This is a genomic window from Streptomyces sp. ST2-7A (assembly GCF_021390475.1).
Classification (GTDB): domain Bacteria; phylum Actinomycetota; class Actinomycetes; order Streptomycetales; family Streptomycetaceae; genus Streptomyces.
Genome location: NZ_JAJUWS010000031.1, coordinates 1 through 57,671, shown reverse-complemented (window position 1 = coordinate 57,671; position 57,671 = coordinate 1). Strand labels below are relative to the sequence as shown.

The following is a 57,671-nucleotide window of genomic DNA, read 5'->3' as shown; positions in this document are numbered from 1 at the left end:
GAGCGAGGTGGGCCAACCGTCCGGAGTCGGTCTGGTTGGTGTGCTCGCCGGTTGTACGGCACGGGAGGCGCGGCGGGGTGATTCCCTGTCGCGGGACGACTGATCCGCCGGGCCGGGGTGTCCCCGCATGTGGTGCCCGCTACGGTCGGGCCACGCCGTTGCGGTAGGCCCAGACCACGGTCTGGAGCCGGTCCCGGGCGCCGATCTTGGTCATCGCCCGGCCCAGGTGCGACTTGACCGTGCTGGTCTCGATGAACAGTTCCCGCCCGATCTCGGCGTTCGACATGCCCCGGGCGAGGAGGCGGACGATCTCGGCCTCCCGGTCCGTAAGGAGTTCGGCGGCTTCCGGGGCCGGCCGGCCGGCCGGTGTACGGCGGGCGAACTCGTCCATCACGCGCCGGGTCACCGACCGGTCCACCAGTCCCTGTCCCCGGGCGATCCGGCGTACGGCGTCGATCAGTTCGTCCGGGTCGGTGTCCTTCAGCACGAATCCGGCGACCCCGGCCTCCAACGCGCCGAAGACGTATTCGTCCAGGTCGAAGGTGGTGACGACCAGGATGCGGGGCGGGTCGTCCACGGCACGGGAGAGGATCTCGCGGGTCGCGGTCAGTCCGTCCCCACCGGGCATCCGCACGTCCATGCAGATGACGTCGGGCTTCAGGCGTTCGGCGAGTTCGACCGCCCGGCGGCCGTCGGCGCACTCGCCGACCACCTCGATGTCCTCCGCCGTGCCGAGGATGACGCGGAATCCCGCCCTCACCATGGCCTGGTCGTCCACCAGGAGAACCCTGATCATCGTCCGTTCCTCTTCTCGACGTCATCCGTGTCGTGTCCCGTTCCGCCCGGGGTGTCCCGAACCGGGGCACGCTCGCGGTCCACCGGGATCTCCAGCCGGACGCGCCATCCGCCCGAGGGGGTCGGGCCGGCCATCAGTCGGCCGTTGACCAGGTGGGCCCGCTCCCCCATCCCGATGAGTCCCATTCCCCGCGGGGCGTTTCCGGGCTCGGCGCCCTCCCCGGCGGGGGCGTCCCCCTCCCCCACCCGGCCCGGCCCGTTGTCCACCTCCAGGACGACCCGGCCGGCCTCGTGGCGCAGGAGGATCCGCACGGGGGCGCCGGGGGCGTGCTCGCGGGCGTTGGACAGCGCCTGTCGGGCGACGTGGTGGACGGTGACGTCGGCGACCGGCGGCAGCGGGTACGGATCGCCCTCCCGAACGAGTTCGACGATGATGCCGAGTTCGCGTTCGGCCCGCACCAGGGCGTCGAGGGCGGCGACCCCCGGCATCGGCGCGCCGAGCGGCACCGGTCCGTCCCCTCCCCCGGGTCCGGCGCCGGGGTACTCCGTGTCCCACCCGGGGTCGCGCAGGGTTCGGGCGACCAGGCGCAGGCCGTCGAGCGTCTCGCGGCCCCGGGCGCGGATCCAGGCGGTCGCCTCGCGGGCGGCGCGGTCGTCCCGGCCGATGAGCCGTTCCACCGCTCCCGCCTGAACGACCATCCCGGACAGGTGGTGGGCGGCGATGTCGTGCAACTCGCGGGCCATGTTGGTTCGTTCGGCGCGGATCGCGTTCTCGGCGCGTTCCCGCTGCGCGCGGATCGCCTCGTCCGCCCGGACCCGTAGCAGCTCGAGGTACCGGCGGCGGGTGCCGACATGGATCCCCACGAGCGCGGAACCGCCGTAGACCAGCACGGCCCAGACCGTCGCCTCGAGGAACCGCAACAGCGGATCGTCACCGGAACCGACCGGGAACCCGAGGTCCACGGCCCCGACCGATGTCACGAAAGCCCCGGCGACCACGGCTCCCACCAGACCGTGGAGCACGGTGACGGCCGCCAGGAGTCGGATCCGGGCTCGGGCGGGCAGCAGGGTGCCGCAGGTGTAGGCGGCCACGAAGGGCGCGAGCCCCTGGAAGTTCACTCCCGCGGGAAAGAACGGCAGGGCCGCGAGTTGGAGGCCGGCCACGATCGACAGGCACGCGACCGGGTTCCGCCGGCGCACGCACAGCACCGCCGACTGCGCGCCGACGAGGAGGATCAGGACCGCCGTGGCGGGCACCGGGAGCCGGATGTCCTCCGCCCGCGCGAGGATCAGCAGGGTGAGCAGGAGCATACCGACGGAGAGGACGGCGACGGCCGCCGCCGTGAGGAGGTCGCGGGCGAACGGAGTGCGCAGGCCCGCGCGGTTCAACCGTTCGTCCAGCCGCGCGGTGAGGCGGGGGCCGATGCCGTCGGGCGGCTCCGCGTCGGCCCCGGGGAGGGGGCCACCGGGGGTGTCGGGGGATTCGTGGGTCGTCACCATGCTCGGTTCCTCGTTCATCGGGAGGCGTGCCCATCGTGCCGCATCCGCCGGGGGCGGGGGCCGGCGCCCGGCGGCGGGCCCGCCGCCCCCGGCGGAGAGGGGCGCGGAGAGGTGCTCAGTAGGAGACGTCGAGGGAGAGCAGTCCGAAGACGGCCGCGAAGTACGCCACCCCCACGAGCCCGAGGAGGACGAGCGCGCCGGTGACGTACCGCCACGCTCCCGCGCGGTGTCGGGCGTCCCCGACCAGGACGAGGGCGGCGGGGATCACCGCGAGCACACCGAGCCACTGGACGGCCACCAGCGCGCGGAGCAGGAGCGGCGACACCTGCTCCAACTCCATGACCCGGGTGAGGGTCAGGGCCCACCCCGCCAGGGCTGCGAGTACGGCCACGGCGCCCGTGGTCCGCAGAGCCCGGGGCAGACGCGCGGTCCGGGTCGGCGCGGGCAGGGAGAATCGGCGGCGGATCAGGGCGCCGACGGGCCGGGCCAGGGCGGCGGCCAGCAGGATCAGGGTCGAGAGGGCCAGGATCGGGAGGGTGAGGGAGGCGTGCCGGGCCGGGCTCGCGGGCAGCAGGGCGAAGGCCGAGGCGTAGCCGATCGCCTCCACCCGGTCGTCGCGCACCCGCATGGTCAGCATGCGTTGCCCGCCGACCTCGCGCCACACCCACGGCTCGATCTCCTCGTAGACGGTGGGCTCCAGGGTCTCCGGTCCGGGGGTGACCAGGATGGTGCCGTCCTCACGGGCGACGATGTGCGTCTGTCCGCCGAGGGCGCCGAGGACCGACAGGAAGGTGGTGTGCATCGACCGGGAGCTCTCGTAGACGCCCTCGGCCACGGCCGCGTGTTCGGCCGCCGTCGGCCGCGTGCCCTGACTGCCGGGGTCGCCGGGGAAGTAGCGGTCGGTGAAGCCGTGGAGGATCGACTCGCGCAGGCGCAGGCTGTCGATGTCCCCCCGTCCACCACCGTTGAGGGTCACGAAGACCCCGGTGCCCGCCTCCGGGTGGAGTTGCAGGTGGGTGTGGAAGAACTTGGTGTCACCGCCGTGGCCGACGATGTGCCGGCCGTTGCGGTTCTCCTCGAAGAACCCGAGGGTCATCCGCGGTCCCTCGGCGAGAGCGCCGAGCGAGTCGGCGTCCAGGCCCGGTGCGTGCATGAGTTCCAGGGTCTCGGGGGCGAGGAGGGTCGGCCCGTCACCGGTCTCCCCCAGGTGCGCGAGCATGAAGCGCGCCATGTCGGTCGCCGAGGAGGTCAGGGCGCCGGCGGGGGCGGCGGTGACGACCTCGAAGGGGCCGGCAGGGCCGGTGGCGGAGGCGTAGCCGCCCGCCATGCGGTCACGCAGGTCGCCGGGAAGGGGCTGGGCGAAGTCGGAGGAGTCCATGCCCAGCGGTTCGAGGATGTTCTCCCGCACGTACTCCTCGAAGGGGACCCCGGAGACGCGCTCGACGACGTATCCGGCGAGCGTGGCGCCGTAGTTGGAGTAGGCGGGGATCGTCCCGGGCCGGTAGACCTGTTCCGGCGGGTCGGTGACCAGGTGGCCACGCAGGTCGATCTCGGTGTCCTCCGGCGCGATCAGATCCGCTATCCGCTCCTCGAAGCCGGGGGTGTGGGTCAGCAGGTGGCGCGTCGTCAGGTCGTCGTCGAAGGAGGTGGGGACCGTGAAGTCGAGGTACTCGTGCACGTCGGCGTCCAGGTCGATCTCGCCGCGCTCCACCAGCTGCATCACGGCGGTGGCGGTGAAGAGCTTGGAGACCGACCCCACCCGGAAGAGGGTCCGGTCGGCGTCCACCGGCACCGGGTCCCCGCCGTCCGCGCCGGTGTCGGCGTGACCGTAACCGCGCGCGGTGAGCACCTCGCCGTCGTGGACCACGGAGATCGCCGCGCCGGGGATACCGGTCTGCTCCAGAGCCGCGGGGACCAGGCCGTCGAGCCAGGTGTCCAGGTCCTCGGCGGTGAGGTCGGCGGTGGGGGGCGGGGGCGGGGGCACGGGGGCGTCCCCGACGGCCGTGCCCGCGCAGCCGGTCAGGGTGAGGGCCGCGAGGAGGACTCCGGCCGCCGGGGCCGTCCATCGACTGCGACGGGCGCGCCGTGCCTCCCGGCCCGGGGCGGGCGGCGGCTCGGCGGACGGGGTGGCGGCGGGTGGTGTGGCGACCGGATTCACGGATTCTCTCCTGCTCGGTGGGGCACCGGCCGGAGGGGATGGTGCCCCGCTCCGGCCGGCGGCGTGGTCCCCACTCTTCCGGTGCGGCCCGGGTCGCCACATCCCGCGCGGGACCACACCGGTTCTGCGACCCGCGACGGTGCCCCTTACGACCTCCGGAGGAGGTCCCGGTCATCCTCGTGGCTCAGGTGGTCCCGGCGGGCGGGCCCCAGACCTCGGCGAAGACCCGATGGAAGTCCGGGAAGGTCTTCTTCACGCACTCCGGGTCGTCGAGGGTGATGCCGGGGGTGCGCAGGGCCGTCACGGAGAAACTCATCGCCATCCGGTGGTCGCGGCGGCAGCCGATCTCGGCGCCCACCGGCGTGCCGGGATGGATCTCCAACCAGTCCCGACCCGTGGCGGTGCGGATGCCGAGCCGACCGAGGTTGTCGGCGCAGGCGTCGAGGCGGTCGGACTCCTTGATCCGGGTGTTGTACACGTCCTCGATGCGCACCGGGCCGTCGGCGAAGGGCGCGATGGCCGCCAGGGTGGGCATGGTGTCGGAGATGTCCCGCATGTTGACGGTCACGCCGCGCAGGGTGCCGGTGCCGCGCACGGTGGTGGTGTCCTCCCCCACCCTCACCTCGGCGCCCATCTTCCGCAGGATGTCCACGAACCGCAGGTCACCCTGGAGTGCGCCGCGCCCCAGGCCGGGGACGGTGACCTCGCGACCGGTGAGGGCGGCGGCGGCGAAGAAGTAGCTCGCGGTGGAGGCGTCGGGCTCCACCGCGTAGTCGGCGGCCCGGTAGCCGCCCGGCGGCACGACGAAGGTGTCGCCCTCCCGTTCGACGGTCACGCCGAAGGAGCGCATCATCGCGATGGTGATCTCCACGTACGGCACGGAGACCAGGCCGGTGACGGTGATCCGCAGCCCCTCGTCGGTCAGCGGGCCGAGGAGCAGCAGCGCGGTGAGGTACTGGGAGGACAGGCCGGCGTCCAACTCCAGTTCCCCGCCCTTGACGCCGTCGGCGACCACGCGCAGCGGCAGGTGTCCCTCGGCCTCCTCGCACTCCACCCGCACGCCCAGTTCGCGCAGAGCGGTGACCAGCGGGCCGATGGGGCGGCGGCGCAACTGTTCGGAGGCGTCGAAACGGTACTCGCCGCGGCCGGCGGCGACCAGGCCGGGCAGGAAGCGGGCGACGGTGGCGCCGTCCCGGCACATGATGTCGGCCGTCGCGGCGGCGGGGCCGGCGGGGCGGCCGGTGATCCGCCGGTCCTCCCCGTCGCGGGCCCCTCGCTCGACGGCGTACCCGAGGCGCTCCAACCCTTCGGCGAAGGCTTCGGTGTCGTCGGCGAGCAGCGGGCGGCGCAGGGTGGTGACGCCTTCGGCGGCGGCGGCCAGGAAGAGGGCGCGGGCGGTGACGGACTTCGATCCGGGGAGTGACACGGTCGTCATACCCGCATGATGTCACCGGCGCCGGGGGCGGCGTCGCGGGCACCGAACGGTGAGATCGTTCCGGGGCGGGCGGGGGTGGACGGGACCGACGGGGCCCCGGCACCGCCGGAGGCGGCCCCGTCCGCCCCGGGATCACCAGCGCACGGGCAGCCGTTCCGGGCCCCGGACGATGAGGCTGACCCGGTGCCGGATCTCCTTCGGCTCGGTGTCCAGGTCGAGGTCGGGGCAGCGCTCGAGCAGCGCGCGCAGGGCGACCCGGGCCTCCAGCCGGGCGAGGGGCGCGCCGAGGCAGAAGTGGATGCCGTGGCCGAAGGAGAGGTGCGGCGGGCGGGGGTCGCGCAGGATGTCGAAGCGGTCGGCGTCGGGGGCGTGCGCGGGATCCCGACCCGCGGAGGCGAGGACGACGAGCAGGCCCTCACCGGTGGGCACGACGACCTCGCCGAAGCGCACCGGCTCGGTGGTGAAGCGGAAGGTGGCGCGCTCCACCGGCGGGTCCCAGCGCAGGGTCTCCTCGATCGCGGTGTCGATCAGGTCGGGGTCCCGGCGCAGCGCGGCGAGCTGTTCGGGGTGGGTGAGCAGGGCGAGGACGGCGTTGGCGATGAGGTTCACGGTGGTCTCGTGGCCGGCGACCAGGAGCAGGAACGCCATGCCGATCAACTCGGACTCCGAGAGCCGGTCGCCCTCCTCGTCCCGGGCGCGGATGAGGGCCGCGAGCAGGTCGTCCCCACCGGCCGCGCGCTTGCGTTCCACGAGTTCGGCCAGGTAGTCGTTCATCGCCACGGCGGCGTCGCGCTCCTCCTCGGGGGTGGAGGAGCCCAGGAGGATCGCGGACCAGGTACGGAAGTCCTCGCGTTCCAGGAAGGGCACGCCGAGGAGTTCGCAGATCACCGTCATGGGCAGGGGGACGGCCAGGGCCTCCACCAGGTCGGCGCGGCGCTCCGGGGCGGCCGTCATGGTGTCCAGGAGGTCCCGGGTGATCTCCTCGAGCCGGGTTTCCGGCATGGTGATGCGGCGGGGGGTGAACTCCCGGGAGACCAGGCGTCGCAGCCGGGTGTGGCGGGGCGGGTCCGCGCTGAGCATGTTGTGGTCGGTGGGGCGGCGCTCGTCGCGCAGGCCCTCCATGGCGGCGACCCGGGTCCAGTCCTTGATCAATCGGGGATCGGTGAGGGCGCTCCGGGCGGCGTCGTGCCCCAGCACGAACCAGACGTTGCCCCCGTCGCCGAGCAGGACCCGGCAGACGTCACCGAACCGCTCCCGCATGCGGGCGTAGAAGGGGTAGGGGTCGCGGACGAACCGGCCGCCGAGGGTGGGCAGGTCGATGGCGGGCAGGGGGGTGCCGTCCGGGGCGGCCGGCCCGTCGGTGCGCAGCGCGGCGTCGAGGAGGGCGTCGACCTCGTCGGCGGTGCGGTTCGGGGTGGTGGGCGGGGCGGTGGCCCGGTCACTGCTCATGGCTTCGACTCTACGACCCAAGGGGCCTCTCCCCCGCAGGATTTCGAGCCGGCCCGGGCCCGGGCGGGGTCAGGGGAGGGCGGCGCGGAAGCGTTCCGCCAGATCGGTCGCGCCGTCGTGGGTGAGGGAGCCGTACAGCCGCAGGCGGGCCAGACCGCCGTCGGGCAGGATCTCCACGCGGACCCGGGTCGCGGTGCGGGCGTCGTCACCGGGGTGCGCGCCACCGGAGCCGGTTCCGGAATCGCCGTCGGCCTCGCCGGAGGCGCCACCGGGCAGCAGGCGGTGGACGGTGTCCGGTTCCAGGCGGGTGGCGGGGATCAGTTCCCGCCACCCGGGGGCGGCCGGATCCGTCGGGTCGCCGGCTCCGGGAGCGGCGGCGTCGAAGGTGTGCAGGCGGGCCCAGCCGGGGGCGTTGCCCCGGTAGCGGCCGGTGTCGATCTCCACGGCGCGGATCCGGGCCCGGGCGGGGAGGGCGTAGCGGATCCAGTCGTGCCCCCGGTCGCGCCGGCGACGGGTCTCCCAGCCCTGGTCCATGCGGTCGGGACGGCCGGGCAACAGGGTGTGGGCGGGGGGTGAGTAGAAGCGGTCCGAGGCGTCCTCGACGCGTCCGCCGTGTTCGGCGGCGAGGAGGTCGAAGGTGCCCAGGGCGGCGAGCCAGGCGGGGTCGGGCAGGGGTTCGCCGTGGACGCGCAGCCGGGCGACACCGCCGTCCGGGTACTGGCGCAGCCGCAGGTGGGTCAGACGGGGGGAGGCCGTGACGGGGAAGCCGTGGGCGGCGTGACCGCCGACCCGGGTGCGGGGCACCAGCTCGATCCACGGCGCGCCGGGGGCGAGGAGTTCGGCCACGGAGGGGGTGCCGGGCAGATGGAGGCCGTCGACGGCGACCGAGTCGGGGTGGTTTCCCCGGAAGTGCGCGGTGTCGACGACCAGGCCGCGCACGGGTCCGGGAACGCCGAGGCGGATCAGGGCCCAGTCGTGGTCGTCGGGGTCGGGGTGCGGGTGGTCGGCGGAGGTGCCGCGCCGACGGCGGGTCTCCCAGCCGTCCATGCTCTTGCCCTTGTGGCCGAAGGCCCCGGGGTCGAAGCGGGGGCGTTCGGGGGCGATGAGGTGTTCCCGTTCGGCGAAGAACTCGTCACTCGCGGCGGGGACGGTCCCGCCGGTGCGGGGGTCGGCGAGGTCGGGGAGGTCGGTGAAGGGGTGCGGGGAGGAGCGGTGGTCGGCGTGCGGGTCGCCGCCCGGGTACGGGCGGGCGGGGCCGGTGAACCCGGCTTCCGGAAGGGGGCGTTCGCCGTGGCCGGGGGCGGGGTGGGGGGTGGTCACGGGCGGGTCCTCTCCAGCAGGCGGCCGGTGGGCCGGGACGGCGGTTCCCCGGTGGGCGCGGTGGGGAGGGGCGGACCGGGGGTGATGTCGGTGCCGCGCAGCCAGGTGCGGCGCACCACGCCGCGCAGGGTGCGGCCGGCCCAGGCCGTGACGGGGTTGCGGTGGTGGAGCGCGGCGGGATCGACGGTGAGGGTCGCGTCGGGGTCGAGGGCGACCAGGTCGGCGTCGCGGCCGGGCGCGATGGCGCCTTTGCGGTCGTCGAGGCCGATGAGGGCCGCGGGGGCGGCGGACATCCAGCGCACGACGTCGGCGAGGTCGTGGCCGCGCCGGGCGGCCTCGGTCCACACGGCGGGCAGTCCGAGCTGGAGGGAGGCGATGCCGCCCCAGGCGGTGCCGAAGTCCGGGGTCTTGAGGTCGGCGGTGCACGGGGAGTGGTCGGAGACGACGCAGTCGATCGTGCCGTCGGCCAGCGCCTCCCACAGGGCGTCGCGGTTGTCGGCGTCGCGGATCGGGGGGCAGCACTTGAACTCGGTGGCGCCGTCGGGCACGTCCTCGGCGGTGAGGACGAGGAAGTGGGGACAGGTCTCGGCGGTGACGCGGACGCCGTCGCGGCGGGCGGCGGCGATCAGCGGCAAGGGGTCGGCGGCGGACAGGTGCAGCAGGTGGACGCGGCACTCCCGGGCGCGGGCGAGGTCCAGGACCCGGGCGTTGGCGTCGCGTTCGGCGGCCGGCGGGGGGGAGGCGAGGAAGTCGGCGTAGCGGGGGCCGTGGGGGGCGGGGGCGGCGTCCAGGCGGGCGGGGTCCTCCGCGTGGACCAGGAGCAGGGCGTCGAACTCCGCGAGGGCGGCCATGACGGTGTCGAGGCGGTGGGGGTCCAGTGGGGGGAACTCCTCGACGCCGGAGGGCGAGAGGAAGCACTTGAAGCCCATGACCCCGGCGTCGTGCAGGGGGCGCAGATCGGCGGCGTTGTCGGGGACGGCGCCGCCCCAGAAGGCGATGTCCACCACGGCGCGGGGTCCGGCGACGTCCCGTTTGACCGCGAGGGCGTCGACGGTGGTGGTGGGCGGCAGGCTGTTGAGCGGCATGTCGACGATGGTGGTGACGCCGCCCGCGGCGGCGGCCCGGGTCGCGGTGGCGAAGCCCTCCCAGGGGGTACGGCCGGGGTCGTTGACGTGCACGTGGGTGTCGACGAGGCCGGGGAGCAGGGCGGTGTCGTCGAGGTCGACGAGCCGCCACCCCGCCGGCGGGGTGGCGTTGTGCGGCAGGACCGCGTCGACGCGCCCCCCGGAGAGGGCGACGGCGGCGGGGCGGGTACCCTCCGGGAGGACGACGCGGGTGGACCGCAGGAGGGTCTCGACGGTGGGCGGCACGGCGGAGCTCCTGTTCATCGGGGTCGACGGGGGTCCCGGACGGGGACGACGCCGTCCCGGGCCGGAGGAGCCGGCGGGCTCGAGGGGAGCGCGGGAAACAGGGGCACTCCGGGCGCCGCGGGGTGGTGGGGGATCGACTTCAACATTGTGTTGAAGTTGCGGGGAGTCTGGGTCACCGACGGGTTCGCGTCAAGCCCCACCCGCCGGCGCCGGCGGGAAGACGACGCTTCCGTACCATGGAAGCCCGGTCTTGTTACACGAAAAGCACACCGCAACCCCACGAGTTCCCCGGGGTCATCCGCCCCGGCACAACCCCGCACATCCAGTACATCCAGCACACGCAGCCGGAAAGGAACGCCACGTGCCGCCGTCCGAGGAACGCAAATCGCCAGCCGCCACCGGCGGCGGGGTCCAGTCCCTGGAGCGGGCCTTCGTCCTCCTGGAGCACATGGCCGACGCCGGCGGTGAGATCGGCCTCAGCGAGCTGGCCAACGACAGCGGCCTGCCCCTGCCGACCATCCACCGCCTGATGCGCACCCTGGTCGCCAGCGGCTACGTCCGCCAGCAGTCCAACCGGCGCTACGCGTTGGGTCCCCGCCTGATCCGGCTCGGTGAGGCCGCCGCCCGCCCGCTGACCACCTGGGCCCGTCCCCATCTGGCACGTCTGGTGGACGTGACCGGGGAGACCGCCAACATGGCGCTGCTCGACGGCGACGAGGTGGTCTACGTGGCGCAGGTGCCCTCCCGGCACTCCATGCGGATGATCACCGAGGTCGGCAAGCGGGTCCCCCCGCACACCGCCGCCGTGGGCAAGGCGCTGCTGTCCCAGCGACCGGACGCGGAGGTGCGGTCCATGCTCGTGCGCACCGGCATGGCCGCGCTGACCGAGCGCACCGTCACCTCGCCCGACGCCTTCCTCGCCGAACTGGCCACGGTACGCGCCGACGGCTGGGCGGTGGACGACAACGAGCAGGAGATCGGCGTGCGCTGCCTGGCCGTCTCCGTGCCGGACTCCCCCACCCCGGCCGCCATCTCGGTCTCCGGACCGGCCGGGCGGCTCACCGAGGACTCCACGGACAAGATCGTGCCGCTGCTGCGCGAGGTCGCCCGCGACCTGTCGGCCTCCCTCAACACCCACCGGCCGGAGTGAGAGCCGCCCCTCACGCGATCGGGTGAGGGCCGGGCGGACAACCGCTTTCCCCGGAGAGGTCCGTCCGGCCCGGCGTACGGTGCCGGAAAGGCTTGTCCGGCGGTGACCCGACCACCACACTTGAGGAGGAGGTGCTGCGCCATGACCCACGCCATCGGCCCCGCCGCCCCGGCCCATCGGGACCCCGGGCTCGACCAGGTCCTGTGGGGGGCGTGGAAGGCCATGGAACTCCCCGAGGGCCACCGCGCCGAGATCGTCGAGGGGTTCATCGAGGTGTCACCGACGGGTCGTTACCGCCACGGCAGGGCCGTCAACCGCCCGCACCGGGCCCTGAACGACTTCCTGGCGCGGACTCCCGGCGGCACCGGGTGGGTCGCGGGGAACGACATGAACGTCATCCACGACCTGAAGGTGTGGATTCCCGATCTCTTCGTGGCCCCGGAGGACGACGAGCCCCACATCACCGGGGACGGGATCGGCCTGTGCGCCTCCTGCCTCGAACCGGTGGTGGAGGTGGTCTCCCCCGGCCACGAGAGCGTGTCGCGGGACCGCATCCGCAGGCGCCGGGCGTACGCCCGGGCCGGTATCCCCGTGTACCCGCTGATCGACGACCACGACGACGGCGGCACGGTGACCCTGCCGACCTCCCCCTCCCCCGGCGAGGCCGTGTACCTCGAGGAGACCCGCGCCCCTACGGCACTCCGGTGACCGTGCCCACCGGCCCGGCCAAGGGCTTCACGATCACCGGGGCGATCACCGGGCCGGCCCGATCGGCGTGAGGGAGGACTCCCGACCGGTCGGCCTGGTCCTCGCGGCGGGCGGGGGCCGGCGTCTGGGCGGTCGTCCCAAGGCCCTTTTGGAACTCGGGGGGCGAACCCTGGTGGAGCACGCCGTCACCACGCTCTCGACCGCCGGCTGCGATCCGGTGCGGGTGGTGATCGGCGCGGAGGCCGAGCGGGTCCGGGCCCGGTTGGACGCGTCGACGCCGGTCCCCTGCGAGATCGTGGTCAATCCGGAGTGGGAACGGGGCATGGGCTCCTCGCTGCGGGCCGGACTCACCCCGCCGCCGGCGGCCGACGCCGTGCTGGTGACGCTGGTGGACCAGCCCGGGATCGGGGCCGTGGCGGCGGCCCGGGTGATCGCGACGGCCCGGAACCTCCCCGGCGGACTCCGCACCGCCCTGGTCACGGCCGGCCACGCCGGGAGGCGGGGCCACCCGGTGCTGCTGGGCGCCGCCCACCTGCCCGGGGTGATCGCCTCCGCCCGGGGCGACCGGGGCGCCCGCGCCTATCTGGCGGAGCACGCCGACCGGGTGGTGACGGTGGAGTGCTCGGACGTGGCCGACCCCGCGGACATCGACACCCCGGAGGACCTGCGGCGCGTGCTCGGCGGAGAGCACGACGGGTGACGGCGCACGGTGCGCGGCGCCGAGCGACCGGTTCCTCAACAAAGTGTTGAACCCCGCCCGGGGCGAACCTAGGATTCCGTCCATGGCGGCGCGCGGCGATGCGGGCCGCCGGCCGCCCGCGAAGGAGTCCTTCCCCATGGCCGACGCCGCCCCCGGCACCACCTCCCGCCCGTCCGCGACCGTCGAGGTGCACGGCACCCCCCTGCCCCGCGAGGAGGAGGTACTGACCCCGGAGGCCCTGGAGTTCCTCGCCGAGCTGCACCGTCGGTTCACCCCCGTGCGGGACGACCTGCTGGCCGCCCGTGCCGCGCGCCGCGCGGAGATCGCCCGCACCGGCACCCTCGATTTCCTGCCGGAAACCGCCCGGATCCGCGAGGCGGAGTGGACGGTCGCGGACACCCCGCCGGCTCTGCTGGACCGCCGGGTGGAGATCACCGGCCCCACCGACCGGAAGATGACCGTCAACGCCCTGAACTCCGGCGCCCGGGTCTGGCTGGCGGACTTCGAGGACGCCTCCTCCCCCACCCGGGCCAACGTCATCGGCGGCCAGCTCTCCATGGCCGACGCCTTCCGCCGTCGCGTCGACTTCACCGACGAGCGCGGCAAGCGGTACGCGCTGCGCCCCGACGAGGAGCTGGCGGTGGTGGTGATGCGCCCGCGCGGCTGGCACCTGGACGAGAAGCACCTGACCGTGGCAGGGCGCCGGATCCCCGGCGCCCTGGTCGACTTCGGGCTGTACCTCTTCCACAACGGCCGGCTCCTCGCCGAGCAGGGGCGCGGCCCGTACTTCTACCTCGCCAAGCTGGAGTCGCACGCCGAGGCACGGCTGTGGAACGAGGTCTTCGTCGCCGCGCAGGAGTTGTTGGGCATCGAGCGCGGCACCATCCGGGCCACCGTGCTGATCGAGACGATCACCGCCGCCTTCGAGATGGAGGAGATCCTGTACGAGCTGCGCGAGCACGCGGCCGGACTCAACGCGGGGCGCTGGGACTACCTGTTCTCCATCGTGAAGAACTTCCGGGACGCCGGGCAGCGGTTCGTGCTCCCGGACCGCAACGCGGTGACCATGACGGCCCCCTTCATGCGCGCCTACACCGAACTGCTGGTCCGCACCTGCCACAAACGGGGCGCGCACGCCATCGGCGGCATGGCGGCGTTCATCCCGTCGAGGGACGAGGCGGTCAACGCGGCGGCGATGGGGAAGGTGCGCGCCGACAAGGACCGGGAGGCCGGCGACGGCTTCGACGGTTCCTGGGTGGCCCACCCCGGCCTGGTGCCGGTGGCCCGCACCTCCTTCGACGCGGTCCTGGGCGACCGCCCGCACCAGCGCGAACGCCTCCGTGAGGAGGTGCGGGTGGACGCCGGTGAGCTGTTGGCGATCGACTCCACCGGCGAGCGCCCCACCCTGGCGGGGCTGCGCAACGCCGTTCAGGTGGGTGTCCGCTACCTGCGCTCCTGGCTGGCCGGGCGGGGCGCGGTGGCGGTCTTCGACCTGATGGAGGACGTGGCCACGGCGGAGATCTCGCGCTCGCAGATGTGGCAGTGGATCGACGCCCGGGTGGTGTTGGACGACGGTCGGACGGTCACCGCCGCGCTGGTGCGGGAGATCGCCGCCGAGGAGTTGGCGGCGATCGGGGCGGAGGTCGGACCGGAGGAGTTCGCCGCCGGCGGCTGGCGGCGCGCCCACGACCTGCTGCTGGAGATCGCCCTGGCGGAGGAGTACGTCGACTTCCTCACCCTGCCGGCCTACGAGCTGCTGGACTGATCCCGGGCGGTGGGACACCGGGGCTGACCTCCGGCCCCGGTGCTCCGGCCCGGAGGTCAGCCCGGGGTGCCGACTCCCCCACCGGCCCCACCGGCCCCACCGGCCGCGAAACCGTGGAGGTGGAGGTCGCGGAGAACGCCGAGTTCGGCCCCGTGGTGGGCGGCCTCGTCCAGGGCGTGGAGGACCAACAACAGATAGGTGCTGTCGGCGTAGGGACCGGCCTGCGCCCCCATGGGCCGCGGGAGACCGTCGTCGTCGAGGGTTTCGACCCGGGCGCGGAACCGGGACCACTCCCCGTCGAGCGCCCGGATGCCCCCGGTCGCCGTGCCCGGCCACGTGTACCGCGTCTCCGCCGGGGGCTCGTCCCCGAAGAAACGACCGTAGCCGCGCAGGCAGTCCGCCCCGATGTGCCACATCCGCCAGGCGATCGTGGTGAACGGCGCCGGCCGGGAATCGTCCGGGGACGGCCGGTCGGCACGGAGAACACCCTCCTCGTCCCGCCGGATCGTCAGGCACGGGGCGACGGGCTCCCACAGGTATTCGGCGTCGGTGAGGCCGTCGAGGCGGGCGAGGGTGCGGGACCGCACCTCGTCGAGGGTGCGCAGGACATCGCGGGTCACGGGGCCGGGTGGCGTCATGGGCTGCTCCGGGTTCGTCGACGGACGCGGCCGGCGGTGTCCGTCGGTGCGAGGGGACGGGAAGACGGGAGGGGACTCACGTGGCCGGTGGCCGGTGGCCGGTGGCCGGAGCGTAACCCCACCCGCCGACATCGTCATCGGAACGCGGCTGCCGACGGAACGGCTCGCGGGGGCCGTACCGCGCGCCGAACCCCACCACGGGGCATGACGGTTGAACATCGACTGCTCCCGGCGCCACTCCGGGGGACGGCCGGCCCCCACCGGGACCGGCTCCCCGACGGTCCGGGACGCCGGTGGGGTCACGAGCCGTGGTCGGTGTTCCGGGGGGTCGCGGTCCACGCCACCACGCGGCCCCGTGACCAGCAACGGCCCAGAGCCTCGACCGTCACCGGTCGAGGGGCCGACCGGTCGAGGACCACGAGGCCGATGATGCTGTGGCCGGAGGCGCGGCGATCGCCGAGGGTGGGTATCGTCGGCGCGACGCCGACCCCTTCCGCCGACACCCACGCCACCGGCCGTCCGGTCGCCGCCTCATGAAGGTGGTGCAGGAAGCGCAGGCGGCTCTCCGGTGGGAAGCGCGACAGCGCCCATGTGGTGGTGACGACGGGCAGGGCGTCCGCCGGCACCCGGGCGAGGGCATCGGGCAGCATCCGGACGGCGTCGCCCCGCAGCAGCAGCGGCGCGGCCTTCGCGGTCAACGCCGTCTCCGCTTCGAGCCCCGCGAGTCGCTCCACCCGATCGGGCCGGTCCGGCCACAGGCAGGCGCGCAGCCACCCGGCGTCGTCCGGGTCGGTCACGTCGAGCGGTTCGGTGTCGATGCCGATCCGGGTGACGACCCGGGGCATCGCCCGGGTCGGGACGGATCGGCCGGCCACGATCGAGGCCGGAATTCGGACCGGGGAGAACGGGTCACCCAGCGACACGCCGTCACCGTACGTGACGCGAACGCGATCGACGGTGAGGTTGAACCCGGCCGAACAGTCCGCGTCGATCAGTCCGACCGCGCTCGCGCCCGTCCGGCGCGCCGCCTCGGCGATGGCCGGGTACAGCACGGCGTGGCGTCCGGTCTCATCGGTTCGCACCTTCCGACGCACGGCGACGGCCACGACCGCGTCGGTCATGCGCAGCAGCGTGTCGATCGCCGCAGCGGCGGCGGCGTCGCCGTCCCCGACGGCGTAGGACGCGGCAAGCGCCGGAGCACGCCCGGCGAGGGCGAGGTCGTGCAGCGCGGCGAGGATCACCCGGGGGTTCCGTCGGCGCGCCGGCACCGCCCCGATGGCGCGCAGCGCCTCCTCGGCCCCGCTCAGGGCGACGGCCACGCGCTCGTACAGCGGCGATTCCCCCGCGGCGTCGACCTCACCGAAGCGTCGGTACATCCGCGCGAGGGCTCGGGTCCCACTCATGGACGGCGTCTCCCGTGGTCGGTTCCGGCATCCCGTCGGTTCCGCGACGGGGACGCGGTGGCTCCCCGCTCCTCCACCGACCCTCCCCGCCCTTCCCCCGGCGCACGGGTGCCGGGGACATTCTCCACCGGCTCACCGACCGCTTCCGCCGCCCCGGCGGGTGCCGAACGTTTCGAGCCGGCGCCCCCGGGGTCCCCGGTTCCCCCGTTCGCCGATCGGCCGGAAACCCGGGTGCGGAACGACACCGGATGATGTCGGATGCGGGGCATGACGATCGTGTCGGGCGGGCCGGGAGCGGACGAGGTGGGCGCGGCCGGGGAGGCCCTGCGGGAGTGGCGGGACGACGGGGCGCCGGCGCGGTCGCGGCCGGGGGACCTCGGGTGGTTCCACCGGTTCGACGCGGAGGCGACAGCGGCGGTCCGGACCCGGAGCCGGGACGGACGGATCCTCGCCGTCGGGCTGCTGGACGGGCGCCGCCTGTCGCGCCCGGCGATCGCGCCGGAGGCCGCACGGGACGAGGAGCCGGCGCGGCGCCCGGTCGGGGACGTGAGCGACCCGGGGTGCGGCGTCCTGCCGGAGGGGAGGGCGAGCACTCCCGCGGCGGCGGTGGCCCCGCGGGAGATGGGCTCGTCGAGCGTGTTCGTCTGTACGCCGAGCGCCGATGTCGGCGGTGTCGCCACCTGTGTCCCGGCCGGCTTCCGGGCTCTCCCCGAGGTGCGGGACAGGACGCGCGGCGATGGGTGAGGAGCACGACGGACTGCCGCGGGTGGACGAGCGTCTCACCGTGGTGGGGGCCGCTCCGGAGGAGGTGCTGCGCGCGCTGGAGGAGACGCTGGAGCGCTCCTTCGGCCGTCCCGCCGCCACCCGGTACGCGGCCCTGGTGGGGTGCGCGGAGCGGACGGCGGGCGGACCGCGGCCGTTCGTGGAGGGCTCGACGCTGCCGGGGTTCCGGGTGGCCCGGGTGGTCGCGGACCGCGAGGTGGTCCTGACCGGACGCCACCGCTTCTCGACCTACGCGCTCCTCTTCCGGATCGAGCCGCTCGGCCCCGGGCGCTCACGGCTGCGGGCGGAGACCCGGGCCGTCTTCCCCGGCCCGACGGGACGCGCCTACCGGCTCGCCGTCATTCGCGGCGGCGGTCACGCGGTGGGGGTGCGCCGTCTCCTGGCCGCGGTGCGGCGCCGGGCGGAGGCCGGCCGCCCGCCCGGAGCCGGGTGATCCCCGATCCGGGGCGCGGGTCGACGGCGCGACGCGGCCGTCCTCGCCGCCCGCCGAACCGCGCCGGGTCCGGAGGCGTCACGCCTGTCCGCGAGGGCGTCCGGGCCGCTCCGGCGGGGGAACCGCCGCGGTGATCGCGCGGCTCGGGAGCGGGCTGGAGTAGACCACGCTGGTGGTGACGGAGCCGAGGCCGGCGATGCGGCCCGTCGTCGTCTCCAGGTGGCGCATGGAGCGCGCGAGGACCTTGAGCACGAAGCAGTCCTCGCCGGTGACGTGGTGGGCCTCGAGGATCTCGGGTGTGGTCTCCAGCAGGTCCCGGAACGGCTTGTAATTGCCCGTCGGGTAGCGCAGACGGACGAAGGCCAGGATGCCGAGCCCCAGTCGCTCCGGGTCCACCACGGCCGCGTAGCCGCGGATCACGCCGCTCTCCTCGAGCCGTCGCACCCGTTCGGTGACGGCGCTGGCCGACATGGACACGATCCGCGCCAACTCGGCGTAGCCGACCCGACCGTCCCGTTGCAGGACGTCCAGGATGCGCGTGTCGATCTCGTCGATGGATTCGGTGGTCATCAGAGATGATTACCACGAGATCACCGGCGTCATGAGCGAAAGACCATTGATTATCGGTGTCGGTGTACGGCCACGCCTCATAGCGTTCTTCCATGACCCATATCGATGCGAGTCCCGCCCTGCGCGTACCGCCCGCTTCCCCCGCCGATGCCGCCGCCTTCTTCGGCGCCCTCCTCACCTTCCGGACGGATGTCTCCGATGTCCGCGCCTCACTCGACTCCGGCGAGCCGGGGTTCGTACTGGTCGATTCGCGCGGGAGCGCGGCCTGGCGGCAGGGCCGCGTCCCGGGCGCGGTGCACCTCCCCACCGCGCTCATCCCGTCCCGGGCCCCCGACCTGCTCGACCCGACGGTCCCGGTCATCACCTACTGCTGGGGGCCCGGTTGCGACGGCGCCGCGCGGGCGGCGCTCGCCCTCGCCCGGCTCGGCTACCGGGTCAAGGAGATGATCGGGGGAATCGAGTACTGGATCCGCGAGGGCTTCCCGGTCGAAACCCCCGCCGGCACCGAGCGGCGCGCGGCGGACCCACTGACCGCCCCGGTCGACTCCGCCGCCTGCGCCTGCTGACGGACGCCGGCCCGGGGGCCGGAGGCCGCGTCGCTCAGGGCGCGGCCTCGGCCAGCCGGCGGGCCTGCGCGCGGGCCTCGCGGGCGACGGTCTCCTCGTCGACGCCGAGCAGCCGGCCGTCCTCCACCACCGGTTTCCCACCCACCAGGGCCAGGGATATCGGCGCGGGCGGGCCGAGCACCAGGGCCGCCACCGGATCGGCGATGGTGGAGTGTCCCAGTCCGTCGAGGCGCCACAGCACCAGGTCGGCGAGCTTGCCCGGTTCCAGGGAGCCGATCTCGGCGTCGCGCCCCAGCACCCGGGCGCCGCCCATGGTGGCCAGGCGCAGCGCGTCGTCCACGGTCAGGGCCTTCTCGCGGTGCGGGCCCAGGCGGTTGACCAGCAGGGCGTTGCGCAGTTCGGTGTGCAGCTCACCGGCCTCGTTGGAGGCGGTGCCGTCCACGCCCAGGCCGACGGGGACACCGGCGCGCAGCAGGTCGGGGACCCGGGCTGTGCCGGCGGCCAGGCGGGCGTTGGAGGAGGGGCAGTGCGCCACGCCGGTGCCGGTGCGGGCGAAGGCGACGATGTCGGCGTCGGTCATGTGGACGCAGTGGGCCATCCACACGTCCTCCCCCAGCCAGCCGGTGGTCTCGAAGTAGTCGGTCGGGCCCATCCCGAACAACTCGTGGCAGAACTTCTCCTCCTCCACCGTCTCCGAGCCGTGGGTGTGCAGCCGCACGCCCTTGCGGCGGGCCAACACGGCGGCCTCCCGCATCAGTTCGGTGGAGACGGAGAACGGCGAGCAGGGGGCGGCGGCGATGTGCAGCATCGAGCCGAAGGAGGGGTCGTGGTGGGTGTCCACGGCCTCCTCGGTGCCCCGCAGCGCCTCCTCGGTGGACTCGACCGCGAAGTCCGGGGGCAGGCCGCCGTCGGACTCGCCCCGGTCCATGGATCCCCGGGTCGCGGTCAACCGGATGCCGACCTCGCGGCCGGCGGTGATCGTGGCCCCCAGCAGATCGCCGGAGCCGCGCGGGAAGATGTAGTGGTGGTCGGAGGCGGTGGTGACGCCTCCCCGCGCCATCATCGCCAGCGAGGCCCGGGCGGCGGCGCCGACCATCGGTTCGTCGATCCGCGCCCACACGGGGTAGAGCGCCACCAGCCAGTCGAAGAGGTTGTGGTCGGTGGCCATGCCCCGGGTGAGCCACTGGTAGAAGTGGTGGTGGGTGTTGACCAGGCCGGGGGTGGCGAGATGTCCCTCGGCGTCCACCCGCCGCCCGGGTATCCCCTCGCCGGGCGGCGGTTCCGGGGCGGGTCCGGGGCCGACCGCCTCGATCACACCCTCGGAGATCACCAGGTGACCCCGCTCGTACCGGGTGTCGCCGGCGTCGACGGTGGCGACGGCGCAGTTCTCGATGATCAGGCGCCGGGGCGTGGGACGGTCCGCCATGGGGTTCTCCGCTCTCGGGACGGTGGGCCTGCTCGACTCCCGGTTCTCCGGGCGCGCGCACCGAACCGCCGCGGGACGGCGCCGGTCGCGCGACCCCGCTCACAGGACGTTGGTCAGGTCCGGGGGTATTCGGGCGGTGGTGCCCTCGCGCAGCACGGTCGCCTCGATCAATCCGTAGGGGCGATCGGCCGCGAAGTGGACCTCGTTGTCGTTCCTCAGTCCGAAGGGCGAGAGATCGACCGGGAAATGATGCCTGTTGGGCAGGGACAGCCGTATCTCCACCACGCCGGGAACACCGCGCACCACGCTTCCGCCCATCTCGTAGAGCGTCTGCTGCAGCGACAGCGAGTGGGTACGGGCGAAGGCGGTGAGCAGGCTGTCGCGGGCGGCGGTCCAGCGGGCGTCCCAGTCGGACGCGGCGTCCTCCCGGGTCCCGTGCCCCCCGGCCCCGGCCGACCCGGACGAGGGGGCGGTGTACCGCCACAGGGCGGTGACCTCGGTGGCCAGGACGCGGTCCGAGGTCTCCTCCAGCGTCGTGTAGCGGTCCTCGACGAAGCCGTGGAACTCGGAGGCGGTGGTGTTGAGCACCGTCAGACCGGTGAGTCCGGCCAGTACCTCGCAGCCCTCGGCGTCCACCGTGACCTGCGCGATCCGGGTCTCCCGGCCCGAGCGGACGAAGGAGTGTCGGGGCGGGTCGGGTTCCCCGCCGGTGGTGGCGGCGCCGGGGTCGATCCGGTCCCAGGTGTATTCCTCTATCCGCACCCGGGCCCGGTGGATGGACTCCTGACCGGCGACGAAGTGGCGGGCCAGGAGCAGGGCGAACGCCTCGGCCGAGGCGATGCCGTGTTCGCGGGCGAAGGCGTAGACGGTGTTCTTGGTGGTGTCCGTGGGCAGCACCTTGTCGTTGCGGCCCAGGGTGTGGGTTTCCTCCAGATCGCCCTCGAGTGCGATGGAGACGTTGAGGTCCTTGATGTGGTGGGTCCGACCCTCGCGGACCACGCGCACGACGCGGTTCTCGGCCTTGCCGTAGCGGGCGGGCCCGAGCACCACGCCGGGGAGGGGGTCGGGGGTGGTGCGGGCGGCGGGCGGGCCGGAGGCGGGGGGTGCGGTCACCGGGATCAGCTCCCTCGGTAGACGGTGTAGCCGTGCGGGGCGAGCAGCAGCGGGACGTGGTGGTGCTCGGCCGGGGAGATCGCGAAGGCGACCGCGACCTCGGGGAAGAACGGGGTGTCGCCCTCCCCGACGGCGGCGAGGTGGGGTGCGGTGGAGAAGACCAGCCGGGCGGCGACGGTGCCGTCCGGCAGCGGGGGGAAGTCGTCGCAACGGCCGTCGGCGTCGGTGGTGCCCTCGGCGTGGGGGCGCCACTCCCCGTCGGGGCGGGCCCGGGTCACCAGGGCCACCGGGACACCGCGCGCGGGGCGGCCCCGGGCGGTGTCCAGCACGTGGGTGGAGACCGTGGCCTCCGGGGTGTCGGCGGGCTCGGCGGGGGGCGACGGGTTCACGGGGGTTCTCCTTCGGTGACCGGCGGTCGGGGCGGGCCGGTGGTGTTCGCGGGGGTGGGGTGGTCGTCGGCGCCGTCGGTGGTCCCGCCCGGCGCCGGGGGCACCGGCACGTGGAGGCGGGCCAGCCGCAGACGGTTGATCGCGGCGAGTTCGGCGCGCGTCACCTCCCGCTCGACCTCCGGGGGGTTGTCCAACCGGGCGCGCAGGGCGTCGCGCATCTGTTCGGCGGTGCGGCCGGTGGCACGGATCAGGAAGACGTGGCCGAAGCGCCCCTGGTAGGCGAGGTTCAACTCCAGCAGTTCCGCCCGGAGGGCGGGGGAGGCGTCGGCGGTCCCGCGCTGTTCCCGGGCGGAGACCGGATCACCCGGGCGGGGGCGACCGATCGGCGGATGCCCGGCGAGGGCCCGGTCCAGGCCCTCCTCCGACAGCGCGGCGACGGCGGCGTCGGAGGCGGCGCACGCGGCCGCGACATCCGGGAGGGGGCGGGCGGCCAGAACGGCGTCCACCCATTCCTCGGCGGAGCAGATTCCGCGCAGCAGGGCACGGACCCGTTCCTCCGGGAGATCGTCGAGGCTCCGGGGGGCACCCGGGGTGGGTGGGGTCACACGATCAGGGAACCAAGCCCGGATCACATCGTCAACAATTTGTTGAAAAATCCGTGGAACACGTCACCGCCCGGCCCACCTGTCGGGCGTCGCCGTCACCGGGTTCCCGGCTTCCTCACCTTCACTCCGATCGCCCCGGGATCGGCCCGCCTCGCCCGCCGGGCGGGCCGGCCGCCGGGTCCGGCCGCTCCCCCGCCCCCGCGACTCCCCCGGCGCTCTCGCGGTTGAGGTAGTTGTAGACGGTGAAACGGCTGACCCCCAGCGCGGTGGCCACCGTCTCCACGCCGTGCCGGACCGTGAAGGCGCCCCGCGCCTCGAGCGTGCGGACCACCGCCTGCTTGGTACGGCGGTCCAGTTCGTCCAGCGGGCGACCGTACCGGCGGCGCAGGTCGTTGAGGAGGTGTTCCAGGGAGTCCGAGAGGTGCGGCAGACGGACGGCCGCGATCCGCCGACCACCCCATTCCAGCACCACGTCGTCGCCATCGGCCTCGGTGACCGGCAACAGGACACCCCCGATGGCGTCGACCAGGGGGCGCACGGCCGCGAGGAAGGCGTCGCCCCCATCGGTGTCGACGCCGTGCGGGAGGCCGCTCACAGCCCTTCCCCCTCCACGGCCGCGACCGTTCCCTCCAGGACCGTGACCTGGAGGGAGATCCGGTGGGCGCCGACCTCCGGAGCCGTGCGCAACAGACGGTCGACCACCTCCAGCACCACCCCGGCACCACCCTCCACCGTGTTGCCGAAGGGGCCGACCTCCACCCGATCCAGGGGCGCGGACTCCACCAGCGCCCGGGCCACCCGGGCGTGTTCCGGGGGTTCCTCCAGGTCGAACGGCTCGGTCGTGAATTCGAGTCTCAGACGCACCCCGTCAACCTAACCCGGTGCGGCGGCCCCTCGCCCCGGGCGGGACGGATCCGGTCCGACCGGTCCGGTCGGACCCCACCCGGCGGACCGGCGGGTCGCCGGTCCGGGACCGCGACGGGCCCCGAACAGCTCCACCGCGGCCCGCAGCTCCGCCACCGGCACGGCCAGGGCCCGCACCGAGCCCACCGCCCCGACGACCATGAGCAGCCCGTGCCCCAACTCGTCGGGGTGGGGGCGCGGCGAACGGGCGGTGATCTCCAGACGGTCCAACTCGCGCTCCGCGGCGCCCCGATCGGTCAACGGGGCGCGGTGTCCGGCCAGGGCGGCGCGCATCCCGGCCACGGCGACCCGCAGGGCGAGGGCGCGTGGGTCACCCCCGGCCCCCGAATCCTCCCGCCCGGTGTGGGCGTCGCCGACGGCGACGCGTGCGGAACACCCTGCCTCGGTGCGTGAAGCGGCCAACTCGGCCCTCCCCGGGGAAGTCCTTCGCGGTGACATGCCCCGGCGCCCGCGCCGGGATGCGGGAACGAGCCGTCACCCCCGGGGCACCGAATGGTGACAGTAAATATCACTGTCCGCGCACTACGCCATACGGAGGGCGAAAATCCGTGTCACATTCCGGTGAACGCACCCCTTCGCGCGCCGTGCGCGCCTTCCGCGCGCCGGTCGGGAGCGCCCCCCGCGCGCCGGAACGTCCCACCACCTTCCGGCACCTCCCCCCGACCCGTCGGCGCGTACCCCGGGCACCCTCTCCACCCGGTCGCGCGGTCCTTCCCCGGGAGTCCGGGGCCGCCCCGCCGGCGGGGCGGGTGGGCGGTTGCCCGCGGAGGGGGAAACCCGCGGGTGGGTCCATCGGTTCGGGCTCGTCGGCGGACGGCCGGATCACTTCGCGCCGGCCTTCCCGACCCACCGGTCGGCCCGGGTTTCGGCCGACTTCGGTGCCATCGGTGACACGGCGCGGCCGGACGGATGCGCGGGGCGGCCCGGGGGTGCCATCCTGTCCCGGGGAGGGGGAGGTCGGCCTCCCGTGGCCGGCCCCGGGCCCCGCCCGGAAGGGAGAGGGAAGTTGACCGAGAGCGTTCCCGTCCGCTGTCCCGTGTGTGGTCGCGAACACGCCTACAGCCCACCCGAGTACCCCTGCGTGTGCGGCGCGCCGGTCTCCGTGCCCGTCCCCCTCGGCGGTACGGCGGTGGAGGTGCGGCACCGTTCCTGGGAGGACTCCTGGACGGAGGTCGCCTGCCACTCCTGTGGCGCCGACGGGCACTGGCCGCAACCGGAGCTCATCTGCCCCTGCGGCGCCACCATCCGGCTGACCCTCACCGAGGGGACCCCGGTCGAGGAGACCTCCGCTCCGGACCGCCCCGCCTTCCGGCCGCTGACCATCCGCACCGCCCACGACGCGGTGGCCTGCGCGGCGCAGTTCCTGCGCTGGCTGGGGTTCGAGGACGTCAAGCCCTCCGCGCCGCGCAGCGCCGACGGGGTGGACCTGCGCGGCCCGGAGATCGTCGGCGCCGTGAACCCGGCCACCCACCCCACGGGGGCGCGCGGCATCGAGACGCTGTGGCTGCACGGCCTGTCGGAGAGCGCGACCCCGATCGCCTTCTCCCTGGCGGGTTACGACCGGCAGGCCAGGAGCCGGGCGGACGAACTCCAACTCCCGCTGTTCGTCATGGACCTGACGGGCACGCCGCGGCCGGTCAACGACCCGGCCGACCACCTGTTGCGCGAGCGGGACCCGGGGAACGGGGACTGAACGAGCCGGGGCCGGCCGAGCGGGGTCGGTCGGCCGAACGCCCCGATCCGACCCGCCCCGGGGCGCGGTCGGGACCACCGGAGGGGGCCGCCGCGGCGGGGTCCGGAGCGGGAGTCGTGGCCGGTCCGGGGGCGGGCGGGGGGTCGCGGTGGATGGGGCCGGCCGTGCCGGTCAACGGTTCGCCCGTGCCGCCGCGCCGCAGGGCGACGATCTCGGCCGCTATGGAGAGAGCCGTCTCCTCCGGGGTCCGCGCGCCCAGGTCCAGGCCGATCGGCGAGCGCAGCCGGGCCACCTCGTCGGGGCGCAGGCCCGCCTCCGCGAGCCGACGGAGGCGGTCCTCGTGGGTGCGGCGCGAACCCATCGCGCCGACGTAACCGACCGGCAGGCGCAGCGCCTCCCGGAGGACCGGCACGTCGAACGCCGGGTCGTGCCCGAGGACGCACACGGCGGCGCGGCGGTCCAGGCGGCCGGCGGCGGCCTCGGCGGCGAGCAGCCGGGCGGGCCGGTCGACCACCACCTCGTGGGCGTCGGGGAAACGCGCGGGGGTGGTGAGGGCGGGTCGGGCGTCGCAGACCGTGACCCGCATCCCCAGGAAGCGGCCCACCCGGGCCAGCGCGGCGGCGAAGTCCACCGCGCCGAACACCAGCAACCGGGGCGGGGGTGTACGGCACTCGACCAGGACGGTGACGGTCCCCCCGCAGGAAGCCCCGGGTGGGGCCGGCTCCCGACCGGCCGGAAGGGGGGAGGGCGGGACGGGAACGGTGACCGGCCCGGTGCGACCGAGGTCCAGCCGGGCCGCGGCCTCCGTCGCGACACGTCGGTCGAGGGCCGCCCCGCCGCCGAGTCCGCCGGAGTACCCGCCGTCCCCGCGCACCGTCATCAGCCCGCCGCGCAGCCGCTCCGGCCCGTCCGGGACCCGCACCAGGGCGAGGGCCCGGCCGCCGGCGGGATCGGGGCCCGCGCCCGGAGGTCCCGGCTCGGCGGACAGTTCCGCCAGGGCCGCCGCCAGGGCGCTCCGACGGGGATCGTCGGCGGGGTAGGGCAGGACGATCACCTCGATGGTGCCGCCGCAGGTCAGGGCCGGTGCCAGCGAGTCGAGCGGCTCGAAACCCGGCGGGAGCGGTTCGCTGCCCGGCCGGTCCCGGGCGCCCGGGACCGGCCGGGCGGCGAACCGCTCCCGGGCGGACCGGCCGGCCCCGAGCACCTCCCGGCACAGCCGGTACACCTCGCCCTCCACGCAGCCGCCGGAGACCCCGCCGAGCACGGCCCCGTCGGCGTCCACGGCCAGGGCGGCGCCGGGGCCGCGCGGCGCGCTGCCGTCCACCCCGACGACGGTGGCCACGGCGAAGGACCGGCCCCGCGCGCACCAGTCGGCCAGTCCGGCCGCGATGTCCAGCATCCGGGGCTCCCCTCCGTCGATCCGTCGTCGATCCGTCGTCAGTACCCGGCCGGAACGCCGGCGGGCCCGTCCGCCGGCCCGCCGACGCCGGGGGCGGACGCCCGGAGGTCCACCAGGTGTTCGGGGCGGACCGGCACCCGGTGCAGCGCCCGACCGGTGGCCCGCCGGATGGCGGCCACCACCGCCGGGGTGGAGGAGAGGGTCGGCGCCTCACCGACACCGCGCAGCCCGTAGGGGGCGTGCTCGTCGGCCAGCTCCAGGATCTCCACCGGGATGGTCGGGGTGTCCAGGATGGTGGGGATCAGGTAGTCGGTGAAGGAGGCGTTGCGCACCCGGGCGTCCGCGCCGACGAGGATCTCCTCCATCACCGCCAGCCCCAGCCCCTGTACGGTGCCGCCCTGGATCTGCCCGATCACCGACAGCGGGTTGAGGGCCCGTCCCACGTCCTGCGCGCAGGCCAGTTCCACGACCTTGACCAGGCCCAGGTCGATGTCCACCTCCACCACGGCCCGGTGGGCCGCGAAGGAGTACTGCACGTGGCCGTTGCCCCGGCCGGTGCGCGGGTCGAAGGGCTCGGTGGGGCGGTGGCGCCACCGGCGCTCGATCTCGATCACCTCCCCGTCCAGGGTCTCCGCGACGCCCGCCAGTCGCCGCCCGGTCGCGGTGACGATCGCGCCGTCGGCCAGCCGCAGGTCCGGGTCGGACCAGACGGGGTCGCCGTCGCCGCCGAAACGGCGGCGGGCCAGTTCGATCAGCCGCTCGCGCACCAGGACGCAGGCGTTTCGGACCGCGCCGCCGGTGACGTAGGTCTGCCGGGAGGCCGAGGTGGAGCCCGCCGAGCCGACCCGGGTGTCGGCGGGCCGGATCACCACCCGTTCGACGCCCAGTTCGGTGCGGGCGATCTGGCCGTGCACCGTCACTCCGCCCTGGCCCACCTCGGCCATGGCGGTGTGCACGCTCACCATCGGCTCGCCACCGACCACCCGCAGCCCGACCCGGGCGGTGGAGTAGTCGTCGAAGCCCTCGGAGAAGCCGACGTTCTTGATGCCGACCGCGTAGCCGACACCGCGCACCACGCCCTCGCCCCGGGTGGTGTTCGACAGGCCGCCGGGCAACTCCCTCGGGTCGGGGAAGGCCGATGCCGCCGAATCGTCGTCCTCCCGGACACGCTCCGGCGGCATCGGCCGGCGGCGGACCCGCTCCAGCAGTTCGGCGACCGGCGCGGCGGAGTCCACCACCTGCCCGGTGGGCATGACCGAGCCCTTCGACATGGCGTTGCGCCGGCGCAGTTCGACGGGGTCCATGTCCAGGGCCGCGGCCAGCTTGTCCATCTGCGACTCGTAGGCGAAGCAGGCCTGGACCGCGCCGAAGCCGCGCATCGCGCCGCACGGCGGGTTGTTGGTGAACAGGGCCAGGGCCTCGATGTCCACGTTCGCCACCTCGTAGGGACCGGCACCCAGGGAGGCCGCGTTGCCGACCACCGCCGGGGAGGAGGAGGCGTAGGCGCCGCCGTCCAGGACGATCCGGGCGGTCAGGTGGGTGAGGCGGCCCTCGCGGTCCGCGCCGTGCTCATAGCGCAACCGCGCCGGGTGGCGGTGGACGTGCCCGAAGAAGGACTCGGTGCGGTCGTAGACCATCTTCACCGGCCGGCCGGTGCGCAGCGCCAGCAGACAGGCGTGGATCTGCATCGACAGGTCCTCGCGCCCACCGAAGGCGCCGCCGACGCCGGAGAGCGTCATCCGGATCCGGTCCTCGGGCAGCCCCAGGACCGGGGCGATCTGCCACAGGTCGGCGTGCAGCCATTGGGTGGCGACGTACAGGTCCACGCCGCCCTCGCCGTCGGGGACGGCCATACCGGACTCCGGCCCGAGGAAGGCCTGGTCCTGCATCCCCACCTCGTATTCGCCGGTGACGATCACGGCCGCGCGGGCCCGGCCGGCGGCCACGTCGCCGCGCACGACGGGCTGGCGGTGCACGATGTTGGGATGCGCGACGTGCGCGGCGTGACCGTCGGTGCGGCCCGGGTGCAACACCGGCGCGTCGGGGGCGGTGGCGGTGGCCTCGTCGACCACGACCGGCAGTTCCTCGTACTCCACCCGGACCAGGCCGGCGGCGCGGCGGGCGATCTCGGGGTGGTCGGCGGCGATCAGCGCGACCGGTTCGCCGTGGTAACGGACCCGGTCGCGGGCGAGCACGGGGGTGTCGCGGATCTCCAGCCCGTAGTTCCTCTCCCGGGTGGGGAGGTCCTCGTGGGTGAGCACCGCGTGCACGCCCGGTACGGCGAGCGCGGCGGAGACGTCCAGGCCGCGGATCGAGGCGTGGGCGTGCGGACTGCGCAGGGTGTGGCCCCACAGCATGGACTCGTGCCACAGGTCGGAGGCGTAGGCGAAGTCACCGGTGACCTTGGGGACACCGTCGGGGCGGCGGGCGGAGGCGCCGACGCCACCGGTGATCGGGGGGCCCGGGGCGGGGTCGGTGGGGGTCGTCCGGGGGGCGGCCGGGGCGTCGGGGAGCGCGCGGGTGCGGGACACGTCGGTCATCCCTCCCCACCGGTGACACGTTCGGCGGCGGTGCGTTCGGCGGCCAGCCGCACGGCGTCCATGATCTTCTCGTAGCCGGTGCAGCGGCAGAGGTTGCCGGCCAGGGCCTCCCGGATATCCGCGTCGGTGGGTCGCGGGTCGCGCTCGATGAGTTCGTCGGCGGTGACCAGCAGACCGGGGGTGCAGAACCCGCACTGCACGGCACCGGCATCGAGGAAGGCTCGCTGCACCGGCGCCAGGGGCGGGTCCGCCTCCCGCCGGGCCCCGTCCGGCGGCTCCCCGGTGCCCGGGCCTCCGTCGGAAGCACCGCCGGCACGGGCCGCGGCCAGGGCGGGCAGGCCCTCCACCGTGATCACCTCGCGCCCCTCGGCCTGGCCGGCGGCGACCAGACAGGCGCACACCGGCACCCCGTCCAGCCGGACCGTGCAGGAGCCGCACTCGCCCTGCTCGCAGGCGTTCTTCGAACCGGGGAGCCCCAGCCGCTCGCGCAGCACGTACAGCAGGCTCTCGCCCTCCCAGACGTCGTCCGCCTCCCGTGGGCGGCCGTTGACGGTGCACCTCAGGCGCACGGCGCGCCTCCTTCCGGTCGGGGGTCGGACGCGCCGGAGCGGTGGGCGTCCCAGCACCATCGAAGGGTGCGGCGGGCCATCACCGCCACCGCGTGCCGGCGGTAGGCGGCGGTGCCGCGCACGTCGTCGATGGGGGAACAGGCGTCGGCGACCAGTTCGGCGAAGCGGCCGGCGGCGGCCGGCGGGATCGGATCGCGCCGCTCCCACAGGTCGCCGTCGGCGAGGACCCCGGCGATGTACTCCTCCGCCTCCCGGGCCCGCACCGGCGTGGGGGCGGCGGAGCCGATGCCGGTGCGCACCGTGCCCCGTTCCGGGTGCAGGGCGACGGCGACCGCGCACACCGCGATGACCATGGCGTTGCGCGGACCGACCTTGGAGAACTGCTGCGGCCCGGTCGCCCGGGGCACGCGCACCGAGCGGATCAGCTCGTCGGGGGCCAGGGCGTTGCGCTTGACGCCGAGGTAGAAGTCGTCGATGGGGACGTGCCGGGTGCCGCGCACCGATACCGCCTCCACCTCGGCGCCGGAGGCCAGCAGCGCGGGGTGGCAGTCCCCGGCGGGGGAGGCGGCGCCCAGGTTGCCCCCGACGCTGCCGCGATTGCGGATCTGGGGGGAGCCGACGGTGCGGGCGGCCAGGGCCAGGCCCGGCAGGTCGGCACCGAGTTCCCCGATGACGCGGGTGTAGGGGACGGCGGCCCCCAGCCGGACCCGGCCGGCGGGCGCGTCGCCGGCTCCGGCCGGCTCGTGCTCCAGGGCGTGCAGTTCGGCGATGCCGGACAGGTCGAGCAGCGCCTCCGGGCGACGCCCGCCGTGATTGATCTCCACCATCACGTCGGTGCCGCCCGCGATCGGCAGGGCGCCGGGGCGCTCGGCCTTCACGGCCAGCGCCTCCTCCCAACCGCCGGGGCGCAGGAAGTCCATGACCACGCTCTCCCTCGTCCTGCCGTGTTCCGTCGTCTCGTCGTTCGTCCGTCGTCGTTCCCCGGCCGTCCCCCCGCTCCCGGGGCCGGATACCGGGCAGTGCGGGCGCCGGGTCGTCGGATCCTCTCGCGAACCGCCGCCGGAGCCCCGGCGACGCCCCGAGGTGCCCTCCGGTGATCCGTCACCCCTCCACCGGGCGGCCGGGCCGGGCGGGTTCGCCCCCGCCCCGGGACTCCCCCGATGGTGGTGCGACGCGCTTGCGCGCGCCCCCACCGGCTCGGCCACTCCAGTACATCGCGCGTCCGGGCACCACCGGCAGACACCGATGCGCCCAAGTCGGTGTTACGTCCGAGGACACCTCTTGTAGATTCGTACGAAGACCCCGTCGGGAGCGGACGCGGCCCCCGGCCGTCCCGCCCCGCTCCGCCGACGAAACCGGGCCCCGGATGCGACTGCGCGACCTCCTCGACGTCCCCGAACTGGGGCTGCGCCCGCTGGGCGGGCGGCTTTCCGCCGACCGCCCCGTGCGCGGGACGATGACCACCGACCTGCGCGACCCCGGTCGCTACCTGGTCGGTGGCGAACTGGTGCTGACCGGACTGGCCTGGTGGCGGGGCCCCGGCGACGCCGAACCCTTCGTGCGGATCCTGGCCGGGGCGGGGGTGGCCGCGCTGGCGGCCGGTGAGGCCGAGCTGGGTTCGGTGCCCCCGGACCTGGTGGAGGCGTGCGCCCGGCACGGGCTGCCACTGCTGGCCGTGGACACCTCCGTGGGTTTCGCCACCATCACCGAGTACGTCTCCCGGCGGCTCTCCGGTACCCCGGCCGGAGAACTGGCCGCCGTGCTGGAACGACGGCGACGGGGCGGGCCGCTCACCGGCGGGCCGGAGCCGGGGCCGCGGGCCCGCCTGGTCTCCCCCACCGGGCGGATCACGGCGGACACCACCGGCGAGCCGGCGCCACCCGAGCTGGCGGCCCTGCTGCTGCGCGCCCGGTCCGGGGCCGTCGCGGCCGGAGGCACCGCGCCCGCCCGGGTGACCGTGGCGGGCGTCCCCCACGCCCTCTTCCCGGTCGCGCCCACCGGCCCGGACGGCGCCCCTCCCCCGCTCGGCGCGGGCGGGCCGGCCGGGGAGCTGCTGGCCGTGGTGGGCGACCCCGCCGGATGGCCGCGACCACGCGTCGAGCTGCTGGTCGCCACCGCCGCGCTGCTGGCGGAGGAGCGTCGCCGGGCCGACGCGGCGGGCGCGGCCTGGCGACGGTTGGCCCGGGAGGTGATCGAGCTGGCGCGCTCGGGCGCGTCGTCCGCCGCCGTGGCGGCCCGGCTCGACCTGCTCGCGCCGCTCCCCCGGCGTTCCGGGCGCGAACCCGGCGGACGGCAGGTGGTGGTCGCCCGGGTGGAGCGGGACGGGCAGACCGACGGGAGCGGCACCCGTTCCGACGCCCGCACCGCGCGCCTGTTGCTGACCGCCCTCCTGGAGGACCTCCGGCGTGGAGCGGACACGGCGGGCGGGGCGTTCGGCGCCCCCGGGTCGGCCGAGGCGCCCGGTGGACCGGCCGGGGCGGTGGTGACCGAGGTGGACGGCGAGGCCGTCGCCCTCCTCGCCCCGCTCCCCGACCCGGCGCCGGGAACCGACCCGATCGCGCCGCTCCGTGCCGCGCCGACTCCTGCCGCCCTGACCCCTGCCGCACTGCTGGACGCGGCCCGCCCGGCGCTGACCGCCGCGCTGGGCCCCGGCTGCCGGCTGGGGGTGGGCATCTCGGACCCCGTCGCCTCCGCCGACGGCCTCGCCGGTGCCCTGGAGGAGGCCCGGCACGCCCGCCGGGTGGCCGCCGCGCGGGGGGAGGCGGTCGGCGGGGCGGGGCCCGGGGAGTTGGCCTCGCACGTGCTGCTGCTGCCGTTCGTCCCGGCCGAGGTGCGGCGCGCGTTCACCGCGCGGCTGTTGGACCCGCTGTCGGCCTACGACCGGCGCCGGCACGCGGAGCTGCTGCCGACCCTGCGGGCGTTCCTGGAGGCCGACGGCTCCTGGAGCCGGTGCGCCGAACGCCTTCACGTGCACGTCAACACCCTGCGCTACCGGATTCGACGGATCGGGGAGCTGACCGGGCGCGACCCGACCCGGTGGGAGGACCGGGTCGACTTCTTCCTGGCCCTGCGGATGCACACCCCGACCGGTCCACCGCCGGACGATCCTCCGGCGGACGACGGTCCGGTCGGAGGTGTCGGCCGGTGACCACCGGTGCGCGCCTGCGCTCCGGGCGCCGACGCACCCGCTGCGGGGCGCGGGCACCGGCGCGCGGGCGCCTCTGCGTCGAGTGCCGCGATCGGCCCCGCCACCGCCCACGGGACCGGGGCCGGCGACGGCCCGTCGAGGACGTGGCCGTGGTCGGAGCCGTGGCCGTCGAAGTACCCGGATGAGCGCACCGCGGCCGTCGTGGCGGCGGAAACCGGCTCCGGCGCGCGGTGCCGGCCCGTCCGGAGAAGGGGCTACGGCGGCGTCCCGGGGCAGGACGGGACCCCGGGGGACGGGGCGGACCGGCCCCAATGAAATCGGGTGAAATCAACGAAAGGGATGCGTCGATCGGGAGCCCCGGAGGTTCCGGAGCGGAGAGGAGGGGATCCGTCCGGGTGTGACGAAGATCGATCACTTGTGAAAGCGTTCACCCGCCCTCTTGGCCCGGCCGCTCACCTCGTGCTGAGATGCATCCCCAACGGCACGGATGCCCGGCCCGCCGCGTCCCCGACGCGGCGGCAGGCGGTCGTCCCCGCCGCATCGCGGTTCGGCGAACCGCACCCGCACCACCCCCCGCACGTTCCCACCATCCGGTCGGGGCACGGCGTGTCGGCGGGGAGACCATCGGCTCGAAGAAGCGCCAAGGGGAGGGCACAGTGGCGGACACCGCCATGGTGGACGGAGACCTGCCGGATGACGGGGGCCCGTTGACGGGAGCGGTGTGGCGGCTCCGCTCCCGCGGCTGCTGGGAGGAGGCCGCCGACCTGGTCGCCGAACGCGACGGCGATCCGGGCGCGGCCCTGCTGCGGGCCGCGCTGCTGGGCGAGGGCTGCCTGTACACCGGTGAGGGGTGGGAACGGGCCGAGGACGCCCTGCGGGCGGTGGAGGCGGTGCCGACGGACGACGAGGGGCGCGGGGCCGCCGCCTGCGAGCGGGGCCACCTGGCGTGGGCCTCGACACTGCTGGGCGTGCGGGACCGCGCCGACGAGGCCCGGGCCGCGCTGGGGCGGGCGGCCGCGCTGCTGCCCCCCGACAGTCCCCGGCGGGCCCTGCTGGACTATCGGCGGGGACTGCTCGGCGAGTACCTGAGCGACGGCCCGCAGGGCGCCGAGGCGGCCTATCGGCGGGCGCACGCCGCGGCGGCGGCCCGCGGCGACCTGCTGCTGCTCTCCGGCACCTGGCGGCAGTTGGGCGGGCTGGCGTTGCACTCCGACGACCTCGGCGAGGCCCGCCGTGCCTTCCGCGAGTCGTTGCGGCTGCGGGAGGAACTGGGGTTCCTGGTGGGCATCGCGCCGGCACTGGAGGCGTTGGCCTCGGTGGAGTCGGGACGGGAGGCGGAACGGCTGCGGGAGGAGGCCCGGCGGCTGTTCCGGATGCTGGGCGGGGTGCCACGCTGGTTGGCACCCCGGCTGGGCCCGGTTGATCCGGTTCTCCCGGAGCCGGCGCCCCACGGGGAGCGCGACCGGTAGGCGCGTTCCCGGCGCCGGGGGTTCGGCGGGCGGGTGAGCCGGTGCGCGGGGCGACGACCGGTGCGCCGCGTTCCGGCTTCCCCTCGCCCCGGCCCCGTGGGGCGCGACTCCGTCGGCGACCGCTTCGCGCGGAGCCGGAACCGGTCGGCGGGAGCGGACGGAACCGGTCGGGGGGCGTGGGTGGTTCGCCCCCGGTGGCTCGGGGAAGGACCGGTTCGCCCCGTGCACGACTCGCGCGCCTCCGGGGACGACCCGTCGTCCCACCCCTCCCGGTCGTGCCGGGGCGGTCCGCACACCCCGGGACGCCCCGGTGGCCCGGGCCCCGCCGGCCCCGGCCCGGCTCAGCAGCCGGTGAGGTGCTCCCGGGCCATCCGTTCCGCGCAGCCCGTCGAGCCGGAGGCCAGCGCGTCGAGCAGCGCTCCGTGCTCCAGCGCGTCGGCGAGCAATTCGGCCGCGCCGCGTGGCGGCCGTCCGATGATCGGCGCCTGGGAACGACGGTGGAGGTGCTGGGTGACCGCCGACAACTGTCGGTTGCCGGCGGGGGCGAGCAGTTCCCGGTGGAAGGTCAGGTCGGCCTCCGCGTAGGCGGCGCCGTCCCCGAGGCCGGCCGCGGTCACGGTGGCGTCGGCCGCCGCACGCAGGCCGGCCCAGTGGGAGGGGGGCAGGGTCCGCGCCAGCGCCATGATCGCGGGCACCTCCAGCGCCGCCCGCAGTTCGGCGAGATCGGCGAGATCGCGGTCGGTCAGGCCGCAGATCCGGAATCCCCGGTTGGGCACCGCCTCGACCGTGCCCTCACTCATCAGCTGGTGCATCGCCTCGCGCACCGGTCCCGCCGAGACGCCCCAGCGGGCGGCCAGGGTGGGGGCGGAGTGCACCTCGCCGGGACGCAGGCCGCCCTCGGCCAGGGCACCGCGCAGGGCGGTGAGCACCTGCTCCCGCACGCAGTGGCGCACCGGTACCGCGGGAGCGCCCCCCGGTGGGCGCTCGGGAGCGGACGCGGTGGGACGCGCGGCGATCACCCGTGATCGCCCGGAGGCGTCGTCGGGGTCCCCGCCCTCCGTGTCCCGGTCGCCGGCACGGGAACGGCCGGCGGGGGCCCCGTACCCGGCACGGGGCCCGGGTACCGCCTCTCGTATGGCCGAATCCGTTCGGGAGTGCTCCATCCGTCCGCTCCTGTCCCCTCCTGCCCCCGAATCAACACGACCCGTGCACTGTAGGCAAGGATGTCCCGAGAGCAAACCCCGAGCGGACTGAGTTAAGGTAAGGCTTACCTGCCCACGCGATCTTGCACAGGTGACCTCGTGATGCTCTCCGCCCTCGCCCCCGCTTCGCCCCTGGCCCCGGCCTGGGAGCGCATCGGTCGGGTGCTGCCCACTCTTCGCGTCCGCGAGGAGGCCCCCGGCCGGGGCGTCCCCGCCGGTGATCGGTGGGACCTGGGCGGGCTCGCGGCGGGAGGGGCGGTCCTGGACGCCTTCCTCGCCCGTGAGGCGGGGCGGGCCGAGCGGGACTACGGGGCCCCGGCCCGTCCGGACGTGATCGCGGGGTTCGCCCTGCACCGGGTGATGTGGCCGTCCGCGGCCCTGTTCACCGTCCCGTGGTTCCTGCTGCGCCGGGTGCCGATCCTCTCCCCCGCCGATGTCCTGCTCGACGACGAGGGCCTCACCGTGCGGGTGGGTGGATTCCACTGCCTGGCCGACGACCCCGCCGCCGACCTGCGCGGCGCCCGTCCGGTCGACGGCGAGGAGGCGTTGCGCGCCGCCCTGCGCTCGGCCGCCGCCGAGCACTTCACGCCCCTTCTGGAGACCTTCGGCCCCCTGATGCGGCGCCGCGAACGCGCGCTGTGGGGCATGGCCTCCGACGAGTTGACGGAGAGCCTGACCTACCTGGGCGGCCTGTTCGGCGAGGAGGAGCGGGCCCGGCACGAGGCCGAACTGCTGCTCCCGGGCTCGACCGCCCCGTACACCGGCGGTGCCGGCTTCCGCGAACTGACGGACGATCGGGGACGGCGGCACACCACCCGGGACCGCATCAGTTGCTGCCTTTTCTACACGATTCGCCCCGAGGACACCTGCCTGACCTGTCCGCGCACCTGTGACGCCGAGCGCGTCGAACGTCTCTCCGGGATCCGGTAGCAACGGGACTTCCCGATCCCTTAATATCCGGTGCACACCATTCTTTCGCGGAACCCCGTGGTGAATCCCGTGGCGGAGCCGGGGTTTCGGCGATGACGCCGCGCGAAGCCATACCCACGGCAGCACCGATACCGGCCGGATAAAGGGACCCGTATGACATTGACCGACATAGAGTTCAGCTGGGTGCTGGCGGCGGCCGTACTCCTGTGCGGGTTCCTGGTGGCCGTGGCCCTTCTCGCCCGGGGGCGCAAGCCCTCCGGGAGCGACGCGGCCGAGGACTCCTGGGAACGCATGGAGGAGCGCCGGCGCCGCAAGGAACGTCTGTACGCCACCGCCTCGTACACCCTGCTGTTCTGCTGCGCCGGCGTGGCCGCCGCGCTCTCCTTCCACGGCCTGGTCGGCTTCGGACGGCAGAACCTCAACCTCTCCGGCGGCTGGGAGTACCTGGTCCCGTTCGGCCTGGACGGCGCGGCCATGTTCTGCGCCGTGATCGCCGTTCGGGAGGCCAGCCAGGGTGACGCCTCGATCGCCTCCCGGATGCTGGTCTGGCTGTTCGCCGGCGCCGCCGCCTGGTTCAACTGGGTGCACGCGCCGCGCGGCGAGGAGCACGCGGGTGCCCCGCACTTCTTCGCCGGCATGTCGCTGGCCGCCGCGATCCTGTTCGACCGCGCGCTGAAGCAGACCCGCAAGGCCGCCCTGCGCGAACAGGGCCTGGTGCCGCGTCCGCTGCCGCAGATCCGCTTCGTGCGATGGATGCGGGCCCCGCGCGAGACCTTCGCCGCCTGGTCGTTGATGCTGCTGGAGGGTGTGCGGACGCTCGACGAGGCGGTCGACGAGGTGCGCGACGAGCGGCAGAAGAAGGAGGCCGCCAAGAGCCGGGCTCGCGACGAGCGGAAGCTGGAGCGGGCCCGCCTGCGGGCCATGGGACACCACCGGATGCTGCCCGGTCGGGGCCGTCAGATGGCCCTGGAGGCCGGACAGGGCGGGGAGACGACGCTGGAGGTGAGCGACGGCCGGGTCGGCCGCGAGCAGTCGGGCGGAGCCGAGGTCGGCGACCCCTCCCCATCGTCCTCCGGGTCCTCGAGCGCGAGCCCGCGCCTGGACCTGCTGGAGGCCAAGTTGGCGCAGATGGAGCGCTCCTTCAACTGAGCCGGCGGCCCGATGACGGGCGCGTCCGGGAATTCATCCGAGAGCGGGGTGTCGGACCCCTCCCCACGGGGGAGTCGGATCCGATACCCCGCTCTCGCGTTTCGCTTTCGGTGAGGACTTGTCGACTTTTCCCGTGCGCGGGGCGACTCGACTTCCGGTTGCCCTCTTCGTCATCTCGATACGGTCACATCATCGCGTCGATTGAGGGAAGGTTTTCCACGCGCCGAGACGTACGGGAACGCGCGGAGGCGTCGAAGCGCGCCGGAATTCGAACAAATCTGATAGAATTTCCCTCTTTCAGGTGATTTCCGGGGTTAATCACCCATCCGGGGGTTCCTCCCTCCCCGGCCCGCCCGACCCCACCGGATCCCGCCGGTTTCCCCACCCGACAACCGGTATTCCCACCCCGGACGCCATTCGAACGACTCCGCCACCACTTCCTCCAACGGACGACCACGCACCAGGTGTTCCAGCGCCCACCGGCCGACCGCGTGGCCGATCACCAGCAGCCGCTGTCCGTCCCGCTCCACCGCGAGATCGGCCAGGAACCCCCCGACCCGCCACACCGCTCCGCGCACACTCTCCCCACCCGGATACGGCCGGTCCACCCGGTCCCGCCGCGTCGCGGCGACCTCCGCCACCGGCCGACCGGTGAACGAGCCGTGGTCGCACTCGCGCGGACGGGCGTCCCGATGGATGGGGATGCCGGTGCCCGCGAAGGCGATCCGCGCCGTGGTCACCGCCCGGGCGAGGTCCGAGACGAACACGGCGGAGATCCCGTCACCCCGCCGCCGTGCCCCCAACTCCACGGCGACCTCCCGCCCCCGCCGGGACAACCGCCCCGGTCTCCAACCGGTCACCACCCCGGCCTCGTTGTCCGTGGTGATCGCGTGCGTCTCGTGGACCAACCGCACGCCCCGGGCGGTCACGGGCGGATGCCGGACCCGGACCCGGAAGCGGAGCCGGACCCGTCCTTCCGCTCGCGCTCCTTGATCGCCCGGGTGCCCCGATGGACACCGATGAACAAGGGGATCAGTGAAAGCAGGGTCCCCGCCGTCACGACGACGCCGAAGACCGATTCGTCGGAGGTCAGGAGCCCGGTCGGGGCCACCAGCCCCATCACGGCCCCGCCCGCCACCGCCCACGGCCGCGCCACCCGGTGCATCAGCAACCAGTTCTCGTCGCTCGCCATGGAACGCCCTGTGCGAATCCCCGCCAGGGCATTGCGGGACAGCTTCCCCCGCGCGGCCATCACCGTCGTCACCCCGACCGCCGCCCCACCCGCGAGCAGCACCACGAGGATCAACCAGGCCACCCCGATCGGTACTTCCCCGGCCGCCCTCGCCATCACCGTCGTCATCGGCCCTCCCCTCCCCGGGGCGGGGCTCCCGGGGCGCCTGCTCCGTTTCCGGGGGCACCGGCCGGCTCCCCGCCCGTCATCGTTCGGTGACCACCCCGTCCCATGGAACCCCGGGGAGTACATCGCCTCTTCTCCCCCTCCTTCCCCGGGAAGCGGAACCCACAACCACGCACACCCCCGGGCCGCCGCGGGCACGCCTCCGTCCCGGTGGGATTCCCATGTGTTCGAGGACCGGGGCGGTGGGCCGGGAGGTGGGTCGAGGTGGCCCACCGGCTGGTCCGGAGGAGCCGTCACACCAGTCCGGTGCGCACCGCCGTGGCCACCGCGTGGGCCCGGTTGCGGGCCTGGAGACGGCCCATCACCTCGTGCACGGTGTTCTTGACCGTGTGTTCGGAACAGCCGATCCGGCGGGCGATGTCGGCGTTGGCGTATCCGTCCGCAACCAGCGTCAGCACCCTGCTCTGTCCCGGGGTGAGCCCGACCGGACCGGGGGCGTCGCCTGCGACGAGGAGCCGGGCCAGAGGCGGATAGGGCAGTCGCCCCTCGCCCCGCCGGGCCCCGCGCACGGCCGCGCCGAGTTGCTCGGGGGTGAGACCGGCCGCGCACAGGACGGCCGGAACACCGCACCGAATGGCCCGGCGCAACCCCGATGGGGTGACCGTGTCACAGACCAGCAGGGCCCGGTGCTCCCCCGGCGGACGGCGGGAGAGCGCCTCCTCGACGGTCGGGGCGACCACGACCACCACGGTGTCCGCGTCCGGCCCCTCCTCGACGACGGGGAGGAGGCCCGCCCGGCGCAGCATGGCGTGGAGAGGGTCCGGGAATCCCGGTGTGTCCCCCGGGGAGGAGGTGCCCCGCGCCGAGAAAACCCGGACCCGCGGCTCGGAGTCGGGGGCCTCCGCCACGGAGGAGACGGAGGATTCCGTGCCGGAAACGGTGGCGAGAACGCTCACGGCGGTGGTCACAGCAGACCCGCCCGAAGCGCGTAGGCCACCGCGTGGGCGCGATTGCGCAGGCGGAAACGCCGGGTGATGTCGTGCACGACGGTGGAGACCGTTCGGGGGGAGTAGCAGAGGCGACGGGCTATCTCGTTGGTCTCATGACCGTCGGCGACCAGACGCAGCACGGCGCGCTCCCGATCGTTGAGGTCTCCCGCGCCCCGGATCGAGACGGGCTCCCCGTCCCCGGCACCGGGTGAGGCGGAACGTTCCAGCAGACGGTCGAGAAGGTCCGGCGGGAGCGTGCAGTCGCCCCGACCCGCCGCGAGAACGGCGCGGGCCAGACGTCCGGCGTCCGCCTCCCGGCGCCGCAGCAGTCCACGGGCGCCGAGGGTGAGGGCGTGCAGGGTCTCGGCGACCGTGAGTTCGCTGGCGACGAGCACCACGTCGGGGGGTCTCGGGGCCTCGCGGGTGGTGCGCAGGGCCTCCAACTCCGGGGCCCCCACACGGTCGACGATCATCACCACCACGCGGGTCTCCCCACCGGGGTCGACCAGGGAAAGGTCCGGACTGTTCAGCAGCGTGCTCCTGGTACCCGCTTCCAGGACCGGGTCGAGCGCGACCACACTGACGGATACGGGGTCTCCCATCGGGGTCCTCCGAGGTTCACCGGCCGGTCCGTGGGGCCGGCTTCCGGATAGGGCTGGATTCAGCGTCGTCCGAACGGCGGGTCGGAACATCGGGGAACGCTACCCAGATTGGGAGAACCCCCTCCCACCAGGTGCGCTGCCCTGCCGGGGGCACCGGTGCGCGGGAACCTGGGCGCGAAACGGAGGCGGCCCCTCCCCCGGGTCCGGGAGACCGATGGGGGACCCGGGTACCCGGGGGACGAAGAATATGGGGGAACTTTCCCCATGTGCGGATCCGGCGGGCCCGGGACGTTGATGAGGTGACTGATTCCGCTGTTGCCCCGGCCCCCCGGGTCCGGCCGTTGTCCCGCGACTGGTGGGCCCCCGGGCTGAACCTGCGCGAGCGACTGAGCGCTCCGGGCACACCGACCACCACGTCCCCCACGGACCGGCGGGGTCCGACCCCGTGGTCCCTCGGCGACGAGGCGGGCTTCACCGCCCGGAGCGCGAGCCTCGGGGTGAGCGAGGCCGGTCTGGTGGCGCTGGCGGGCGAAGCGGTCGACCGGCTGGCCCGGCGTACGGCGAAGCCCGTATGGGCGGAGTACGTGGAGCGGGCGGTGGCCGCCGCACCGGGGGCGGGGCCCCGCCCGGTCGCGGGGGACGACGCCCCGTCCCCCGCGGTCCCGGGGACGGCGGTCACCACGGAAGGGGCCCGGGCCTTCCTCCCCGTGATACGCCCCCTGATCGTCCCGGCGTGGGCCGCGGTGGCCGAGCGGGTCCCCCTTTCGGGTGACGAGTTGACCGTGGCCCGCGTGGCCTTCGAGGATCGGCTGGGCGACCGGTTGACCCGTCAGGCCGGCCGCGCCCTGGTGGGGGAACTGCACGCCGCCCGTGCCGCCGGCAACCTGGTGGGGAACACCTCTCGGGAGCGGTTCGACTCCTTCACCGCAGCCGCGGGAACCCGGTCGGGCCTGACGGAGCTGTTCACCCGCTATCCGGTGCTGGCCCGTCTGCTCGGCCAATCCTGCGTCCTCGCGACGGCGGCCATGACGGAGCTCCTGGAACGGTACGCCGCCGACCGACCGGCCCTGGTGGAGACTCTTCTCGGGGGCGAGGACCCCGGGCCCCTGACAGGTATCGAGATGGACCGGGGGGACTCCCACCAGGGGAACCGTTCGGTGGCCGTGCTGCGGTTCGCCGGTGGCGCCCGGGTGGTCTACAAGCCCCGCCCGTTGGAGCAGCACCGGCTCCTGGAGGACTCGGTGGCCTGGATGAACGACCGGGTGGACGGCCTGGACCTGCGGACCCCCGGGTCGCTGCCGCGCGCCGGATACGGCTGGTTGGAGTACATCCGGCACCGGGGCTGCTCCTCGGTGACCGAGGTCGACCGCTTCTACCGCCGTCAGGGTGCGCTGTTGGCGCTGCTGTACGCGCTGGAGGGGGCGGACATGCACTACGAGAACGTGATCGCCTGTGGGGACCAGCCGGTGCTCATCGACGCCGAAACCCTGCTGCACCCCGGTTTGCCACCGGCGCTGACCACGGGTCCCGACCCGGCGGCGGAGGCCCTGGGTTCCTCCGTGCACCGCACCTGTCTACTGCCCCAACTGCTCATCGGCGAGAACGGTGCCGTGGACATCTCGGCCCTGGGCGGTCCCGGTGGCGAGGCGTTTCCCGCCGACGGACTGCGCTGGGTGGGGGCCGGCACGGACGATATGCGGGTGGTTCGGGGACCGGTGGCCTGTGAGAAGGGACGCAACCGGCCCCTGCTCAACGGCGGTACCGCGGGTCACGCCGATCACCGGGCAGCGCTGCTGGAGGGTTTCCGCCGCGCCTACGACACGATCGGCGAGCATCGGGCGGGGCTGCTGGGTGCCGACGGGCCGGTGGCCCGTTGGGCGGGGAGCCCGGGTCGGTTGATCGCCCGTTCGACCCGGCTGTACACCACGTTGCTGGAGGAAGCCGGTCACCCGGCGGTCCTCGGTGATGCCCTCGCCAGGGACGCGGTGTTCGCCGTGTTGTGGACCGAGTCGGCGCACGACCCGCTCCGGCGGCGGCTGATCGAGGAGGAGATCACCGACCTGTGGTCGGGAGACGTACCCGTCTTCTTCCACCGGCCCCGGGAAACCGCCGTGTGGACGGCGCGCGGCGACCGGCTGGCCGGGGTGCTGCCGGTCGCGGGTCTGGGATCGGCCGGCGGGAAGATCGCGGGTATGGGGGAGGTGGACCGGCACCACCAGGAGTGGGTCATCTCCGCCACCCTCGCCGTCACGGCGGTCAACTCCGGTGAACGGCGGTCCCGTTCGGTGCTCGCCCCACAATCCGCTCCCCCGGTCGCGCCGGAGGCGTCCCGACTCCTGAGCGCCGCCTGCGGGATCGCGGACGAGATCGCCGCGCGGGCCGTGCACGGCACCGACCGGGTCAACTGGCTGGGCCTGGAACAGATCACCGACGAGCACTGGGCGGTACTGCCGATGGGAGCCGGTCTGGCCCAGGGGTACTGCGGGGTCGCCCTGTTCCTCGCCCAGATCGGCGCCCTGACGGGTGGTCACCGCTACCTCTCGCTGGCACGCCGGGTGGTGGAAGGCCTGCCCGGGTTGCTGTCCGCGCTGGTCCGCGACCCCGCGCTGAGCGCCGCCGCCGGTCCGGGCGCCCTGAACGGGCTGGGCGGAATCGCCTACACCGCGGCGCGACTGGGTCCGCTGCTCGGTGGGGACCCGGTCGACTGTCTGCCGGATTCCCTGGCGGCCCTGGAGCTCGCGACCCTGTCCGCCGAGGCCGGGGACGGTTCCGGGAACGTGGCCGATGGCCTGGCCGGAGCCCTGGCCTGCACGCTCGCGGTGTGGGGTGTCAGCGGCCTTCCGGGCTCCGCCCGGCTGGCCGACTCCCTCGCCGACCGGTTGGCGACTCTTCCCGCCGCGGGTTCCGGTGGTCCCGGATTCGCCCGGGGCGAGGCGGGTACGGCCTGGGCGCTGCTCCGACACGCCGGGATCCCCGGTAGTGGGGTCCCTCCGACCGTCCGTGAGGACGCCGCCGGCTCCCTGCGGACCGCCCTCGCCCGCGCCCTGGACCGCCCCGGCGACCTCACCTGGTACGACGGGCTCCCCGGCACGGCGATGGCCGCGGCCGACGCACTGCCCGGGGAGCACCGGGGCGATCTCGAACGCTGCGCGACGCTCTTGGGCTCCCGCCCCCTGCCCCTCGACCTGAGTCCCCGACACGGTGCCACGGGCGTCCTGGAGACCCTCGCCGTCCTGGCCGCCCGCGGCGAGGGCAGGGCCGCGCAGCTGCTGCGCGCCCGGTCCGGGGAGTTGCTCGGGCGGATCGAACGCCACGGCCCCCGATGCGGCACCCCCGAGCAGGTGCCCTCCCCCGGTCTGCTCAGCGGCCTGGCCGGCATCGGCTACGGCCTGCTGCGCCTGGGCTTCCCCGCCGAGGTTCCCTCGGTCCTCCTGCTGGACACACCGTCCTGACGGCCGAACGCCCCCGAGACCACCTGTTCCACCCGACCTCCCCACCCGATCCGACCGACACGTTCCCCCACCCCCACCCCCGCGAAAGGACCGTTCCCATGCCGCAGCGCACCACTGCCCCCGCCACCCCCGCCACGCGTGCCGAGACCACCGTCCCCACCCCGCGCGACGGGGACCCCACCGGTGGGATCGCCCTGGGCGGGCGCAACAAGACCTGCGCCAGGGCTCGCGCCCTGGCGGGCATGGTGCTGACGAGCGGCGTCGTGGTCACGCTCGGCACCCTGGACACCAGCGTCTCCGCGCCCGGCGGCATGGCCTGAAGGCTGACCCGAACGACCGGTGCGGATCACCCCGTGGACGGGGGTGATCCGCACCGGGGCGGAAGTCGTGGAACCGGGTGGGAACGGTGAGCGCCACGTCCCCCTCCCGACGTGATCCCCACTCCCCGAGTACACTCCGTCCTCATGCGTTCTCGTGCGCCGAACATCGTCGGACGTGACCACCACCTCGCGCGGCTGGAGCAATCGCTGGCAGACGCGCGGCGGCAGCGAGGTGGGGTCATCTTCCTGACGGGAGAGGCGGGCATCGGTAAATCGCGCCTCGCGGCCGAGGCGGCCGGAATGGCCTTCGACTCCGGGATGCGGGTACTGCGCGGACGCAGCAGCACCACCGGCCCCACCATCCCCTTCAGGCCGCTCACCGAGGCACTGATGTCGCTGTTCCGCGGCGGCGAGCCGATGGACGACCTGCCGTTGGGCCCCTACCGGCCGGTGCTCGGGCAGCTGATCCCCGAGTGGGGCAACGAGATCCGCGAGGCCGGTTCCATGGTGGTGCTCGGCGAAGCGGTGCTGCGTCTGCTGATCGCGACCGGCCGGGAGCGGGGCCAGCTCCTGCTGCTGGAGGATCTTCACGACGCCGACCCGGAAACCCTGGCCGTGGTCGAGTACCTGGTGGACAACCTCGACTTCTCGCCCGCCGTGCTGCTCGCCACGATCCGCACCGAACCCTGCGACGCGTTGGACATGGCACTCGCGGCCCAACAGCGGGGCAGCGGAACCCTGATGGAGTTGCTGCCGTTGCGCCGCGACGAGGCGCGGGACATGATCGCGGCACAGTTGGGCACCGACCCCGGGAAAGTGCCCGAAGTGGCCCTGGACCGGTTGTGGGACGACAGCGCGGGCAGTCCGTTCATCATCGAGGAACTCCTCCAGGGGATGATCTCCGGCGGTGCCCTGGTCCGGGGCGAGGACGGCTGGCGCGTGGTCGGCGATCCGCGCAGCGACGTGTCGAACACCCTCGCCCGGGGCATCCTGCGCCGCATCGACCGGCTCGGGCCGCAAGGGCTGACCCTGCTCTCCGTGGCGGCCGTGTTCGGCCGCCGCTTCCCGTTGTCGGTCCTCCAGCACATGATCGGAATGGACGACCACGCACTGCTCACCCATCTGCACGCCGGCGTCGCCGCCCAACTGGTCGTGCCCGACGAACCGGCGCCCGACTGGTACGCCTTCCGCCATCCGCTCACCGTGGAGGCACTGTTCACCCAGCTCACGCCCGGGAACCGGGCCGACCTCGCCCGGCAGGCGGCCGACGCCGTCCACACGCTGCATCCGGACCTGGACGGTGACTGGTGTCCCCTCGTCGCCGAGTTGCGCTCCGCCTCCGGGGAATCCGTCGAGGCGGGCCGCCTGTTCGCCGAGGCCGGATTGCGGGCGCTGCGGGGCGGCATGGTGGGCTCGGCCGTCACCCTGCTCGGCCGGGCGGAGGAACTCCTGGCCGACACCCCGGAGATCACCCGCCGCGCGGAAACCCTGGAGGCCCTGCTCCCCGCACTGGCCGAGACGGGTGAGTTCACCCGTGCTTTCGAACTCGCCGAGCAACTGCACGCGTTGGGCGGGGCCGGTCTCACCGCACGTCGGCTCGCCGTCCTGCACACCCGGTTGGCGGGTGTCGCCCACGTGGCCGGACGCTGGGCCGACGGCAACCGGCAGATCGAGCGGGCCCGCGCCGCCCTGAACGGTACGGCGTCGGAACGGGACACCGCCTCCATCGAGGTCACCGCGGCCTATCTGACACTGGACACCCCGGGGGCGGCACGCACCCAGCTCGCCGAGGAGCTGGCCCGCTCCGGGCTGGAGGCCGCCGAACGCCACGAACTTCCCATGGTCGCCTGCCAGGCGCTGGAGCTGTTGGCCACTCTCGCCCGGGAACGCGATGTGGAGGAGGCCACCGGTCTGCTGGAACGGGCCCGATACATCGCCGAGAAGCACCGTCTCCCGTTGCAGCGGATGTACGTGCTCACCCGTATCGGTGGCAACAGGTGGCTCACCGAGGGGGACACCGGGGCACTGCTGACCGCACGGGAGGAGGCCCAGCGGCTCGGATCGGTCACCGTCGTCCACACCATCGACGGCATCCTCACCCTGGACGCCGTGCTGCGCGCCGAGTTCGAGGAGGCGGAGCGGTCCGGCGACACCCAACTGCCGGTGGTGCAGCGCCTGCGCCTGGCCCCCGCCGCACGGTACCTCCTCCTGGCCCGGGCGACGCTCGCGGGTCACCGCGGGGACCGGGCGACGATGGAGTCGACACTGGAGACGTTCACCGACTGGGGCGGCACCGGTTCCCAGGAGGAGCCACTGACGCTCGGTCTGGCCCGCGCGTTCTGTTCCCTGTTGGAGGAGGACCGTTCCCGGGCCGTCCGGGAACTGCGCGCGGTCTCCGCCCTGGAGCGGGAGAACCCGAGCACCTACTACCTGAGCGGCCACTACGGGATCGGGGTCCTGCTGGACGTGCTCTCCCGGGACGCCGACCGCGCCGCCCATCGGAAGATCGCCGCCACCGCTCCCGGCCGGCTGCGCTGGAATCGGCAGTTCCTCGAACTGGCCCGGGCCGTCCTCCTCGGCCGCGAGGGCCGGGGGGAGGAGGCCGGTACCGTCGCGGCCGGGGCGCTGCGACTCGCCGAGCCCTACCCCACCGCCCTGCACCTGGGCCTGCGGTTGGTAGCCCCCGCCGCCCATGAGGACGGCTGGGGCGATCCCGTCTCCTGGCTGCGCCGTGCCGAGCATCATTTCCACCGCACCGAGGTGCCCGATGTGACCAACGCCTGCCGGGCGGAGCTGCGCCGTCTGGGAGCACCGGTGCACCAACACCGCACCGGAACCAGCGGCATCCCCGAGGAACTGCGGGCCCTGGGTGTGACGGTGCGGGAGTACGAGGTCTTCCGACTGCTCCCCGACCGGCCCGGCAACAAGGACATCGCGGATCGCCTGCACATATCCCCCCGGACGGTGGAGAAGCACATCGCGAGCCTCATCACCAAGACCGGCCGTCCGAACCGCTCGGCCCTGTGCGACCTCTCGGCTTCCCTGTGAGGACGACACGGGATCTCCCCGACCTCCCGGTCACCGCATGGCACGGACCGGGCGCGAGGCGAGCGTACCCAGTGCCGTGAGGACCAGGACGAGGGCGACGATCCCGAACATCACGCCGGTTCCCGTGTCGGCGAGCGCCCCGCACATCAGCAGCGAGACAGGGGCGATGGCGTACCCGAGGACCATGTCCAGGGAGATCACCCGGGTCAGTACCGACTCGGGAACGTTGCGCTGGAGCCAGCTGAGCCCGAACACTCCCTGGAAGCCGATCGCGAATCCCATGGTCAGGACCGTGCCGACGGCCACCGCGGCGCTGTCCAGCACACCCAGCACCCCCATGCCCACCGCCAGCCAACCGGCCAACCCCGCCACCAGCAGACCCACCCGGGGGCGACCCGAGACCGTGCCGCCGACCAGGGCCCCGAGGATGGCGCCGCCGGCCAGCGCACCGTTGAGCAGCCCCAGCGTCATCGAGCCGCCGTCCAACTCCCCGCGGGCCAGGGTGGCGAAGCCGATGGTGAACGGCCCCGCGTAGCAGAACGTCACGACGGTGTCGACGACCAGCATGCAGCGGATACGGGGGTCCCGCCAGGCATACCGCATACCGGCCCCGATGCGGCCGAACAGGCCGGAGTCGGCCCCGGCGTCCGGATCGTCCTCCTCTCGCGCCACCTCCTTCTTCGCGGTCTCCCCGGCGGTCTCCTCGGCGGTCTCCCGAAGAGTCCGGACGCGGGAGACACACAGGGCGCAAACGGCGAAGCAGACGGCGTCGACGAGGAAGGCGACGCCCGCGTTGGTGACGGCCACCACGACACCGCCGATGGCCGGGCCGAGCACGGCGCACACCCGGGCGCCGGCCCCCAGCAGGGCGTTGGCCTGGGGCAACGCCTCCCGGTCCACGACCCGGGGCAGGATCGCCACCCGGGCGGGCTGGAAGAAGGCGTCGACGGCCCCGAACAGGGCGGCGGCGACACACAGCATCCAGAGCGTCAACGCCCCGGTCAGCGCGGCCACTCCGACGGCCGCCATCAGGGCGGACCTCACCCAACTGGAGAGCACCATCAGCAGGCGGGGCGACCACCGATCGCCGAGCGAGCCGCCGACCAGGGTGAGCAGGGCCCGGGGAACCGCCTGGAAGACGAGCACGTAGCCGAGGGCCAGGGCGGAGTCGGTGAGGGTGAGGGTGATCCAGGCGAAGGCGATGTAGCTGAAGCCGTGACCGAGTTGGGAGAGTGCCTGGGCCAGCCACAGCAGGCGGAAGGAGGAGTGCCGGGCAGGGCTCCACAGTCGTGACCCGGCGCCTCCCAGAGTGGTCGCCATGAGTGAACCTTTCGGTGCGTGATGGTCGGGATCGAGGGCCGGCTGCGAGGTCAGTAGTGGACGGGCAGGGCGGTGAGGCTGCGGTTGAGCAACGACAGCTGCCAGGTGTGCTCGTCGGAGGCGAGCCGCAGGTCGGGGTGGTCGCGGACCAGCACGTCGACCACCGCGACCGCGACCAGGCGGGCCAGCGCCGCGCCGATGCAGAAATGGGCACCGAAACCGAATCCGAGATGGGAGGTGCCGGCGCGACGGACGGAGAAGACATCGGGGTCGGGGAAGCGCGCCGGGTCCCGGTTGGCCGCCGCGGTGACCAGGAACAGGCGCTCCCCGGCGCGGATGGCGTGCCCGTCCAGCTCCAGGTCCCGGGCCGCGCCGCGAATGGACATCTTGGAGGGCCCGTCGTGGCGCATGGTCTCCTCGACGGCCGCCGCGACCAGTTCGGGGTCCTCCCGGACGGCGGCGAGTTCGGCCGGGTTCCGCAGCAGCGCCAGGACGGTGTTGGCGATGAGGTTGCCGGTGGTCTCGCCACCGGCGAAGGCCATCTGGGTGAGCATCCCGACGAACTCCTCCTCGGTGACCGTGTCACCCACCCGACCGTCGGCCAGCACCGAGCTGATCAGGTCGTCGCCGGGTTCGGAACGGCGCCGTCGCACCAGGTCTCCGAGGTAGTCCTCCAGACCGACCAGGGACCGCAGGGAGGTGCGGTACTCGCGCTCCTCCTGCGCGGCGCCCAGCACCAGATCGCCGACCCTGGCGTTCCAGTACCAGAACGAGGGGCCGTCGGCCGCCGGGACGCCGAGCCATCTGCCGAAGACGAGGGCGGGCAGCGGCCGGGCGATGTCCGCGACGAGATCGCCCGTGGTGCCGGGGGCGGCCCGGCGGGCGAGGACCGTGCGGGTCACCCGTTCCACGAAGCCCCGGTACCGTGCGATGGCACGGGCGGCGAACTGCTCCTGGAAGACCTGCCGCAGCCGCCGGTGCTGTGGCGGATCGTTGAAGACCATCCAGCGGGAGAGGATCCCGAAGGCGCGCTCGGCGTCCTCGCGGGCTCCGTCGGGGACGGCGTCCATCAGCGGTCGGACCCGGTCGGCGGAGATCGCGGGGTCGCGCAGACAGCGCATCACCTGCTCGTGACCGGTGATCAGCCAGGCGTTGTGCATCCGGCTGTGGTGGACCGGCCGGTGATCCCGCAGTGCGTTGAGGTAACCGTAGGGGTCGGCGTTGATCCCCGGATCGAGCAGGTACCGCTCGGCGAAGGCCGGTGTTCCCGGGGCGTCGGTCGGAGTGGTGGGGGTGAGGGTAACGGGTGCGGTCACTTCCGGGCCTCCGCCCTGATCGACTCCAGCAGCGCGGCGGTGCGACGCACCAGCGGCTCGGAGAGCATGGACATGTGGTCTCCCTCGGTCACGTGGACGGTGAGCCCTCCGAGGGCGAGGGCGCGCCAGCGGTCGACGTAGGCGCGAAAGCCCACGTCCAGGCCTGGCATGGGGCGGTCCTCCGGCAGTCGGGCGGCCTCGGTTCCGATCACCAGGTGGATGTGGCCGGAGTGGGGGCGCGGGGTGTAGCGGGCGAGCGCGGTGAGCAGGGAATGCCACACCTCGATGGGCGCCTTCTCGACCATGTCGGCCTCGCCGCGGCTCATGCCCGCGTCCAGCAGGAGGACGGTCAGCTCGGCCGCCACCCGTTCCCGCTCCGGTGAGGGCGGCAGCTCCCGGACCCGATCGCGCAGGGACAGGGCCTCACGCATCCGGTGACCGACCGCGGTGAGCCGGGCGGTGGCCTCCGGACTGGGCAGGTAGGGCTCGATGAGCACCAGGGGGACGATCGGTTGTCCGTCCCCGTGCAGCCGGGTGGCCATCTCGAGCGCGATGTTGGCCCCCATCGACCAGCCCAGCAGGTGGTGCGGACCACCATCCCCCCGTGCCGCCAGCTCGTGGGCGTAGTTGGCCGCGATACCGGGGATGTCCTCGGGGTCGGTGCCGCCGAGCAGGCCACGGGCCTGGAAGGCCCGCACCGGGTACCCCGGCTCCAGGGCCCGGGCCAGGGGTACGTACCAGGCGGCGCTGCCCCCGCTGGGGTGGACGCACCACAGCGGGGCGCCGTCGCCCTCGCGCAGCCGCACCTCGGAGCGGATCACCGGGACCGTCCCGGGCTCCGACTCCCCGTCGGCGCGGGCGGCGAGTCCGGCGACGGTGGGTGCCTCGATGATGTCGCGGACCGTGATCGACAGACCCCGATCGGCGGCCAGGGCGGCCACCCGGACGGTGGACAGGGAACTGCCGCCGATGTGGAAGAAGTCGTCGTGGACACCGATCCGTTCGATGCCCAGGACCTCCCGCCAGACCCCGACCAGGATCTCCTCCGCCGGGGTGCGCGGGGCCGTGTACCCGACCCCGTCCTCCGTCCGCTCGGCGGAGGGTGGCGGCAGCGCCCGCCGATCGACCTTGCCGCTGGTGTTGACCGGCATGGCGTCCAGAAGGACGAACCGGGCGGGCACCATGTACCCGGGCAGTCGGCCGCGCAGTTCGCGGCGCAGCGACCCGACGGTCGGCCGCGCACCGTCCCGGGGCACGAGGTAGGCCACGATCCCGGGTTCGCCGGGCAGATCGCGCCGGAGCATGGCCACGGCTTGGCCGACCCCGGGGAGTCGCCGCAACGCGTGCTCGATCTCGCCGAGTTCGATGCGGTAGCCGCGGAGCTTGATCTGCGCGTCACGACGCCCGAGCCAGCGGACGGAACCATCCGGCAGGTGGGTGCCGATATCACCGGTGCGGCACAGCCGGGCGCCGGGCGGCCCGTAGGGGTCGGGCACGAAGGCGGTGGCGGTCGTTTCCGGGCGGTTGAGGTAGCCGCGGCCGACGGCCAGGCCGCCGAGGTGGATCTCGCCGGGCACGCCCACGGGAACGGGGAGGAGGTCGTCGTCGAGGACATGGACGCGGGTGTTGCGGATCGGGATACCGATGGGCGGACGGCCCCCGCCGGGCCGCAGTCGCGCGGCGACGTTCCACACCGATGCCTCGGTGAGGCCGTAGATGTTGTGGAAGGAGCGGCCGTCGGACCACCTGTCGGCCAGCTCGGCCGGGCACTCCTCACCGGCGACCTGGAGCTGGTCCAGGGCCGGGAAGCGGTCCTCCCCGAGCGTGGCGAGGGCGCTGGGCGGGAGCATCGCGGCGGTGACGCCCTCCCGGATCAGGGTGTCGGCCAGATCCGGGCCGGGGCGCAGGTCCTCGCGGGACGCGGTGCACAGCACCCCGCCGTTGGCCAGTGCCCAGGTCATCTCCAGGATGGAGGCGTCGAAGCCGAAGGAGGCGAATTGCAGGACGCGGACCCCGGGACCGTGGGTGACGATGTCCCTCTGGCCCTCCAGCATGTTGGTGAGACTCCGGTGGGGGATGGCCGCCCCTTTGGGGGTGCCGGTGGAGCCCGAGGTGTAGATGATGTAGGCGGTGTTGTCGGGCGTGATCCCCGGTCCGGGGACCGGGGTGTCGGTGGTCGGCGAGTTCCGGTCGGTCGGGTCGTCCAGCAGCAGTACGGGGCCCTCGAAGGGCACCGTGCCCGTGAGGGCGCTCTGGGTGAGCAGGACCCGCATGCCGCTGTCGCGGGCGATGAACCGCAGCCGCTCGGCGGGGAGCCCCGGGTCCAGCGGGACGAAGGCCCCGCCCGCCCGGTGGACGCCCAGGGCGGCGCGCACCATGTCGGGTCCGCGCTCGACGCAGATCCCGACGACGGTCTCCGGGCCGACGCCCCGACCCCGCAGCCGCTCGGCGATCCCCCTGGCGGCGATCCCCAATTCGGCGTAGGTGACCCGTTCGCCGCCGGAGTGGGAGACGGCGACGGCGTGCGGGGTGCGGGCGGCGTGCCCGTCGACGCACTCGTGGAAGAACAGCGGCGTGTTGGTCCGGGCCGGACCGCGGCCGAGGGCGAGCGTCGCCTCCCGGGCCGCCGGCGGAAGGGCGGGCGGGGTGAGGGGCGCGTCGGGAGCGGTCACCATGTCCCGCAGCAGTCCGTGGTACAGATCGGCCAACCGTTCGGCCGTCTCCGGGGCGACATATTCCGGGTCCACGTCCAGGGAGAAGCCGTCCACGCCGGCGTTGACCAGCAGGGGGAAGGCGGTACGGGCGATTTCGAGGGACTCGTCCCAGGTGTCGCCGGACAACCGGTGGAAGTTGACGAAGTTGAAGACGGCCTGCACCGGGTTGGCCGCGCCCGGGCGCAGCCGGGTCATGGCGGCCAACGGGAACCGGCGGTGCGGCAGCATCTCCTGTTCCGCGGCGAAGACCTCCCGCAGCCGCTCCCGTCGGGTGCCGCGCGGACGCGGCACCCCGAACGGCACGGTGTTGAGGAACAGGCCGCGCATCCGGTCGGCTCCCTCCACCTCGGGGCGACCGTTGGTGGCCACGCCGACGGAGTGGCCGAGGGCCTCGTCGTCGTGCTCCGCGAACAGGGTCATCAGGTGGTGGAAGGCGGTGAGGAGGACGGTGCGGTGCGGCACCCCGGACTCGCGGGCCAACCGACCGATGGGTTCGGCGAGCTCGCGGTAGGAGCGGCGGATCTCGTGGACCACCGGGCCGTCCGCGATCGGCTCGCCGCGCCGGGTGAACGCGACCGGTCGCAGGGTGTCCAGGACCGAGGTCCAGTGACGGGCGCTCTCCTCGTCGCGCAGGGCGGCCCGTTCCAGCGCGACGTACTCGGCGAAGCGCGGCGCGGTCGGCAGTCGCGGCGGTTGGCCGTGGGCCACGGCCCGGCGGTGCAGGTCCAGCAGGTCGGCGATGAGGGAGGTCAGACTCCAACCGTCGAGCACCACGTGGCAGTCGGTGATGGTGAACCGCAGCTCGTGGTCGGTCAGGTGGTGCAGGTGGAGGCGGACCAGGGGTGGGGCGGTGAGGTCGAATCGACGTTCGAACTCGTCGTCGACGAAGCGTCGCATCACCTGGCGCTGCCGCTCGCGGGGCAGACCGCGCAGGTCGGTGTAGCCGACCGGCAGACGGGCCGCGTGGTGCACCAGTTGCAACGGCTCACCCCGGGAGACCAGGTCCACGGAGGTGCGCAGGATGTCGTGCTCGCGCACCACGACGTCCACGGCCGCCTGGAAGGCTTCCCGGTCGAATCCCTCCGGAACGGTGATCTTCAGGTCGGTGACGTTGTGGTAGGCCCCTCGGCGGGGATCGGCCAGCATCTCGTGCAGCATGCCCGCCTGGAGCATGGTGAGGGGGTAGGCGTCCACCACTCCCCCCGGTAGCCGCGCGGCCCGCTCCCGGTCGATCTGGGAGAACGGCGTGTGGCGGGGCGGGGCCGCGGTCGGGGCCGCGGTGTCGTCGGCACGCCGGGCGAGTCCGCCGAGGGTGCGGGCGCGGAAGAGGTCCGCCACGGTGAGACCGAGGCCGGCCGTCCGGGCCATGCCGACGACCCGCAGGGCGAGGATGGAATCACCGCCCAGGTCGAAGAAGTTGGCCTCGGTCCCCACGCGTTCGGCGCCCAGGACCTCTCCCCAGATGCGGGCCAGTTCACGTTCCGCGGGGGTGGTGGGCGGCACGTGGTCGCCGGTGGTCGTGCCGACGCCCTCGACGGAACGCAGGGCGGCCCGGTCCACCTTGCCGTTGGCGGTGACGGGCAGTCGCGGGTGGCGCACGAACAGGGCCGGGACCATGTGCTCGGGCAGGGTGAGCCGGAGCCTTTCGCGCAGGGCGGGGGCGTCGAGCGGCCTGCCCTCGGAGGTCACCACGTGGGCGACCAGGCGGGAGCCGCCGCCGGGGACCGGACGGGCCACCACCGCCACGTCGACGACACCGGGGCAGTCGCGCAGGGCCGCCTCGATCTCGCCCGGCTCGATGCGGAAGCCCCGGATCTTCACCTGGTGGTCGGCGCGTCCGATGTAGGCGAGGTCGCCGTTCGGCAGGAGTCGCACCAGGTCCCCGGTGCGGTACATACGGCCTCCGGGCGGCCCGAAGGGGTCGGGCAGGAAACGCTCGGCGGTCAGGTCGGGGCGGTCGCGGTACCCCCGGGCCACGCCGGCGCCGGCGACGTACAGTTCCCCGACCGTGCCCGGCGGCACCAGACGTCGGGTGTGGTCGAGCACGTAGCCGTGCTGCCCCGCCAGGGGAAGGCCGATGGGTGAGGGCGCGGGCCCGTCGGGGTCGGCCCCGGTGATCTCCCGGAAGGTCACGTGCACGGTGGTCTCGGTGATGCCGTACATGTTGACCAGGACCGGTCGTTCCCCCGCCGGGACGGCGAACCAGTTCCGGTAGTCGCGGGTGTCGAAGGCGTCGCCGCCGAAGACGACGGTGCGCAGCGGCAGGTCGCCGAAGGAGGCGCCGTGTTGGGCCAGGTGGGCGCGCAATCCCTTGAACGCGGCGGGCGTCTGGTTGAGGACGGTCACCCCCTCCTCGCGCAGCAGCCGGTGGACGGCGGCGGGATCGCGCACCTCCTCGACGGCCGGAACGACGACACGTCCGCCGGTGGCCAGTGCCCCCCACAACTCCCAGACGGAGAAGTCGAAGGCCGGCGAGTGCAGCAGTGTCCACACGTCTTTCGGCCCGAAGTCGAAGTGCCGGTCCGCCGCGTCGAGCAGCCAGGCGAGATTGCCGTGGGTGATCTCCACGCCCTTGGGCCTGCCGGTGGAGCCGGAGGTGTAGATGATGTAGGCGAGATCATCCGGTTCCGGGTGGTCCGACGCGCCGTCGGTGGACCCGGTGTTCGGGGCGGGCACCTCGTCGGTATCGGTTCCCCGGACGAGCAGCGTACGAACGGGCAGGCCGCGCAGGGCCGCGGCGCCGGTGTCGTCGGTGACCGCCAGGGAGGCGCCGGCGTCGGCGAGGGTGTCGGCCCGACGGGCGCGGGGATGGGTCGGGTCCAGTGGGAGCTGGGCGGCTCCCGCCCGCCAGACACCGAGCAGGGCGACCACCAGGTCGGCCGACCGGTCGAGGCAGACACCGACCGGCTCGCCCGGTCGGACGCCCGCCGCCCGCAGCCGGTCCGCCAGGGCCCGCGAGGCGGTGTCGAGTTCGGCCCGGGTGAGATCGACCCCGCCGGCGCGCACGGCGACGGCGTCGGGGTCCCGCCGCAGCCACCGCGTCAGCCGCTCGGGGACCGACCGGGGGGAGGAGGTGGGCCCGGGCAGCGGGTGGGCGGGGCTCCCGGGGCCGAGCAGCGACTCGCGCTCCCCGGGGGTGAGCAGGTCGCCGGCGCCCAGCGGGATGTCGGGGCGGTCGGCGAAGAGCCGCAGGGCGGCCGTGGTGTGGTCGGCGAGCCGGGAGACGGTCGTTTCGGTGAAAAGGTCCGGCCGGTAGACGAACACCAGCTTCTGCCGTCCCCCCTCGTCCCGGACCTCCAGGGAGAGGTCGAACTTCGCGGTGGTCAGGTCGATGGACACGGGGGTGCCGACGGCATCGCCGAGGACGAACCCGGCGCCGTCCCGGACCGGGGTGTAGGAGAACAGCACCTGCACCAGGGGGTTGCGCGAGAGGTCCCGTTCGGGAGCGAGCACGTCCACCACGCGTTCGAAGGGCAGGTCCTGGTGGGAGAGCGCGCCGAGGACGCGTTCGCGGGTGTGACCCAGCACCTCGTCGGGAGTGGGGTCGCCGGGCAGGTCGGTGCGCACGACGAGGGTGTTGACGAAGAAGCCGACGAGCCGTTCGGTCTCGGGCCGCTCCCGGTTGGCGACGATGGTGCCGATCGCGATGTCGCTCTGCCCGCTGTGCAGTGCCAGCGCCGTGCGAAAGGCCGCCATGAGGGTCGTGTAGGGAGTGGTGTCGGCGCGGCGGCCGATCCGGGCGACCGTCTCGGACATTTCCTCCGACAACTCGACCGTGTGAACCGCCCCGACCGGGGAGCGGGTCTCGGGTCGCGGATGGTCGGTGGGCAGCTCCAGGGGGGTGACACCCGCGAGCGTGGAGCGCCAGTACTCCAGCGACACGTCATGGTCCGCCCCGCGCTGCCAGACGGCGTAGTCGGTGTAGTCGACGGGCAGCGGGGGCAGGGCGGGGGCCCCGCCGCGGACACGGGCTCGGTGGAACTCGGCGAGGTCGCGCACCAGCACGTCCAGCGACCACCCGTCGGAGACGATGTGGTGCATCGCCAACACCAGCACGTGGTTCTCGTGGCCGGCCCGGATCAGGGTGGCGCGGAAGGCGGGTTCGACGGCGAGGTCGAAGGGACGGAGGGCCGCTTCCCGGACCGCCTCGGCGACCGCCTCCCCGGGGTCCCGGGAGGGATCGTCGGCCGTCGGATCGACCAGTTCCAGTCCGGCCCCGTCGGGGGGCAGGACGCGCTGGGCGGGGACACCGTCGTGGTCGGGGAAGACCACCCGCAGCTGTTCGTGGCGGGCGACGAGGTCGCGGACGGCGCCGTCCAGGGCGGCGACGTCCAGCGGCCCGGTGAACCGCCAGGCGGCGGGCATCAGGTATTCGGTGCCGCCGGGGTCGAGCTGTTCCAGGAAGTACAGGCGCTGCTGGGCGGCGGACAGGGGGGTCTCCCCGGTCCGGGGTGAACGGCGGGGGATGACGGTCGCCGCGGGGGCGACGGACCGACCGCGGAGCCGCTGTTCCAACAGGCGTCGGGCGGCCGGGGAGAGGTCACCGCGGGTGATCGGGGCGGGAGCGACCCGGGGAGTGGTCATGGCGTGTCTTCCCATCTGTCTCGGGAGGCGGTCGGATTACTCGACGGTGAGGGAGAGATCGATCTCGTCCTCGCTCATGGCGGCGATCTGCTCGAGGAGTTGGCGTTCCACTTCGGCGGCGAGTCGCTCGACCGTGGGATGTTCGAAGATGTCGCGGACGCGGATGGGGCAGTCGAACGCGGCCCGCAGGCGGGAGGCGGCGGCCACGGCCCGCAGGGAGTGGCCGCCCAGGACGAAGAAGTCGTCGTGGACCCCCACCTCGGTCACGCCCAGCACCTCGGCCCAGATCTGGGCGGTCACCGTCTCGGTGGGGGTGCTCGGGGCGGTGAAGACGGTCGGGGCGGGCGGTTCCGGATCGGGCAGGGCGGCCCGGTCGAGTTTGCCCTGCACGGTGCGCGGCAGGTGGTCCAGGAGGATGAACGCGGTCGGGACCATGTAGGCGGGCAACAGGTCACGGCACCGCTCGGCCAACGCCTCCCGCGCGACGCCGTCGCCGGTGACGTAGGCGACCAGGGCGGGGGTGCCGCGCAGTTCGCGGACCAGGACTGCCGCGGCGGTGACGCCGGGGCAGTCGGCCAGGACGGCCTCGATCTCGCCGGGCTCGATGCGGAAGCCCCGGATCTTGACCTGGTCGTCGGTGCGGCCCAGGAACTCCAGGTCGCCCGAGGGC

At 74.3% G+C, this 57,671-nt stretch carries 45 protein-coding genes; 15 read left to right on the top strand and 30 right to left on the bottom strand.

Going from position 1 to position 57,671, the window contains the following annotated elements:
* Positions 1-139 precede the first annotated feature (139 nt).
* From LZF96_RS18525 to allB, 7 genes are all read right to left on the bottom strand, one after another.
* Positions 140-796, bottom strand: coding sequence for a response regulator transcription factor (locus LZF96_RS18525; protein WP_233873710.1), 657 nt, complete (start codon positions 794-796; stop codon positions 140-142).
* The gene (locus LZF96_RS18520) at positions 793-2,295 is read right to left on the bottom strand and encodes a sensor histidine kinase (protein WP_233873707.1); all 1,503 of its coding nucleotides are present in this window, start codon (positions 2,293-2,295) and stop codon (positions 793-795) included. The genes LZF96_RS18525 and LZF96_RS18520 overlap by 4 nt, the downstream gene beginning before the upstream one ends.
* A gap of 115 nt (positions 2,296-2,410) precedes the next feature.
* Positions 2,411-4,453 carry a serine hydrolase gene (locus LZF96_RS18515; RefSeq protein ID WP_233873703.1) on the bottom strand — a complete coding sequence of 681 codons (2,043 nt, stop codon included), beginning with the start codon at positions 4,451-4,453 and terminating at the stop codon, positions 2,411-2,413.
* A 184-nt stretch (positions 4,454-4,637) separates the two neighbouring features.
* A complete protein-coding gene (aroA, locus tag LZF96_RS18510) occupies positions 4,638-5,888 on the bottom strand; it encodes a 3-phosphoshikimate 1-carboxyvinyltransferase (protein ID WP_233873700.1) in 1,251 nt (416 codons plus the stop codon).
* A gap of 132 nt (positions 5,889-6,020) precedes the next feature.
* Positions 6,021-7,217: a cytochrome P450 gene (locus LZF96_RS18505; RefSeq protein WP_374203271.1), complete on the bottom strand. Its 1,197-nt coding sequence runs from the start codon at positions 7,215-7,217 to the stop codon at positions 6,021-6,023.
* A 189-nt stretch (positions 7,218-7,406) separates the two neighbouring features.
* A complete protein-coding gene (gene alc, locus LZF96_RS18500) occupies positions 7,407-8,657 on the bottom strand; it encodes an allantoicase (protein WP_233873694.1) in 1,251 nt (416 codons plus the stop codon).
* Positions 8,654-10,045: an allantoinase AllB gene (allB, locus tag LZF96_RS18495; protein WP_233873691.1), complete on the bottom strand. Its 1,392-nt coding sequence runs from the start codon at positions 10,043-10,045 to the stop codon at positions 8,654-8,656. Before allB ends, alc begins: the two co-directional genes overlap by 4 nt.
* Before the next feature lie 343 nt (positions 10,046-10,388).
* Here allB and LZF96_RS18490 point away from each other — a divergent pair, with 343 nt between their 5' ends.
* From LZF96_RS18490 to aceB, 4 genes are all read left to right on the top strand, one after another.
* Complete coding sequence (locus LZF96_RS18490; RefSeq protein WP_233873688.1) at positions 10,389-11,177, top strand: IclR family transcriptional regulator; 789 nt, start codon at positions 10,389-10,391, stop codon at positions 11,175-11,177.
* 141 nt (positions 11,178-11,318) lie between these two features.
* A complete protein-coding gene (locus LZF96_RS18485; RefSeq protein ID WP_233873685.1) occupies positions 11,319-11,885 on the top strand; it encodes a Uma2 family endonuclease in 567 nt (188 codons plus the stop codon).
* 67 nt (positions 11,886-11,952) lie between these two features.
* Positions 11,953-12,585 (top strand): NTP transferase domain-containing protein, encoded by a 633-nt coding sequence (locus LZF96_RS18480; protein WP_233873682.1) that lies wholly within the window; start codon positions 11,953-11,955, stop codon positions 12,583-12,585.
* A 136-nt stretch (positions 12,586-12,721) separates the two neighbouring features.
* Positions 12,722-14,350 carry a malate synthase A gene (gene aceB / locus LZF96_RS18475; RefSeq protein WP_233873765.1) on the top strand — a complete coding sequence of 543 codons (1,629 nt, stop codon included), beginning with the start codon at positions 12,722-12,724 and terminating at the stop codon, positions 14,348-14,350.
* 56 nt (positions 14,351-14,406) lie between these two features.
* Here aceB and LZF96_RS18470 read toward each other — a convergent pair whose 3' ends face one another.
* The gene (locus LZF96_RS18470) at positions 14,407-14,988 is read right to left on the bottom strand and encodes a DinB family protein (RefSeq protein ID WP_233873679.1); all 582 of its coding nucleotides are present in this window, start codon (positions 14,986-14,988) and stop codon (positions 14,407-14,409) included.
* 299 nt (positions 14,989-15,287) lie between these two features.
* Entirely contained in the window at positions 15,288-16,391 is a 1,104-nt protein-coding gene (locus tag LZF96_RS18465; protein ID WP_233873676.1) for a DUF2332 domain-containing protein, read from the bottom strand.
* Between the two features lie 267 nt (positions 16,392-16,658).
* On the opposite strand from LZF96_RS18465, the gene LZF96_RS18460 reads away from it, so the two are divergent.
* Together LZF96_RS18460 and LZF96_RS18455 are read left to right on the top strand one after the other, a co-directional pair.
* Complete coding sequence (locus LZF96_RS18460; protein ID WP_233873673.1) at positions 16,659-17,135, top strand: hypothetical protein; 477 nt, start codon at positions 16,659-16,661, stop codon at positions 17,133-17,135.
* Complete coding sequence (locus tag LZF96_RS18455) at positions 17,128-17,607, top strand: hypothetical protein (protein WP_233873670.1); 480 nt, start codon at positions 17,128-17,130, stop codon at positions 17,605-17,607. Before LZF96_RS18460 ends, LZF96_RS18455 begins: the two co-directional genes overlap by 8 nt.
* 78 nt (positions 17,608-17,685) lie before the next feature.
* Here LZF96_RS18455 and LZF96_RS18450 read toward each other — a convergent pair whose 3' ends face one another.
* Entirely contained in the window at positions 17,686-18,177 is a 492-nt protein-coding gene (locus LZF96_RS18450; RefSeq protein ID WP_233873667.1) for an Lrp/AsnC family transcriptional regulator, read from the bottom strand.
* Positions 18,178-18,269: 92 nt separating this feature from the next.
* On the opposite strand from LZF96_RS18450, the gene LZF96_RS18445 reads away from it, so the two are divergent.
* Complete coding sequence (locus LZF96_RS18445; protein ID WP_233873663.1) at positions 18,270-18,743, top strand: rhodanese-like domain-containing protein; 474 nt, start codon at positions 18,270-18,272, stop codon at positions 18,741-18,743.
* A gap of 34 nt (positions 18,744-18,777) precedes the next feature.
* Here the strand turns inward: LZF96_RS18445 and LZF96_RS18440 are convergent, their stop codons facing one another.
* The 7 genes from LZF96_RS18440 to LZF96_RS18410 form a co-directional block, all read right to left on the bottom strand.
* Positions 18,778-20,169 carry an 8-oxoguanine deaminase gene (locus tag LZF96_RS18440; protein WP_233873660.1) on the bottom strand — a complete coding sequence of 464 codons (1,392 nt, stop codon included), beginning with the start codon at positions 20,167-20,169 and terminating at the stop codon, positions 18,778-18,780.
* A gap of 99 nt (positions 20,170-20,268) precedes the next feature.
* A complete protein-coding gene (gene pucL, locus LZF96_RS18435; RefSeq protein WP_374203270.1) occupies positions 20,269-21,282 on the bottom strand; it encodes a factor-independent urate hydroxylase in 1,014 nt (337 codons plus the stop codon).
* Between the two features lie 5 nt (positions 21,283-21,287).
* Complete coding sequence (uraH, locus tag LZF96_RS18430; RefSeq protein ID WP_233873657.1) at positions 21,288-21,671, bottom strand: hydroxyisourate hydrolase; 384 nt, start codon at positions 21,669-21,671, stop codon at positions 21,288-21,290.
* The gene (gene uraD, locus LZF96_RS18425; protein ID WP_308294236.1) at positions 21,668-22,276 is read right to left on the bottom strand and encodes a 2-oxo-4-hydroxy-4-carboxy-5-ureidoimidazoline decarboxylase; all 609 of its coding nucleotides are present in this window, start codon (positions 22,274-22,276) and stop codon (positions 21,668-21,670) included. The genes uraH and uraD overlap by 4 nt, the downstream gene beginning before the upstream one ends.
* 121 nt (positions 22,277-22,397) lie before the next feature.
* Complete coding sequence (locus tag LZF96_RS18420) at positions 22,398-22,871, bottom strand: helix-turn-helix domain-containing protein (RefSeq protein WP_233873654.1); 474 nt, start codon at positions 22,869-22,871, stop codon at positions 22,398-22,400.
* On the bottom strand, positions 22,868-23,140 hold the full coding sequence (locus LZF96_RS18415; protein ID WP_233873650.1) for a thiamine-binding protein: 273 nt from the start codon (positions 23,138-23,140) through the stop codon (positions 22,868-22,870). Before LZF96_RS18415 ends, LZF96_RS18420 begins: the two co-directional genes overlap by 4 nt.
* Positions 23,141-23,149: 9 nt before the next feature.
* Positions 23,150-23,602 (bottom strand): DUF5955 family protein, encoded by a 453-nt coding sequence (locus LZF96_RS18410; protein ID WP_233873647.1) that lies wholly within the window; start codon positions 23,600-23,602, stop codon positions 23,150-23,152.
* Between the two features lie 604 nt (positions 23,603-24,206).
* Here LZF96_RS18410 and LZF96_RS18405 point away from each other — a divergent pair.
* Positions 24,207-24,893 (top strand): hypothetical protein, encoded by a 687-nt coding sequence (locus LZF96_RS18405; protein WP_233873644.1) that lies wholly within the window; start codon positions 24,207-24,209, stop codon positions 24,891-24,893.
* Here the strand turns inward: LZF96_RS18405 and LZF96_RS18400 are convergent.
* Genes LZF96_RS18400 through LZF96_RS18385 form a run of 4 tightly spaced genes read right to left on the bottom strand, consistent with a single transcriptional unit; the run spans position 24,838 to position 30,321 of the window.
* Positions 24,838-26,292 (bottom strand): XdhC family protein, encoded by a 1,455-nt coding sequence (locus tag LZF96_RS18400; protein WP_233873641.1) that lies wholly within the window; start codon positions 26,290-26,292, stop codon positions 24,838-24,840. The genes LZF96_RS18405 and LZF96_RS18400 overlap by 56 nt on opposite strands.
* Before the next feature lie 38 nt (positions 26,293-26,330).
* Positions 26,331-28,832 carry a xanthine dehydrogenase subunit D gene (gene pucD / locus LZF96_RS18395; protein ID WP_233873638.1) on the bottom strand — a complete coding sequence of 834 codons (2,502 nt, stop codon included), beginning with the start codon at positions 28,830-28,832 and terminating at the stop codon, positions 26,331-26,333.
* The gene (locus LZF96_RS18390) at positions 28,829-29,401 is read right to left on the bottom strand and encodes a (2Fe-2S)-binding protein (RefSeq protein WP_233873635.1); all 573 of its coding nucleotides are present in this window, start codon (positions 29,399-29,401) and stop codon (positions 28,829-28,831) included. The genes pucD and LZF96_RS18390 overlap by 4 nt, the downstream gene beginning before the upstream one ends.
* On the bottom strand, positions 29,392-30,321 hold the full coding sequence (locus LZF96_RS18385) for a xanthine dehydrogenase family protein subunit M (RefSeq protein WP_233873632.1): 930 nt from the start codon (positions 30,319-30,321) through the stop codon (positions 29,392-29,394). Before LZF96_RS18385 ends, LZF96_RS18390 begins: the two co-directional genes overlap by 10 nt.
* 446 nt (positions 30,322-30,767) lie before the next feature.
* Here LZF96_RS18385 and LZF96_RS18380 point away from each other — a divergent pair, with 446 nt between their 5' ends.
* Positions 30,768-32,549 carry a helix-turn-helix domain-containing protein gene (locus tag LZF96_RS18380; protein ID WP_233873628.1) on the top strand — a complete coding sequence of 594 codons (1,782 nt, stop codon included), beginning with the start codon at positions 30,768-30,770 and terminating at the stop codon, positions 32,547-32,549.
* A 671-nt stretch (positions 32,550-33,220) separates the two neighbouring features.
* Complete coding sequence (locus LZF96_RS18375) at positions 33,221-34,018, top strand: hypothetical protein (protein WP_233873759.1); 798 nt, start codon at positions 33,221-33,223, stop codon at positions 34,016-34,018.
* A 341-nt stretch (positions 34,019-34,359) separates the two neighbouring features.
* On the opposite strand, the gene LZF96_RS18370 is transcribed toward LZF96_RS18375, so the two are convergent.
* On the bottom strand, positions 34,360-34,959 hold the full coding sequence (locus LZF96_RS18370; RefSeq protein ID WP_308294235.1) for a GntR family transcriptional regulator: 600 nt from the start codon (positions 34,957-34,959) through the stop codon (positions 34,360-34,362).
* 363 nt (positions 34,960-35,322) lie between these two features.
* Here LZF96_RS18370 and LZF96_RS18365 point away from each other — a divergent pair, with 363 nt between their 5' ends.
* Both LZF96_RS18365 and LZF96_RS18360 read left to right on the top strand, forming a co-directional pair.
* Complete coding sequence (locus LZF96_RS18365; protein WP_233873625.1) at positions 35,323-36,150, top strand: (2Fe-2S)-binding protein; 828 nt, start codon at positions 35,323-35,325, stop codon at positions 36,148-36,150.
* Positions 36,151-36,303: 153 nt separating this feature from the next.
* The gene (locus LZF96_RS18360; protein ID WP_233873622.1) at positions 36,304-37,299 is read left to right on the top strand and encodes a DUF2637 domain-containing protein; all 996 of its coding nucleotides are present in this window, start codon (positions 36,304-36,306) and stop codon (positions 37,297-37,299) included.
* 314 nt (positions 37,300-37,613) lie between these two features.
* Here the strand turns inward: LZF96_RS18360 and LZF96_RS18355 are convergent, their stop codons facing one another.
* The 4 genes from LZF96_RS18355 to LZF96_RS18340 form a co-directional block, all read right to left on the bottom strand.
* The gene (locus tag LZF96_RS18355) at positions 37,614-38,228 is read right to left on the bottom strand and encodes a histidine phosphatase family protein (protein ID WP_233873619.1); all 615 of its coding nucleotides are present in this window, start codon (positions 38,226-38,228) and stop codon (positions 37,614-37,616) included.
* Positions 38,225-38,659, bottom strand: a complete 435-nt coding sequence (locus LZF96_RS18350) for an SdpI family protein (RefSeq protein WP_233873616.1) — start codon at positions 38,657-38,659, stop codon at positions 38,225-38,227. The genes LZF96_RS18355 and LZF96_RS18350 overlap by 4 nt, the downstream gene beginning before the upstream one ends.
* A 290-nt stretch (positions 38,660-38,949) precedes the next feature.
* Positions 38,950-39,624 carry a LuxR C-terminal-related transcriptional regulator gene (locus LZF96_RS18345; protein WP_233873613.1) on the bottom strand — a complete coding sequence of 225 codons (675 nt, stop codon included), beginning with the start codon at positions 39,622-39,624 and terminating at the stop codon, positions 38,950-38,952.
* Positions 39,621-40,247, bottom strand: coding sequence for a LuxR C-terminal-related transcriptional regulator (locus LZF96_RS18340; protein WP_233873610.1), 627 nt, complete (start codon positions 40,245-40,247; stop codon positions 39,621-39,623). Before LZF96_RS18340 ends, LZF96_RS18345 begins: the two co-directional genes overlap by 4 nt.
* A gap of 299 nt (positions 40,248-40,546) precedes the next feature.
* On the opposite strand from LZF96_RS18340, the gene LZF96_RS18335 reads away from it, so the two are divergent.
* The 3 genes from LZF96_RS18335 to LZF96_RS18325 all read left to right on the top strand — a co-directional run bounded on the left by LZF96_RS18335 (position 40,547) and on the right by LZF96_RS18325 (position 47,067).
* Positions 40,547-43,699: a type 2 lanthipeptide synthetase LanM family protein gene (locus LZF96_RS18335; protein ID WP_233873607.1), complete on the top strand. Its 3,153-nt coding sequence runs from the start codon at positions 40,547-40,549 to the stop codon at positions 43,697-43,699.
* Between the two features lie 98 nt (positions 43,700-43,797).
* The gene (locus LZF96_RS18330; protein WP_233873604.1) at positions 43,798-44,019 is read left to right on the top strand and encodes a hypothetical protein; all 222 of its coding nucleotides are present in this window, start codon (positions 43,798-43,800) and stop codon (positions 44,017-44,019) included.
* 144 nt (positions 44,020-44,163) lie between these two features.
* Positions 44,164-47,067 carry an AAA family ATPase gene (locus LZF96_RS18325; RefSeq protein WP_233873601.1) on the top strand — a complete coding sequence of 968 codons (2,904 nt, stop codon included), beginning with the start codon at positions 44,164-44,166 and terminating at the stop codon, positions 47,065-47,067.
* A gap of 30 nt (positions 47,068-47,097) precedes the next feature.
* On the opposite strand, the gene LZF96_RS18320 is transcribed toward LZF96_RS18325, so the two are convergent.
* The 4 genes from LZF96_RS18320 to LZF96_RS18305 form a co-directional block, all read right to left on the bottom strand.
* Positions 47,098-48,387 (bottom strand): MFS transporter, encoded by a 1,290-nt coding sequence (locus tag LZF96_RS18320; protein ID WP_233873597.1) that lies wholly within the window; start codon positions 48,385-48,387, stop codon positions 47,098-47,100.
* Between the two features lie 50 nt (positions 48,388-48,437).
* Complete coding sequence (locus LZF96_RS18315) at positions 48,438-49,703, bottom strand: cytochrome P450 (protein WP_233873594.1); 1,266 nt, start codon at positions 49,701-49,703, stop codon at positions 48,438-48,440.
* Positions 49,700-57,001 carry a non-ribosomal peptide synthetase gene (locus LZF96_RS18310; RefSeq protein WP_233873591.1) on the bottom strand — a complete coding sequence of 2,434 codons (7,302 nt, stop codon included), beginning with the start codon at positions 56,999-57,001 and terminating at the stop codon, positions 49,700-49,702. Before LZF96_RS18310 ends, LZF96_RS18315 begins: the two co-directional genes overlap by 4 nt.
* Before the next feature lie 36 nt (positions 57,002-57,037).
* The coding region (locus tag LZF96_RS18305; RefSeq protein WP_233873588.1) for a phosphopantetheine-binding protein at positions 57,038-57,671 on the bottom strand (634 nt) is incomplete at its 5' end.

Coding starts and splice junctions, on each gene's coding strand:
- LZF96_RS18470 (WP_233873679.1), bottom strand. CDS start 14,988: ATGACGCCACCCGGCCCCGTGACCCGCGATGTCCTGCGCACCCTCGAC.
- LZF96_RS18310 (WP_233873591.1), bottom strand. CDS start 57,001: ATGACCACTCCCCGGGTCGCTCCCGCCCCGATCACCCGCGGTGACCTC.
- allB (WP_233873691.1), bottom strand. CDS start 10,045: ATGAACAGGAGCTCCGCCGTGCCGCCCACCGTCGAGACCCTCCTGCGG.
- LZF96_RS18330 (WP_233873604.1), top strand. CDS start 43,798: ATGCCGCAGCGCACCACTGCCCCCGCCACCCCCGCCACGCGTGCCGAG.
- LZF96_RS18440 (WP_233873660.1), bottom strand. CDS start 20,169: ATGGCGGACCGTCCCACGCCCCGGCGCCTGATCATCGAGAACTGCGCC.
- LZF96_RS18385 (WP_233873632.1), bottom strand. CDS start 30,321: ATGGACTTCCTGCGCCCCGGCGGTTGGGAGGAGGCGCTGGCCGTGAAG.
- LZF96_RS18365 (WP_233873625.1), top strand. CDS start 35,323: ATGCTCTCCGCCCTCGCCCCCGCTTCGCCCCTGGCCCCGGCCTGGGAG.
- LZF96_RS18465 (WP_233873676.1), bottom strand. CDS start 16,391: ATGAGTGGGACCCGAGCCCTCGCGCGGATGTACCGACGCTTCGGTGAG.
- LZF96_RS18380 (WP_233873628.1), top strand. CDS start 30,768: ATGCGACTGCGCGACCTCCTCGACGTCCCCGAACTGGGGCTGCGCCCG.
- LZF96_RS18520 (WP_233873707.1), bottom strand. CDS start 2,295: ATGGTGACGACCCACGAATCCCCCGACACCCCCGGTGGCCCCCTCCCC.
- LZF96_RS18320 (WP_233873597.1), bottom strand. CDS start 48,387: ATGGCGACCACTCTGGGAGGCGCCGGGTCACGACTGTGGAGCCCTGCC.
- LZF96_RS18460 (WP_233873673.1), top strand. CDS start 16,659: ATGACGATCGTGTCGGGCGGGCCGGGAGCGGACGAGGTGGGCGCGGCC.
- LZF96_RS18325 (WP_233873601.1), top strand. CDS start 44,164: ATGCGTTCTCGTGCGCCGAACATCGTCGGACGTGACCACCACCTCGCG.
- LZF96_RS18400 (WP_233873641.1), bottom strand. CDS start 26,292: ATGCTGGACATCGCGGCCGGACTGGCCGACTGGTGCGCGCGGGGCCGG.
- LZF96_RS18455 (WP_233873670.1), top strand. CDS start 17,128: ATGGGTGAGGAGCACGACGGACTGCCGCGGGTGGACGAGCGTCTCACC.
- LZF96_RS18525 (WP_233873710.1), bottom strand. CDS start 796: ATGATCAGGGTTCTCCTGGTGGACGACCAGGCCATGGTGAGGGCGGGA.
- LZF96_RS18485 (WP_233873685.1), top strand. CDS start 11,319: ATGACCCACGCCATCGGCCCCGCCGCCCCGGCCCATCGGGACCCCGGG.
- aroA (WP_233873700.1), bottom strand. CDS start 5,888: ATGACGACCGTGTCACTCCCCGGATCGAAGTCCGTCACCGCCCGCGCC.
- LZF96_RS18360 (WP_233873622.1), top strand. CDS start 36,304: ATGACATTGACCGACATAGAGTTCAGCTGGGTGCTGGCGGCGGCCGTA.
- pucD (WP_233873638.1), bottom strand. CDS start 28,832: ATGACCGACGTGTCCCGCACCCGCGCGCTCCCCGACGCCCCGGCCGCC.
- LZF96_RS18350 (WP_233873616.1), bottom strand. CDS start 38,659: ATGACGACGGTGATGGCGAGGGCGGCCGGGGAAGTACCGATCGGGGTG.
- LZF96_RS18375 (WP_233873759.1), top strand. CDS start 33,221: ATGGTGGACGGAGACCTGCCGGATGACGGGGGCCCGTTGACGGGAGCG.
- LZF96_RS18445 (WP_233873663.1), top strand. CDS start 18,270: ATGACCCATATCGATGCGAGTCCCGCCCTGCGCGTACCGCCCGCTTCC.
- aceB (WP_233873765.1), top strand. CDS start 12,722: ATGGCCGACGCCGCCCCCGGCACCACCTCCCGCCCGTCCGCGACCGTC.
- LZF96_RS18450 (WP_233873667.1), bottom strand. CDS start 18,177: ATGACCACCGAATCCATCGACGAGATCGACACGCGCATCCTGGACGTC.
- LZF96_RS18340 (WP_233873610.1), bottom strand. CDS start 40,247: ATGGGAGACCCCGTATCCGTCAGTGTGGTCGCGCTCGACCCGGTCCTG.